At 72.5% G+C, this 53,135-nt stretch carries 58 protein-coding genes; 21 read left to right on the forward strand and 37 right to left on the reverse strand.

Annotated features, from left to right (window positions below; all coding sequences use genetic code 11):
- Positions 1 to 397 (reverse strand): alcohol dehydrogenase catalytic domain-containing protein (locus AB0F81_RS17970; protein ID WP_360198563.1); only part of this gene is annotated, 397 nt, incomplete at its 3' end.
- A gap of 79 nt (positions 398 to 476) precedes the next feature.
- Here AB0F81_RS17970 and AB0F81_RS17975 point away from each other — a divergent pair.
- From AB0F81_RS17975 to AB0F81_RS17985, 3 genes are read left to right on the forward strand one after another with little or no spacing between them, the layout of a single operon-like run.
- Entirely contained in the window at positions 477 to 1,604 is a 1,128-nt protein-coding gene (locus tag AB0F81_RS17975; protein ID WP_360198363.1) for a hypothetical protein, read from the forward strand.
- A gap of 3 nt (positions 1,605 to 1,607) precedes the next feature.
- A complete protein-coding gene (locus AB0F81_RS17980) occupies positions 1,608 to 2,384 on the forward strand; it encodes an SDR family oxidoreductase (protein WP_360198366.1) in 777 nt (258 codons plus the stop codon).
- Entirely contained in the window at positions 2,381 to 3,508 is a 1,128-nt protein-coding gene (locus AB0F81_RS17985) for a sulfotransferase (RefSeq protein ID WP_360198368.1), read from the forward strand. Before AB0F81_RS17980 ends, AB0F81_RS17985 begins: the two co-directional genes overlap by 4 nt.
- Before the next feature lie 257 nt (positions 3,509 to 3,765).
- Here AB0F81_RS17985 and AB0F81_RS17990 read toward each other — a convergent pair whose 3' ends face one another.
- The 4 genes from AB0F81_RS17990 to AB0F81_RS18005 all read right to left on the reverse strand — a co-directional run bounded on the left by AB0F81_RS17990 (position 3,766) and on the right by AB0F81_RS18005 (position 5,646).
- On the reverse strand, positions 3,766 to 4,371 hold the full coding sequence (locus AB0F81_RS17990; RefSeq protein ID WP_360198371.1) for a transposase: 606 nt from the start codon (positions 4,369 to 4,371) through the stop codon (positions 3,766 to 3,768).
- Positions 4,350 to 4,814: a winged helix-turn-helix domain-containing protein gene (locus AB0F81_RS17995; protein ID WP_360198374.1), complete on the reverse strand. Its 465-nt coding sequence runs from the start codon at positions 4,812 to 4,814 to the stop codon at positions 4,350 to 4,352. The genes AB0F81_RS17990 and AB0F81_RS17995 overlap by 22 nt, the downstream gene beginning before the upstream one ends.
- Positions 4,815 to 4,900: 86 nt before the next feature.
- Entirely contained in the window at positions 4,901 to 5,215 is a 315-nt protein-coding gene (locus AB0F81_RS18000) for a transcriptional regulator (protein WP_360198377.1), read from the reverse strand.
- Positions 5,212 to 5,646 (reverse strand): hypothetical protein, encoded by a 435-nt coding sequence (locus AB0F81_RS18005; RefSeq protein ID WP_360198380.1) that lies wholly within the window; start codon positions 5,644 to 5,646, stop codon positions 5,212 to 5,214. The genes AB0F81_RS18000 and AB0F81_RS18005 overlap by 4 nt, the downstream gene beginning before the upstream one ends.
- A 196-nt stretch (positions 5,647 to 5,842) precedes the next feature.
- Here AB0F81_RS18005 and AB0F81_RS18010 point away from each other — a divergent pair, with 196 nt between their 5' ends.
- Positions 5,843 to 6,400 (forward strand): dihydrofolate reductase family protein, encoded by a 558-nt coding sequence (locus tag AB0F81_RS18010; RefSeq protein ID WP_360198383.1) that lies wholly within the window; start codon positions 5,843 to 5,845, stop codon positions 6,398 to 6,400.
- Between the two features lie 63 nt (positions 6,401 to 6,463).
- Complete coding sequence (locus AB0F81_RS18015) at positions 6,464 to 6,988, forward strand: 2'-5' RNA ligase family protein (protein ID WP_360198386.1); 525 nt, start codon at positions 6,464 to 6,466, stop codon at positions 6,986 to 6,988.
- A 10-nt stretch (positions 6,989 to 6,998) separates the two neighbouring features.
- Here AB0F81_RS18015 and AB0F81_RS18020 read toward each other — a convergent pair whose 3' ends face one another.
- Positions 6,999 to 8,051, reverse strand: coding sequence for a WYL domain-containing protein (locus tag AB0F81_RS18020; RefSeq protein WP_360198389.1), 1,053 nt, complete (start codon positions 8,049 to 8,051; stop codon positions 6,999 to 7,001).
- A gap of 63 nt (positions 8,052 to 8,114) precedes the next feature.
- On the opposite strand from AB0F81_RS18020, the gene AB0F81_RS18025 reads away from it, so the two are divergent.
- Positions 8,115 to 9,581, forward strand: a complete 1,467-nt coding sequence (locus AB0F81_RS18025; RefSeq protein ID WP_360198392.1) for an MFS transporter — start codon at positions 8,115 to 8,117, stop codon at positions 9,579 to 9,581.
- 12 nt (positions 9,582 to 9,593) lie between these two features.
- On the opposite strand, the gene AB0F81_RS18030 is transcribed toward AB0F81_RS18025, so the two are convergent.
- From AB0F81_RS18030 to AB0F81_RS18040, 3 genes are read right to left on the reverse strand one after another with little or no spacing between them, the layout of a single operon-like run.
- A complete protein-coding gene (locus tag AB0F81_RS18030; protein ID WP_360198395.1) occupies positions 9,594 to 10,469 on the reverse strand; it encodes a TIGR03619 family F420-dependent LLM class oxidoreductase in 876 nt (291 codons plus the stop codon).
- Positions 10,466 to 11,371, reverse strand: coding sequence for an acyl-CoA dehydrogenase family protein (locus tag AB0F81_RS18035; RefSeq protein ID WP_360198398.1), 906 nt, complete (start codon positions 11,369 to 11,371; stop codon positions 10,466 to 10,468). Before AB0F81_RS18035 ends, AB0F81_RS18030 begins: the two co-directional genes overlap by 4 nt.
- Positions 11,372 to 11,379: 8 nt before the next feature.
- Entirely contained in the window at positions 11,380 to 12,489 is a 1,110-nt protein-coding gene (locus AB0F81_RS18040; protein WP_360198401.1) for an acyl-CoA dehydrogenase family protein, read from the reverse strand.
- Between the two features lie 70 nt (positions 12,490 to 12,559).
- On the opposite strand from AB0F81_RS18040, the gene AB0F81_RS18045 reads away from it, so the two are divergent.
- A complete protein-coding gene (locus AB0F81_RS18045; RefSeq protein WP_360198404.1) occupies positions 12,560 to 13,681 on the forward strand; it encodes an acetyl-CoA C-acetyltransferase in 1,122 nt (373 codons plus the stop codon).
- Here the strand turns inward: AB0F81_RS18045 and AB0F81_RS18050 are convergent.
- The 4 genes from AB0F81_RS18050 to AB0F81_RS18065 are packed head-to-tail and all read right to left on the reverse strand — an operon-like array spanning position 13,665 to position 16,971.
- Entirely contained in the window at positions 13,665 to 14,714 is a 1,050-nt protein-coding gene (locus AB0F81_RS18050; protein WP_360198407.1) for a nitronate monooxygenase, read from the reverse strand. The two genes, AB0F81_RS18045 and AB0F81_RS18050, sit on opposite strands and share 17 nt — an antisense overlap.
- Entirely contained in the window at positions 14,711 to 15,403 is a 693-nt protein-coding gene (locus tag AB0F81_RS18055; RefSeq protein WP_360198410.1) for a CoA-transferase, read from the reverse strand. The genes AB0F81_RS18050 and AB0F81_RS18055 overlap by 4 nt, the downstream gene beginning before the upstream one ends.
- Complete coding sequence (locus AB0F81_RS18060) at positions 15,400 to 16,227, reverse strand: CoA-transferase (protein ID WP_360198413.1); 828 nt, start codon at positions 16,225 to 16,227, stop codon at positions 15,400 to 15,402. Before AB0F81_RS18060 ends, AB0F81_RS18055 begins: the two co-directional genes overlap by 4 nt.
- A 6-nt stretch (positions 16,228 to 16,233) precedes the next feature.
- Complete coding sequence (locus AB0F81_RS18065; RefSeq protein WP_360198416.1) at positions 16,234 to 16,971, reverse strand: enoyl-CoA hydratase family protein; 738 nt, start codon at positions 16,969 to 16,971, stop codon at positions 16,234 to 16,236.
- Between the two features lie 47 nt (positions 16,972 to 17,018).
- Here AB0F81_RS18065 and AB0F81_RS18070 point away from each other — a divergent pair, with 47 nt between their 5' ends.
- The 3 genes from AB0F81_RS18070 (at position 17,019) to AB0F81_RS18080 (ending at position 20,420) form a co-directional block, all read left to right on the forward strand.
- Entirely contained in the window at positions 17,019 to 17,747 is a 729-nt protein-coding gene (locus tag AB0F81_RS18070) for an SDR family oxidoreductase (protein ID WP_360198419.1), read from the forward strand.
- A gap of 84 nt (positions 17,748 to 17,831) precedes the next feature.
- Entirely contained in the window at positions 17,832 to 19,340 is a 1,509-nt protein-coding gene (locus AB0F81_RS18075; RefSeq protein ID WP_360198422.1) for an aldehyde dehydrogenase family protein, read from the forward strand.
- 45 nt (positions 19,341 to 19,385) lie between these two features.
- Positions 19,386 to 20,420, forward strand: coding sequence for an MBL fold metallo-hydrolase (locus AB0F81_RS18080; protein WP_360198425.1), 1,035 nt, complete (start codon positions 19,386 to 19,388; stop codon positions 20,418 to 20,420).
- Here AB0F81_RS18080 and AB0F81_RS18085 read toward each other — a convergent pair.
- The 6 genes from AB0F81_RS18085 to AB0F81_RS18110 all read right to left on the reverse strand — a co-directional run bounded on the left by AB0F81_RS18085 (position 20,400) and on the right by AB0F81_RS18110 (position 24,420).
- Positions 20,400 to 20,999, reverse strand: a complete 600-nt coding sequence (locus AB0F81_RS18085; protein ID WP_360198428.1) for a TetR/AcrR family transcriptional regulator — start codon at positions 20,997 to 20,999, stop codon at positions 20,400 to 20,402. The two genes, AB0F81_RS18080 and AB0F81_RS18085, sit on opposite strands and share 21 nt — an antisense overlap.
- A gap of 10 nt (positions 21,000 to 21,009) precedes the next feature.
- Positions 21,010 to 21,540: a hypothetical protein gene (locus AB0F81_RS18090; protein ID WP_360198431.1), complete on the reverse strand. Its 531-nt coding sequence runs from the start codon at positions 21,538 to 21,540 to the stop codon at positions 21,010 to 21,012.
- Between the two features lie 18 nt (positions 21,541 to 21,558).
- Positions 21,559 to 22,014: a pyridoxamine 5'-phosphate oxidase family protein gene (locus tag AB0F81_RS18095; protein ID WP_360198434.1), complete on the reverse strand. Its 456-nt coding sequence runs from the start codon at positions 22,012 to 22,014 to the stop codon at positions 21,559 to 21,561.
- On the reverse strand, positions 22,007 to 22,930 hold the full coding sequence (locus AB0F81_RS18100; protein ID WP_360198437.1) for an SDR family NAD(P)-dependent oxidoreductase: 924 nt from the start codon (positions 22,928 to 22,930) through the stop codon (positions 22,007 to 22,009). The genes AB0F81_RS18095 and AB0F81_RS18100 overlap by 8 nt, the downstream gene beginning before the upstream one ends.
- Position 22,931: 1 nt before the next feature.
- Positions 22,932 to 23,693: a glucose 1-dehydrogenase gene (locus AB0F81_RS18105; RefSeq protein ID WP_360198440.1), complete on the reverse strand. Its 762-nt coding sequence runs from the start codon at positions 23,691 to 23,693 to the stop codon at positions 22,932 to 22,934.
- Between the two features lie 130 nt (positions 23,694 to 23,823).
- The gene (locus AB0F81_RS18110; RefSeq protein WP_360198566.1) at positions 23,824 to 24,420 is read right to left on the reverse strand and encodes a TetR/AcrR family transcriptional regulator; all 597 of its coding nucleotides are present in this window, start codon (positions 24,418 to 24,420) and stop codon (positions 23,824 to 23,826) included.
- A gap of 88 nt (positions 24,421 to 24,508) precedes the next feature.
- On the opposite strand from AB0F81_RS18110, the gene AB0F81_RS18115 reads away from it, so the two are divergent.
- On the forward strand, positions 24,509 to 25,594 hold the full coding sequence (locus AB0F81_RS18115) for an alcohol dehydrogenase catalytic domain-containing protein (RefSeq protein ID WP_360198443.1): 1,086 nt from the start codon (positions 24,509 to 24,511) through the stop codon (positions 25,592 to 25,594).
- Positions 25,594 to 26,625, forward strand: a complete 1,032-nt coding sequence (locus tag AB0F81_RS18120; RefSeq protein WP_360198446.1) for an LLM class F420-dependent oxidoreductase — start codon at positions 25,594 to 25,596, stop codon at positions 26,623 to 26,625. The genes AB0F81_RS18115 and AB0F81_RS18120 overlap by 1 nt, the downstream gene beginning before the upstream one ends.
- Here the strand turns inward: AB0F81_RS18120 and AB0F81_RS18125 are convergent.
- The 12 genes from AB0F81_RS18125 to AB0F81_RS18180 all read right to left on the reverse strand — a co-directional run bounded on the left by AB0F81_RS18125 (position 26,588) and on the right by AB0F81_RS18180 (position 38,627).
- The gene (locus tag AB0F81_RS18125) at positions 26,588 to 27,304 is read right to left on the reverse strand and encodes a DUF6390 family protein (RefSeq protein WP_360198449.1); all 717 of its coding nucleotides are present in this window, start codon (positions 27,302 to 27,304) and stop codon (positions 26,588 to 26,590) included. The genes AB0F81_RS18120 and AB0F81_RS18125 overlap by 38 nt on opposite strands.
- Before the next feature lies 1 nt (position 27,305).
- Positions 27,306 to 28,361 (reverse strand): hydrogenase expression/formation protein HypE, encoded by a 1,056-nt coding sequence (hypE, locus tag AB0F81_RS18130; RefSeq protein ID WP_360198452.1) that lies wholly within the window; start codon positions 28,359 to 28,361, stop codon positions 27,306 to 27,308.
- Positions 28,358 to 29,452: a hydrogenase formation protein HypD gene (hypD, locus tag AB0F81_RS18135; protein WP_360198455.1), complete on the reverse strand. Its 1,095-nt coding sequence runs from the start codon at positions 29,450 to 29,452 to the stop codon at positions 28,358 to 28,360. The genes hypE and hypD overlap by 4 nt, the downstream gene beginning before the upstream one ends.
- On the reverse strand, positions 29,436 to 29,690 hold the full coding sequence (locus AB0F81_RS18140; protein WP_360198458.1) for a HypC/HybG/HupF family hydrogenase formation chaperone: 255 nt from the start codon (positions 29,688 to 29,690) through the stop codon (positions 29,436 to 29,438). Before AB0F81_RS18140 ends, hypD begins: the two co-directional genes overlap by 17 nt.
- Positions 29,691 to 29,717: 27 nt before the next feature.
- Entirely contained in the window at positions 29,718 to 32,306 is a 2,589-nt protein-coding gene (gene hypF / locus AB0F81_RS18145) for a carbamoyltransferase HypF (protein WP_360198461.1), read from the reverse strand.
- 2 nt (positions 32,307 to 32,308) lie between these two features.
- Positions 32,309 to 32,785 carry a hydrogenase maturation protease gene (locus AB0F81_RS18150; RefSeq protein WP_360198465.1) on the reverse strand — a complete coding sequence of 159 codons (477 nt, stop codon included), beginning with the start codon at positions 32,783 to 32,785 and terminating at the stop codon, positions 32,309 to 32,311.
- Positions 32,786 to 32,876: 91 nt separating this feature from the next.
- Complete coding sequence (locus tag AB0F81_RS18155) at positions 32,877 to 34,160, reverse strand: hypothetical protein (RefSeq protein WP_360198468.1); 1,284 nt, start codon at positions 34,158 to 34,160, stop codon at positions 32,877 to 32,879.
- Positions 34,157 to 34,795: a DUF6084 family protein gene (locus tag AB0F81_RS18160; protein WP_360198471.1), complete on the reverse strand. Its 639-nt coding sequence runs from the start codon at positions 34,793 to 34,795 to the stop codon at positions 34,157 to 34,159. Before AB0F81_RS18160 ends, AB0F81_RS18155 begins: the two co-directional genes overlap by 4 nt.
- Positions 34,792 to 35,397 (reverse strand): DUF5947 family protein, encoded by a 606-nt coding sequence (locus AB0F81_RS18165; protein ID WP_360198474.1) that lies wholly within the window; start codon positions 35,395 to 35,397, stop codon positions 34,792 to 34,794. The genes AB0F81_RS18160 and AB0F81_RS18165 overlap by 4 nt, the downstream gene beginning before the upstream one ends.
- On the reverse strand, positions 35,394 to 35,909 hold the full coding sequence (locus tag AB0F81_RS18170) for a hypothetical protein (RefSeq protein ID WP_360198477.1): 516 nt from the start codon (positions 35,907 to 35,909) through the stop codon (positions 35,394 to 35,396). Before AB0F81_RS18170 ends, AB0F81_RS18165 begins: the two co-directional genes overlap by 4 nt.
- Complete coding sequence (locus AB0F81_RS18175) at positions 35,902 to 37,641, reverse strand: nickel-dependent hydrogenase large subunit (protein ID WP_360198480.1); 1,740 nt, start codon at positions 37,639 to 37,641, stop codon at positions 35,902 to 35,904. Before AB0F81_RS18175 ends, AB0F81_RS18170 begins: the two co-directional genes overlap by 8 nt.
- Positions 37,638 to 38,627: a hydrogenase expression protein HypE gene (locus tag AB0F81_RS18180; RefSeq protein ID WP_360198483.1), complete on the reverse strand. Its 990-nt coding sequence runs from the start codon at positions 38,625 to 38,627 to the stop codon at positions 37,638 to 37,640. Before AB0F81_RS18180 ends, AB0F81_RS18175 begins: the two co-directional genes overlap by 4 nt.
- Before the next feature lie 127 nt (positions 38,628 to 38,754).
- On the opposite strand from AB0F81_RS18180, the gene AB0F81_RS18185 reads away from it, so the two are divergent.
- Entirely contained in the window at positions 38,755 to 39,084 is a 330-nt protein-coding gene (locus AB0F81_RS18185; RefSeq protein WP_360198486.1) for a hydrogenase maturation nickel metallochaperone HypA, read from the forward strand.
- Positions 39,084 to 39,785: a hydrogenase nickel incorporation protein HypB gene (gene hypB, locus AB0F81_RS18190; protein WP_360198489.1), complete on the forward strand. Its 702-nt coding sequence runs from the start codon at positions 39,084 to 39,086 to the stop codon at positions 39,783 to 39,785. The genes AB0F81_RS18185 and hypB overlap by 1 nt, the downstream gene beginning before the upstream one ends.
- On the opposite strand, the gene AB0F81_RS18195 is transcribed toward hypB, so the two are convergent.
- The 3 genes from AB0F81_RS18195 to AB0F81_RS18205 form a co-directional block, all read right to left on the reverse strand.
- Positions 39,743 to 40,327, reverse strand: coding sequence for a hypothetical protein (locus AB0F81_RS18195; RefSeq protein ID WP_360198492.1), 585 nt, complete (start codon positions 40,325 to 40,327; stop codon positions 39,743 to 39,745). The genes hypB and AB0F81_RS18195 overlap by 43 nt on opposite strands.
- A gap of 216 nt (positions 40,328 to 40,543) precedes the next feature.
- Complete coding sequence (locus AB0F81_RS18200; RefSeq protein ID WP_360198498.1) at positions 40,544 to 41,044, reverse strand: hypothetical protein; 501 nt, start codon at positions 41,042 to 41,044, stop codon at positions 40,544 to 40,546.
- Positions 41,041 to 42,039 (reverse strand): hydrogenase expression protein HypE, encoded by a 999-nt coding sequence (locus AB0F81_RS18205; protein WP_360198501.1) that lies wholly within the window; start codon positions 42,037 to 42,039, stop codon positions 41,041 to 41,043. Before AB0F81_RS18205 ends, AB0F81_RS18200 begins: the two co-directional genes overlap by 4 nt.
- A gap of 185 nt (positions 42,040 to 42,224) precedes the next feature.
- Here AB0F81_RS18205 and AB0F81_RS18210 point away from each other — a divergent pair, with 185 nt between their 5' ends.
- From AB0F81_RS18210 to AB0F81_RS18220, 3 genes are all read left to right on the forward strand, one after another.
- A complete protein-coding gene (locus tag AB0F81_RS18210) occupies positions 42,225 to 42,818 on the forward strand; it encodes a helix-turn-helix transcriptional regulator (protein ID WP_360198503.1) in 594 nt (197 codons plus the stop codon).
- 209 nt (positions 42,819 to 43,027) lie between these two features.
- Entirely contained in the window at positions 43,028 to 43,471 is a 444-nt protein-coding gene (locus tag AB0F81_RS18215) for a carbohydrate-binding module family 20 domain-containing protein (RefSeq protein ID WP_360198506.1), read from the forward strand.
- A 315-nt stretch (positions 43,472 to 43,786) separates the two neighbouring features.
- On the forward strand, positions 43,787 to 44,569 hold the full coding sequence (locus AB0F81_RS18220) for a sigma 54 modulation/S30EA ribosomal C-terminal domain-containing protein (RefSeq protein WP_360198509.1): 783 nt from the start codon (positions 43,787 to 43,789) through the stop codon (positions 44,567 to 44,569).
- Positions 44,570 to 44,573: 4 nt separating this feature from the next.
- Here the strand turns inward: AB0F81_RS18220 and AB0F81_RS18225 are convergent, their stop codons facing one another.
- The 3 genes from AB0F81_RS18225 to AB0F81_RS18235 all read right to left on the reverse strand — a co-directional run bounded on the left by AB0F81_RS18225 (position 44,574) and on the right by AB0F81_RS18235 (position 47,332).
- Positions 44,574 to 45,563: an NAD(P)-dependent alcohol dehydrogenase gene (locus AB0F81_RS18225; protein WP_360198512.1), complete on the reverse strand. Its 990-nt coding sequence runs from the start codon at positions 45,561 to 45,563 to the stop codon at positions 44,574 to 44,576.
- 63 nt (positions 45,564 to 45,626) lie between these two features.
- Complete coding sequence (locus AB0F81_RS18230) at positions 45,627 to 46,283, reverse strand: response regulator transcription factor (RefSeq protein ID WP_360198515.1); 657 nt, start codon at positions 46,281 to 46,283, stop codon at positions 45,627 to 45,629.
- Complete coding sequence (locus AB0F81_RS18235) at positions 46,280 to 47,332, reverse strand: histidine kinase (RefSeq protein WP_360198518.1); 1,053 nt, start codon at positions 47,330 to 47,332, stop codon at positions 46,280 to 46,282. Before AB0F81_RS18235 ends, AB0F81_RS18230 begins: the two co-directional genes overlap by 4 nt.
- Positions 47,333 to 47,368: 36 nt before the next feature.
- Here AB0F81_RS18235 and AB0F81_RS18240 point away from each other — a divergent pair, with 36 nt between their 5' ends.
- From AB0F81_RS18240 to AB0F81_RS18255, 4 genes are all read left to right on the forward strand, one after another.
- A complete protein-coding gene (locus tag AB0F81_RS18240) occupies positions 47,369 to 50,467 on the forward strand; it encodes an AAA family ATPase (protein WP_360198521.1) in 3,099 nt (1,032 codons plus the stop codon).
- Between the two features lie 298 nt (positions 50,468 to 50,765).
- On the forward strand, positions 50,766 to 51,113 hold the full coding sequence (locus AB0F81_RS18245) for a YciI family protein (protein ID WP_360198524.1): 348 nt from the start codon (positions 50,766 to 50,768) through the stop codon (positions 51,111 to 51,113).
- On the forward strand, positions 51,110 to 51,424 hold the full coding sequence (locus tag AB0F81_RS18250) for a YciI family protein (protein WP_360198527.1): 315 nt from the start codon (positions 51,110 to 51,112) through the stop codon (positions 51,422 to 51,424). The genes AB0F81_RS18245 and AB0F81_RS18250 overlap by 4 nt, the downstream gene beginning before the upstream one ends.
- Positions 51,425 to 52,729, forward strand: a complete 1,305-nt coding sequence (locus AB0F81_RS18255; RefSeq protein WP_360198530.1) for a sigma-70 family RNA polymerase sigma factor — start codon at positions 51,425 to 51,427, stop codon at positions 52,727 to 52,729. It abuts the gene before it with no gap.
- Positions 52,730 to 53,135 lie beyond the last annotated feature (406 nt).

Below are 53,135 nucleotides of genomic sequence, written 5' to 3' on the forward strand. Positions count from 1 at the left end.
GCGACTCGGCCAGCACGTAGTCGGCCAGGCCGCCGTCGCGCCCGTACCCCCGGCCGGTCTGCCCGCGCGGGCACATGCTGTCCTGGCCGCGCAGGCAGAACCGGCAGGTTCCGCAGGAGGTGGGGGAGACCAGCGCGACGGCCTCGCCCGGGGTGAGTCCCTCGACGCCCGCGCCGACCGCGGCGATCCGCCCGGCGGTCTCGTGACCCAGCGTGAACGGCATCCGCCAGCCCAGCTTGTCGCCGATGACCTGCGGCATGCGCTGCATGGTCAGGTCGGAGCGGCACAGGCCGCAGCCGGCGACCCGGATCAGCACCTCACCGGGGCCGGGTGACGGCACGGGCACGGTGGTTGCTCGCGGCGGCTCGCCCCAGCCGGTCATCCGGTACGCGCGCATCGACTCCACTGGAACACGTTATCGCAAGAATCAGCAGCCGCGTTGACCGAATATTAGAACTGGTTCTACTGTCGTTGGCATGCGTACGCAGCCGTTCGCCGACGCCATCCGGGAAGCCGAGCAGATCATCACGGGCGCGCCGCACGTGGACAGCGAGCAGGACCTCGCCGAGGGCTACGACTACCTGGCCGGCAGCATCCGCGCCTCACTCCAGATGGCCTGGGCCTACGAGCGGGACTTTCCCTACTTCGTCCGCTCCACCGGGCCGTACACGAAGCTGGGGCTGGACAACCCGGACACTCTGTACTTCCACGCGTGGCTGCGCGACGACGCCGAATACGTCGTCACCGGCGTTCGCGGTACCACCGCCGACCTGAGTTTCCAGCTGCTCACCGGTGACTACACGCCGGTCGAGGTGCCGGGCAGCCTCGCGGCGTTCGACGACCGGGAGATCGACATCGCGGTGGACGGGTCGTACACGATCACTATCGGACCCGCGGCCGGCGCCGCCATGCTGGTGGTGCGCGAGGTCTTCCACGACTGGGCCGCGGAGCGGCCCGGCACGCTGCGCATCCATCGCGCCGACCTTGCCGGCGCCGCGCCGCGGCCACTCACCCTCGACCGCACCACCAAACGGTACGGGGTAGCCGGCAAGATCCTGATCAGCAGGTTGCGCACGTTTCTCGCCTTTGCCGAACGGTTCTACCTCGGTCTGCCGGTCAACACGCTCACCCCGCCCCGGCCCACGCCCGGTGGTCTGTCCACCCAGTACTCCTCGGTCGGCCACTACGACCTCGCCGACGACCAGGCCATGATCGTGACGGTGCCCGCCTCCGACGCTCCCTACCAGGGCATTCAGCTGGGCAGCATGTGGTACGTCTCGCTGGACTACATCAACCACCAGACCAGCCTCACCGCGGCCCAGGCGCGGATCGACCCGGACGGCATGATCCGGTACGTCATCAGCGAACGGAACCCGGGCGTCACCAACTGGCTGGAACGCACCGGGCACCGCCGGGGATACGTGCAGCTGCGCTGGCAGCGGCTGTCCCGGCCGCTCACCGCCGCGGACGGGCCCACCGTCGACCTCGTCGCCGTCGATGACCTGCCGAAACAGCTGCCGTATCACGAGACGATCAGCGCGGCGGCGTACCGGGAACGCATCGCCGCCCGGCAGGCCGCCACCGCCACCCGGATGCTGGGGTGAACCGTGCTGCTCGCCGAGAAAGTGCTGCTGGTGGCCGGCGTCGGACCCGGCCTCGGCCAGGCGATCGCGGTCCGCGCCGCACAGCACGGCGCCGACCTGGTCCTCGCCGCCCGCACCGGATCGCTGCTCACCGAGGTGGCCGGCAAGGTGCAGGCGGCCGGGCGGCGCGCCCTGGCCGTGCCGACCGACCTGACCGACGACGCGGCCGTGCAGCGGCTGGTGGACGCCGCGCTCGGCGAATACGGCCGGGTCGACGCGCTCGTGCAGAACGCGTTCGCGATGCCGCCGATGCGCAGCCTCGGCAAGGTCGACCTGGACGAGCTGCGCAGCGGTTTCGACGCCAACGTGCTCGCCGCGCTGAACACGATCCGGCTGTGCACTCCGGCCCTGATCGCATCGGGCGGGGCGGTGGTCGTGGTCAACTCGGCGGTGCTGCGGCACTCGCGGCGGCCGTTCGGGCCGTACAAGGTGGTCAAGGCCGGGCTGCTCGCGGTCGCCCAGAACCTGGCGAGTGAGCTCGGGCCGAAAGGGGTCCGGGTCAACTCGGTGGCGCCCGGCTGGATCTGGGCCGACACGCTGCGCGCCTGGTTCGCATATCAGGCCGCGCAGCGCGGTGTGCCGGCCCGGCAGATCTACGACGAGATCGCGGCCGCCACCGACCTGCGGCGGCTGCCGGAACCGGAGGAGGTCGCCGACGCGATCCTCTTCCTCGCGTCGGACCTGGCCCGGGGCATCACCGGGGCCTGCCTCGACGTCAACTGCGGGGAGTTCCACCATTGACCACCAGCGAACGCACCGACGTCGGCACGGTCGAGGACCTGCACGCCTCGGCGACGCGGCTCACCGGGCTCGACGACTTCGGGGGAGGCGACGGCTACCTCGACGGGATGCGGGTGCTGCTGTCGTCGTACGGTCACGAGGCGAGCCTGACCCCCGCCGGCAGCAAGCAGACCCGCGGCCTGTTGCGCTCCGCGCTGGTTTCCCGCCTGCTGGCGGAGGCCGCCTGGCGGCAATATCCGCAGCATGCGCAGGTCGCGCTGGAGCGGCCGGTGTTCGTGACCGGGCTGCCGCGGACCGGGACCACCGCGCTGCACCGATTGCTCACCGCCGACCCGGCGCATCAGGGGCCGGAATTGTGGCTCACCGAGGTGCCGCAGCCTCGCCCGCCCCGCGCAACCTGGGACGAGCATCCGGTTTACGTCGCGTTGCGGGAGGCCTATGCGCGCCATCCGGAATTGACCGGTGTGCATTACATGGGCCCGGAGCAGGTGGAGGAGTGCTGGCGGCTCTTCTGCCAGTCGATGTGTTCGGTGTCGTTCGAATGCACCGCCTATGTCCCGTCCTACTCGGCGTGGCTGGCGGGCCATGACTGGACGGCCGCCTATCGGCGGCACCGCCGCAATCTGCAGCTCATCGGGTTGCACGATCAGGGCCGGCGGTGGGTGTTGAAGAATCCCAGCCATCTGTTCGCTCTGGACGCGCTGCTCGCCGTCTATCCGGACGCCGTGGTCATTCAGACGCACCGGGATCCGCGCACGGCGATCGCGTCGGTGTGCAGCCTCAACGCCCGGGCGGCGGCGGGCTGGTCGACGGTTTTCCGTGGTCCGGTGGTGGGGCGAGCGCAATTGGAGCTGTGGTCGCGGGGATTGCGGCGTTTCCGGCGGGATCGGGCACGGCATGATCCGGGACGATTCATCGACGTTCGCTACCCGGACTTCGTCCGTGATCCGCTCGGCACGGTGGCGGCGATCTACGATCGCCTGGGCAGTTCACTGACCGCCCCGGCGCGGGCGGCCATGCAACAAACCCTGCGTGGTACGGGTAGAGCAGCGCACCGTTACGACCTGGCAGAGTTCGGCCTCACCCCGGGCGAGGTCGATGCGGCCTTCACCGCGGACGGATAGGCGATTTTCGGCGGCCGTGTGATCGAGGAAAAGACTGGCGGCGTGCAGCGTCTCGACGGTGGAGCGTCGGCCCTGGTGATCGGTGAAACCGTAAGAGTGCGGAGAACTTCGCTTCGAAAACGGCAAACCCTGTCCAACTGCGGTCATCCGCTGGATCTACCTGGCGAGTCGCGGTTCGGCGAAGCTCGGTGGCCCCGAACAAGCCGATCGCGGCAGTTGAATGAGCTACAGAGGTTGAAAGGCTGAGGTTCGCGTCGTCACGGTCGTTCTGGGTCAAGGGTCATACCGGTGTTGGCGAAGAAGCCGGCAAGGAGATCGGTCTGTCGCTGACAAGCCCGTAGGCGGTGTCTGACCAGGTCAGCGAGGTGGTCGACGCCATGTGCGGCGATGTTGGTCAGGCCGCGTTTCATCCATCGCCAGACGCCTTCGGTCGGGTTGAGATCGGGTGCGTACGACGGCAGCCGGATCACGGTCAGCCATGGCCGGGCCGCGATCAGAGCATGCATCCGGTGGCTGACGTGGGTGTTCAGGTTGTCCCAGATCAGCACTATCGGTGCCTGCAACCGCTGGTGGGCCTGGTCGAGGAACGCGATGTAGTCGTCCTCGCTGAAGCTGCCGCGTTCGCCTTTACGGCCGCGGTGCAGCCGGGTGCGCCACATCAGGCGGCCGCGTTGTCCGGGCTTGAGGCAGACCAGACCCGTTATCGACACCCGGCCGGAGCCCTTGCCGGAGATCTCCACGACCGGTGTGCGGCCGCGGCGGGCCCAGGTCTTGGCCACCGGCGGACGCAGCACCTGGCCGGCCTCGTCCTGGAAGCAGATCCAGGCGCCACGGGCGGCGGCTAACCTCTTACCGACGGCCACCGCCTGCGGTGCCAGGTCGTGATCGCCGCCGGGTCACGTTCGATCGCCCGCCGGGTCGGGACCTGCCGGCTGTAGCCGATGCGATGCAGCAGGTAGGACACCCCGCGCAGCGTGTAGCAGACGCCGAAGCGGCGTTCGATTACTTCGGCGACCCGCGTCAGAGTCCAGCGGGCGTCGGTCCAGCCCTGCCCGGCTGGTCCTCGGTCGAGCAGGTCGGCAAGCTCGCCGAGCTGCTCTTCAGTCAGCTTGCAGTCCGAGCCACCCGGCCCCGACGAGGCCAGGGCTTCGGTCCCGCCTGCGATCCAGCGACGTCGCCATTCGCGGACCGATTTCGGGGAAACCCGCAGCTCGACAGCGATCTGCGGGGACGGTTTGGACTCCTCGAACATGGCCGCGGCCTGCATCCGGACCTTCTCACGCCGGACCCGGGCTGCCGCGTTCATGCCACCACCAGCCGGATACCTCATATCTCCGGCCTACCGAAAGCATCAACCCGGGTCATGTTGCCACGCCGGCGACCGTCAGCCTTTCAACCTCTGTAGTTGTCCGGCGAGGGAACTGTCGTCGCGTTGACGATCTCGCGGAGGGCGGCGATATGCCCCTGGTATGCCTTACGTCCCTGGCGGGTCATCGACAGCCACACTCGTCGGGTGTCCGAGCCGAGACGTTCCTGTTTCACGTATCCCGCATCGACGAGGGCGGCGACCTGTTTACTCAGGGCCGACGGGCTCAGGTCCAAATGTTTCTTGATGACCGACAGTTCCAGGGTGCTGCCGGCGACGAGCATCGCGCAGATCCGCAGCCGGTGCGTCGGATGGATGATCGGGTCGAGCTCCGCGGTCACCGGGGCGTCCCTGTCGAGCGCCGGTGCGCCACGCCGCCTGCCAGGTAGAAGGCGGCCGCCGCGACGGCGAGGACGACGATCGGCCATGCCTGCGCGGTGAGTTCGGAGACGACGAACGCGGCGAACAGGCATGCCGTCGAGGCACCGACGAGGGCGAGGAAAACGCGGCTGGTGGGCAGAGTGTAGGGCGTACCCATCCGGTAGCCGGCGAGCACGTTCACCGCCATGAGCACAGCGCCGGCGGCGAGGAGGAAGGGGAAGCCGTCGTCGCCGAGTGCGAAGGTCAGGGTCATGGCGCCGAGCAGGAAGGCGTTGGCGGGGTAGATCCAGGTGGGCCACGGTGTATCCCGCACAGCGCGCTGGGCTGTGTCGATGCTCGCCAGCGCCTCGCGGGCCTCGGCGGGGTCCGGGACGTGCGTGTTGTTTTCCATAACGGAAACTATCTCAGATGTTTTCCGCCATGGCAACTATCAACCATCCGGAAACCATCTGGCGCGCCGGCGGTGGGGCCGACGCCGAGGTCCCAGCCCAGGTCATAGGCGTCGGCCCTGGGAACGTTCCATGGGGAACGACAAGCTGAGCGGCCGTCAAGACAGCGTGTGGCGCCGCAGCCCCTATCCTCGATCAATGAGCCGTGTCATCTACTCGGTCGCGTCGTCTCTGGACGGCTTTCACACCGACGCCGAGGGCGATTTCTCGTGGGCGGTGCCCGACGAGGAGGTCATCGCGGCGCTCAATGCCGATGCGGCCGGCGTGAGCACCTACCTCTACGGCCGGCGCATGTACGAAGCCATGGCCGTGTGGGAGACCGATCCCGAGGTCGCCGCGCAGTCGCCGGAGTCCGCGGCTTACGCCGGGACGTGGCAGGCCGCGCAGAAAGTGGTGTTCTCGGCGACCCTGCCGGAGGTGTGGACACAGCGCACGCGGCTGGAGCGCAAGCTGACGGCCGAGGCGATCAAGTCGGCCCGCGCCGAGGCCGCGGGCGATCTGACGGTCGAGGGGCCGACGCTCGCGCACAGCGCTCTGCACCTCGGGCTCGTCGATGTGGTCGAGCTGTTGATCTGCCCGATTCTCGTCGGCGGGGGGACCAGAGTGCTGCCCGAGAAGCTGCGAACCTCTCTGTCGCTCAAGCGGGAGCGCCGTTTCGGTAACGGCATGGTTCAGCTCACCTATGACATCCGGTAACTCCCGCTGATGCGACGACGGGTGGGCTGGAGTGGATCCCGCTTCGCCGGGTAACTGCGGGTCGTGCACACGATCGAGCTGCTCCTCGACGCTCGTCTCGACGCCGGCGTCCGCGATGTCTGGCGCCGGCTGCACGCGGCCGGGCTGCGCAGCCTCGCCACGCACACGCACCCGTCGAATCGCCCGCACGTGACCCTGGTGAGCGCCGCCCGGCTCGACAGCGCGCCGCCCGCGCTCGCGCTGCCGGTCGACGTGGAGGTGGGCGAGGTCACCTTCCTGGGCAGGGCGCTGGTGCGCGCGGTGACCGGACCGGGCCTGCGTGAACTCCAGGCCGGTGTCTGGAACGCCGTCGAACCGGTGAACCCCCTGCACGCGCCGGACCGCTGGATTCCGCACGTCAGCCTGGCGCTGAACGTGCCCACCGCGGAACACGACGCGGCCCTGGATCTGCTGCGCGACCTGAAGCCCGCGTACGGGCAACTGACCGCAGCCCGCAGCTACGACACCGGCTCCCGCACCGTGACGGCGTACCCGTCCCGCAACGCCCTCGAACCGGATGACAGGCGCCCGGCGACTCCTACCGCGTGATGCCAACGGGTCAGAGCGATGCAGCACCTGGGCCGGCGCCGGCCGGCGCCGCGGGGACGGGCCGCGCCGGTGTCGTCGCGGCTCTGAGCCGCTGACTGACCCGGTCCATCGCGGCCCGCAGCTCCGGTGGCTCGACGTCGCTCAGGTCGGCATCGAAGGTGATGAACAGGCCTGCGATCCCGGCCCAGGACCAGCCGCCGATGGTGAGCCGGCAGCGGTGGGCGTCGACGGGCTCGACGACGGAGCCGCCCGGAGCCCAGCGGGCGGTGACAGCGGCGGGTAGATCGAGGACGGCCGAGCCGACACACTGCCACTGCCCGGGGGTGTCACCGCGGTGCGGGTTCTGCACGACCAGGCGGGTCAGGTCGTCGCGGCTGAGTGGCTGGGGCCGGAACACCGCGCCGCCGCCGGGGGTGTGGGGACGGATCCGGTCGACGCGGTAGGTGTGCCAGGTCCGGTCGCGGTGGTCGCGGGCGATCAGATACCAGCGCCCGGCCCAGACGACCAGGTGATGCGGCTCCACCTCCCGGGGCGGGCAGAAACCGGGCCGGCCGGGGTCGGCAACGGCGCCGTCGCGGCCGCGGTAGTCGAAACGCAACACCCGGGCGGTACGGATCGCCGCTCCCACCGTCCGCAGCGTGTCCACGTCGACCGGCGCGGCCGAGAACTCCCAGTAGTTGCGCAGCGAGGTGACCTCGAACGCCTCACTGGCCGCGCGCAGCCGGGCCGGCATGACCTGGCGCAGGGTGGTGAGCGCCCGGGCGACGGCGTCGTCGATCCCGCTCACCGTCGCCGGCGCGGTCTGCAGGGCCAGTGCGATCGCGATCGCCTGGTCGTCGTCGAGCACCAGCGCGGGCAGCCGGCCTCCCGCGCCGAGCCGGTAGCCGCCGCCGGCCCCCATCACGGCGTTGACCGGATAGCCCAGCTCGCGCAGGGTGTCGACGTCACGCCGCAGGGTCCGGGCCGACACGCCCAGCCGGCCGGCGAGTTCGGCTCCGCGCCACTCGACGCGCGCCTCGAGCAGGGACAGCAGGCGCAGGGTCCGCGCGGAGGTATCGGCCACGGAATCCACGATTCCAACCATGGCGGTCAGCCGGTGACCGCCATGGTTGCCACTCTGCCCGTCATGAGCATCGACCTTCCCCCTGCCGGGGCGTCCGTGTCCCGTCCGTCGTCCGTCGCAGGCAGGCGGGCATCAGCCGCCCTGCTGGTCGTCCTGTTCGCCTCGTTCATGGACCTGCTCGACGTCACCATCGTCACGGTCGCCGCCCCCGACATCGCCGCCGACCTGAACGCCGGCGAGGCGCAGCTCCAGTGGACGGTGGCCGCGTACACCCTGGCCCTCGGATCCGGCCTGATCACCGGCGGGCGCGTCGGCGACGCGTACGGCCGCCGTCGGGTCTTCCTCGTCTCGCTGTCCTGCTTCGCCGTCGCTTCCGCGGCCTGCGCGCTGGCCCCGACCGCGGAGGCGCTGATCGCCCTGCGAGCCGTGCAGGGCCTGGCCGGCGGATTCCTGGTTCCGCAGGTCTTCGGGATCATCCGGTCCTCGTTCGCGCCGTCCGCGATGGCCAAGGCGTTCGGGGCCTACGGCGCGGCGCAGGGCCTCGCCGCGGTCGCCGGCCCGCTGCTCGGGGGCGCGCTGGTCGACGCGGACCTGTGGGGTCTGGGCTGGCGCACGATCTTCTGGGTCAACATCCCGGTCGCCCTCGCCGCTCTGGTTCTGGGGATTCGGGTGCTGCCCGAGTCGACCTCGTCCACGCGAGCCCGTATGGACATCGCCGGCGCGATGCTGTCCGCGATCGCGGTTGTGCTGATCCTGCTGCCGCTGGTGCAGGGACGGGACTGGGGCTGGCCCTGGTGGGGGTGGATCCTGCTGCTGTCCGGCCTGGGCCTGCTCGCCGGGTTCGTCGCCTACGAGCGGGGCGTCGCGGGCCGGGGCGGACAGCCGATCCTGGATCCGGCGCTGCTGACCGTACGCCCGTTCACCGCCGGGCTGGCGGCGTCGGTGCTCTTCTTCGGCGCGCTGGCGTCGTTCTTCCTCGTCCTGTCGATCTACCTGCAGTCGGGGACGGGCCGCTCGGCATGGGAGACCGGCCTGGTGATCCTGCCGTACGCGATCGGTTCGATGCTCACCTCCGGCGCCGGGGTGGCCCTCGCGGCCAAGGCGGGCCGGGTGCTGCTGGTCACCGGATCCCTGACGCTCGCCGCGTCCCAGGGCCTGCTGTGGCTGCTGGTCCGCGGCGGCGACACGCCCGGCTACTGGCCGATGGCCGGTGCGCTGTTCCTCGGCGGGCTCGGGCTCGGGCTCGCCGCCCCGATCCTGGTCAACGTCGTGCTGGCCGGCGTGCCCGGTCACCGGGCCGGCGCCGCCGGCGGGGTGCTGTCCACCGCCACCCAGATCGGTGGCGCAGCCGGGATCGCCGTGCTGGGCACCGTCTTCTTCAACGGCCTCGGTACCCCGGCCGCCGGCGGAGGCGCCCCGGCGCTGTTCGGGCACGCTCTCGCCCAGGTCATGCCATGGCAGGTGGCCGCCTACCTGCTGGCCGCGCTCGCGATGCTGGCTCTGCCCCGCACCGCCGCCGTCCCCCACTGACATCCCGTCGGATCAATCGGCAAGGGGCGCGATGATCTCCTCGGCGAAGCGATGCAGAGCCGCCCGCTTGGTCTCCAGATCCGCGTCGAAGCCCGCCCCGTGAGCCAGCCACGGCACCACGATCGCGTCGGTGACCCCGATCGACGCCTGCTCCCGATACCCCTGGAGCCCGAACCGGTCGATGCACACGGCCTGCACCTCGAACGGCACCTCCGCCCGGCCGTACGACTCCCGCAAGGCACGGAGCTTTTCGATCGTCGTACGCAGGTCGTTGAATTTCATCATTGCTGAGGACCAGCCGTCGCCGGTGCGCGCGGCGCGCCGGAGTGCGGGTTCGGTGTGGCCGCCCACGTAGATCGGGACCGGCGCGCTCGGCGCCGGGCTCATCTGCAGTTTCTCGAACGCGAAATGCTTGCCGTGATAGGAGACCATGCCGCCGCCCAGGATGAGCCGCAGCACCTCGATCGCCTCGTCCGCGCGGGCCCCGCGGTCGCGGAACGGCGTCCCGCACCAGTGCGACTCCTCCGGCGACCAGCCCAGTCCCACCCCCAGGCCGAAACGGTTGCCGGTCAGGTTGGCGACCGACCCGACCTGCCGGGCCAGCAGCACCGGGTTGCGCGGGTCGAGTTTGAGCACCTGGGTGTAGAACCTGATCCGGCTGGTCACCGCACCCATCGCGGCCGCGGCGACCATCGGGTCGGCCCACGGGGTGTCGGCGTTCCAGAAGCGGCGGCCGTCCGGCGTGTACGGATAGGACGCCGACACGTGCTCCGAGTAGAACAGCGAGTCCGGCAGGGCGATCGACGCGAAGCCGCACTCCTCGGCGACGCGGGCGAGTTCGGTCAGCTGGTCGAGCGGGCTCAGGGCGACGCCCAGGGTGAACTTCATGCGAGCACCTCGGATAGGTCGAGCAGTTGGCCGGTCGCGCCGCCGAGCAGGAATTCGTGGTACTCGGCGGCGAGGAAGTAGCGGTGCAGCGGATATTCCAGGTCGATGCCGACGCCGCCGTGGACGTGCACGGCGGTGTGCAGCACGCGGTGCCCGGCTTCGGCGGCCCAGAACCCGGCCGTCGCCACCTCGGCGGCGGCCGGCCGGTCCTCGTGCAGCAGCCAGACCGCCTGCCAGAGGGCGACCCGCAGCGCCTCGACGTCGATGTAGGCGTCGGCGAGCCGCTGCGTCACCGCCTGGAACGAGCCGATCGGCTTGCCGAACTGGATCCGGTTCCGGGCGTATTCGGCGGTCATCTCCACCGCGCGTTCGACCACGCCGAGCTGGTAGGCGGCCGCGCCGACGGTCACCCGGGCGCGGATCCAGCGCGCGGCGGCCGGGTCGGTGATGCGGGGCCGGTCCGGCAGCGGGGTGCGCAGCAGGCCGGTGCCCGGCCCGCCTTCGACCCGCTGCGGCTCGATCTCGGCGGGCGAGATCAGGTGGATTCCGGCTTCCACGGGTACGAGAACCGCCTCCGGTTCCGGCTCCACGCCGTGCACCTGACCGTGGTGGGCCACCGCCAGCACCGCGTCGCCGCGGAACGGCACGTCGTAGCGGGCAAGCGTGGAGGCGCCGGCCGTGATCGACGTCAGGTAGGGCACGGTCGCGGCGTGCCGGCCCAGTTCGACAAGGATCGCCGCCTGCTCGGGCAGCCCGTACCCCTCGCCTCCGGCCTGCTTGGGCAGTGCGGCGCTGAGCACCCCCGCCTCGGCCAGGGCCGGCCAGAGCGAGCGGCCGGAGGCCGCGAGTTCGCGGGTGAGGGTGACCAGGTCGCGGGCCTCGTCGCCCAGGTCGAAATCCATGGCGGCTCCTATCGCTGGATCGGCAGGCCGAGCGCGCCGGCCGCGATGATGTCGCGCTGCACCTCGTTGGTGCCGCCGCCGAAGGTGAGGATCAGGCAGGCGCGGTACATGCGCTCGATCCGCCCGGCCAGCAGCGCCCCGGGTGAGCCGTCGCGGACCGTCGCCGCCGGGCCGAGGATCTCCATGAGCAGCCGGTAAGCCTCGACGGCCAGTTCGGTGCCGTAGACCTTGCCGGCCGACGCCCGGGTCGGTGCCGGCGTGTCGTCGGCGGCGACTCGCCAGTTGAACAGCTTCAGCGCTTCGACCCGGGCGTGCACCCGGGCCAGGTGCAGCCGCACCCATTCCCGTTCGATCGCGCCGGTGGTGACCGCCCAGTCGCGGACCTCGCGCACGGAGCGCTGCAGCGGCGCGGCCGGGGTGAGCGCGACCCGTTCGTGGTTGAGCTGGTTGGTGATCAGCCGCCAGCCCTGGTTCTCCTCGCCGACCAGCGCGGAGACCGGCACCCGCACGTCGGAGTAGTAGGTGGCGCTGGTGGACGGCCCGGCCACGGTGCGCACCGGCGTCCAGGAGAAGCCGGGGGAGTCGGTCGGCACGATCAGGATCGACAGGCCGCGGTGCCGTTCCGCGCCCAGGTCGGTGCGGCAGGCCAGCCACACGTAGTCGGCGTAGCGGATCAGGCTGGTCCACATCTTCTGGCCGTTGATCACGTAGTGGTCGCCGTCGCGGACCGCCCGGGTGCGCAGCGCCGCCAGGTCGGTGCCGGCGTCCGGTTCCGAGTAGCCGATGGAGAAGTGCACCTCGCCGGCCTCGATGCGGGGCAGCAGCTCGGCACGCTGCTGTGCGGTGCCGTGCCGGCGGATCGTCGGCGCGACCGTGTAGAGGGTCAGGAACGGCACCTGCACCCCGGCCAGGGCCGCCTCCTCCGCGAAGATCAGCTGATCCATCCGGGTGCGGCCCTCGGTGCGCAGCCAGCCGTCGCGGCCGAGCTGCCGGACGATCTCCCGGTAGTTCTCGCTCGCGTCCTCGTCCTCGCCCGGCGGGGCCTGGGGGAGACCGGCGAAGTAGGCCCGCAACTCCTGGCGCAGCTTCTCTTCCGACGGCGTGTATCCCACGTGCATGAGTCGCCCCGCTCGCGATAGATTAGAACACGTTCTACTAGTAGACCGAGGTTGCGAGGAGGCGTCAACAGTGGACGCTTATCTGGTCGGCGCGGTCCGTACCCCGGTCGGCCGGCGCGGTGGGCTGCTCTCCGCGGTGCACCCCGCCGACCTGGCCGGGCAGGTCATCGCCGAGGTCGTGCAGCGGGCCGGCGCCGACCCCGCGGCGGTCGACGACGTGATCCTCGGCTGCGTCGACACCCTCGGCCCGCAGTCCGGCGACATCGCCCGCACGGCCTGGCTCGCCGCCGGGCTACCGGAACACGTTCCCGGTGTCACCGTCGACCGGCAGTGCGGCTCCGGGCAGCAGGCCGTGCACTTCGCCGCGCAGGCCGTCGCCAGCGGCACCGCCGACCTGATCGTCGCCGGCGGGGTGCAGAGCATGAGCCAGGTGCCGATCGGCAGCGCGATGGCCCCGGCCGGCCCCTATGCGAACTCCGCCGGCTGGGCCGCCCGCTACGGGGAGCAGGAGGTCAACCAGTTCCGCAGCGCCGACGAGATCGCCGCCAAATGGGCGCTCACCCGCGCCGAGCTCGACGAATACGCCCTGGTCAGCCACCTGCGGGCGATCGAGGCGATCGATCAGGGCCGGTTCCGGGAGGAGATCGCCGGAGACGACTCGGACGAGTGCCCGCGCCGGGACACCTCCCTCGACCGGATGGCCGCCCTGAAACCGCTGCGTGACGGCGGCACCACCACGGCCGCCACCTCGAGCCAGATCGCCGACGGGGCCGCGGCCCTGCTCGTGGCGTCGAGCCGGGCGGTCAAGAACTACGGCCTGCCGGTGAGAGCCCGGATCCACCACATCTCGGCGCGCGGCGACGACCCGGTGCTGATGCTGACCGCGCCGATCGCCGCCACCGCACACGCCCTGCGGCGCACCGGGCTCGGCATCGGCGACATCGACCGCGTCGAGATCAACGAGGCGTTCGCCAGCGTGGTGCTGGCCTGGCTGCGCGAGACCGGCGCCGACCCGGCACGCGTCAACGTCAACGGCGGCGCGATCGCGCTCGGCCACCCGCTCGGCGCGACCGGCGCCCGGCTGCTCACCGGCCTGCTGCACGAGCTGGAGCGCAGCGGCGGCCGCTACGGTCTGCTGACCATGTGCGAGGGCGGCGGCCAGGCCAACGTGACCGTCATCGAACGCTGCTGAGCCGGTCCAGGCTCGACTGCGCCTCCTTCATGATCCGGTCGATCAGGGTGGCGCAGGACGGCAGGTCGTCGATCACCCCGGCGACCTGGCCGGCGGACATCACCCCGTACTCCGGCCGTCCCTCGACCATCGCCGTGCGCAACAGGACCGGCGTGCCGGCCGCCATCAGCGTCTGCGCCCAGCTCAGCTCGCGCCCGTGCCGGGCCGCGCACCCGGCGCGCAGCAGCTGCGGCCAGGACAGCCCGGCGAGACGCCGGAACGCGACCGCGTGCCGGGCCGAGCGCACCAGCGCGCTCACCCTCCCCGATTTCTCCAACCCCTCGATGTACGGGGTGAGCAGCACCCGGTGCGGCACCCCGTCCACCCGGGTCGTCACCACGGTCCCGGTCACCGGGGCGTCGAGGTAGAGCTGCTTGACGCGGACGCCGACCGGGCTGTCCGAGGTGAGCAGGAACCGGGTGCCCATCGCGATCCCGGCCGCCCCGTAGGCGAGCGCCGCCACCAGCCCGCGCCCGTCGAAGAAACCCCCGGCCGCCACCACCGGGATGTCGACCGCGTCCACCACCTGCGGCAGCAGCAGCGTCGTCGGCACCGGCCCGGTGTGCCCGCCGCCCTCGCCGCCCTGCACCAGCACCGCGTCCACGCCCCAGCCGGCCACCTTCTCGGCGTGCCGGCGGGCGCCGACCGACGGCATGGTGAGCACCCCGCCGTCGGCGCACCGCCGGATCAGGTCCCGGTCCGGGGCCAGGGCGAAGGAGGCGAGGGTGATCCGTTCGCGGATCAGCAGGTCGATGCGCTCGGCGGCGTCGGGGGCGTCGGCGCGGATGTTGACACCGAACGGCGCGTCGGTGTTCTCCCGGACGCGGTGGATGGTCTCGCGCAGCTGCTCGATGCTCATCGTGGCCGAGGCGACGATGCCGAAGCCGCCGGCCCGGCCGACCGCCGAGACGAGGCGGGCGCCGGCCACGTACCCCATCCCGGTCTGCACGATCGGATGCCGGCAGCCGAGCAGGTCGGTGAGCGCGGTCCTCACCGGACTTCCTTCTCGCGCAGGCCGTCCGGATCGAGGTGTTCGCGCAGCAGCGACCGCTCCTCGGGGGTGGCCTCGCGGGTGTGCGGCACCTCGTCCGGGACGGTCAGCGAAAAGCCCGTCGCGGCGAGGACCTCGTCGACCGTCACGCCGGGATGGGTCGAACGCAGCCGCATCGACCGGTCCGGGGTGGCGAAGTCCAGCACGGCGAGGTTGGTGACCACGACGCGGATCTCGTGGGCGCCCCGGTCGTGGCCGACGCCGGAGACCATGTCGACGTGCTCGACGAAGACCCGGGGCGAGTGGCGCGGGACCCAGTAACTGGTCGTGTGGTTGACCGTGTTGCCCGGTGCGCCCCGCACGCCGAGCAGCTGCGACTTCGGGCGCGACCAGTCGCCGACGCAGGAGATGTTCTGGTTGCCGAAACGGTCGAGCTGGCCGGCGCCCATCATGACGTGCCGGGTGCCGGCCGCGACCATCGTGAACACCGCCCGGTAGGGCAGCCACCCCTCCACCTGGTCGTCCCGCAGCAGCGTGGCCTCGCCGTCGGTGACCAGCAGCTCGGGGGAGAACGTGCGCTGGGCCAGCCGGGCGCCCAGGTGCGGGATCAGGCCGGCGAAGCTCGCCAGGATCGCCCCGTCCCCGCGCCACGCCTCGGCGCACGCCACCACGCACACGTCGGCCCTGGTCATCGGCGGATCGCCGCCTGGTAGTGGGCCTCGTCGCCGTCGAGGTAGCGGGAGCGGAAATCGGCCCAGTCGGCGGTCGCGTACTCCTGCTGGAACGCCTCGTCGCGGTGGTAGTCGGGGACGCAGCTGGTGAAGTGGGCGCCGTTCGGGGTGGCGAGCACGCCGTCGACCATCGAGCGGTTGACCAGCAGGGTCTGTGGCGGGCCGGCCGCCATGAGGTCCGCTGTGCTGAGGATCTGTTCGCAGGTGACGAAGCGACGCTTGGCGGCCAGGCAGAACAGGTCGTCGAAGTAGGGGTCCGGTCCCAGGTAACGGCCGTTGCCGTAGGCATCCGCCCGATTCAGATGAATGATTCCGATATCCAGTGGTACGGCCGGCATGGCAACCAGCTCGGTGCCGTCCGCATAGGGGGAGCGGATGGTCCGGAGGCCGGGATTGACGCGCATCACGTCGGAGCCGAGACCGGCCCGGATCGGCAGGAAGGGCAGGCGGTTCGCGGCAGCCAGGAGGCCCCAGTAGAGCATGCCCTCGTCGTACTCGGTCAGCTCGATCGTGCCGGCGCTGCGGGCCTGCCGGAAGTGCGGTTCCAGCGGGATGCTGTCCAGTGAGACGAAGCCGGTGACGACCCGTTTCACGCAGCCGGCGGCGACCAGGAGGCCGACGTCCGGGCCGCCGTAGGTGACCAGCGTGAGACCGGTCAGGCCGGAGCGGGCGATGGCGCGGACCAGGGCCATCGGTTTGCGCCGCGAGCCCCAGCCGCCGATCCCGACCGTCATCCCGTCCCGGATCTCACCGACCACCTCGTCGATCGTCACCACCCGGTTCATCGCCGCTCACCGGCCTTCCACGAAGCGTTGCCGGGCCCGGTCGCCGGCGCCGTCGAGGTTCAGTTCGAAGGTGAAGCCCTGCTCGAACCGGTAGGACCGCTTCACGTCCACCGGGTCGATCCCGTTCAGCGACTCCTTGGCCCGGCGCACGATCAGCGGATCCTTCGCCGCGATCTCGGCCGCCACCCGCCTCGCCGCGGCGCGCAGGCCGATCCGGGGCACGACTTCGAGCACGGTCCCGAACCGGTGCAGCTGCCACGCGGTCACCGGCCGGCAGGTGTAGACCATCGTGCGCATCAGCTGGTGCGGCACCAGCCGGGACAGGTGGGTGGCCGCGCCGAGCGCACCCCGGTCCACCTCGGGCAGCCCGAACGTGGCGTCGTCGGCGGCCACCACCAGATCCGCGTTGCCGGCCAGGCCCACCCCGCCGCCCAGGCAGAACCCGTGCACCGCCGCGATCACCGGCACCGGACAGTCGTAGACCGCCGCGAACGCCCGCGCACAGCCCCGGTTGGCGGCCAGCAGGGCGTCGTGTCCCTCGGTGCGCTGCATCTCCTTGATGTCCACGCCCGCGCAGAACCCGCGCCCCTCGGCGGCGAGCACCACGACCCGGGTCTGCGGATCGTCGCCGGCCGTGGTCAGGGCGTCGGCGAGGGCGTGCCAGCCCACCGCCGGGACCGCGTTGACCGGCGGAAAGTCCAGAACCACCTCGGCGACGGCGCCGCGGTGCAGCTGCACGCCCATGGCCGGCAGCCTAACCTAGCGCTTGCTCGGGTAGCTAGCATCGCCTCATGCATCCCCTCGACTTCACCGGCAAGGCCGTGGTCGTCACCGGCGGCACCCGGGGGATCGGCGCGGCCATCGCCGAGGCCTTTCGTGCGGCCGGCGCGCAGGTTCTGGTCTGCGGCCGCACCCCGCCCCGCACCGAGCCCACCGATGACTTCTTCCGCGCCGACGTCCGCGATCCCGAGCAGGCGGCCGCGCTGGTCGCCGAGGCCGTCGCCCGGTTCGGGCGCCTCGACGTGGTGGTCAACAACGCCGGCGGCAGCCCACAGGTGCCGGCGGCCAGCGCCACGCCGCGGCTGCACGCCAAGGTGATCGAGCTGAACCTGATCGCGCCGCTGCACGTCTCCCAGGCGGCGAACGAGATCATGCGGTCCCAGCCCACCGGCGGCGTGATCCTCATGATCGGCAGCGTCAGCGGGACCCGGCCGTCGCCCGGCACCGCCGCGTACGGTGCCGCCAAGGCCGGCCTGATCCATCTGGCCACGAGCCTCGCCGCGGAGTGGGGTCCCGCCGTCCGGGTGAACAGCCTGGTGGTCGGCCCGGTCGGGGAGGGCCTGGACCCGGCCGTGGTGGCCCGTACCGTGCCGGCCGGCCGGACGGCTTCCCCCGACGACGTGGCCGGTGCCTGCCTGTTGCTCGCCTCGCCGCTGGCGGGTTACGTGAGCGGCGCCGCCCTCGCCGTGCACGGCGGCGGCGAATGGCCGGCCTACCTGGCCGAGTTCCGTCCCCGCTGAGCGTGGCTGTAGCGCCGGGGACGGGCGCGGCGTAGTCTCCGCTCAGGTAGAACAGGTTTCAATTCTGGCGGCCGGAGGTGCGGGATGGTGCTCTCGATCAAGGCGAAACGCGACGAACTCGGCCTGGCCACCGGCGAGCTTCTCGTCGACGGCGCCTGGCGCCCGGCCACCGACGGCCGCACCTGGACGCACCCGCACCCGGCCACCGCGGAGGAGGTCGGCTCGTTCGCCGTCGCCGCCCCGGCCGATGTGGACGCCGCCGTGCAGAGCGCGCGCCGGGCGTTCGACGAGGGGCCGTGGCCGCGTACCCGGGCCAAGGAGCGCATCCGCGTGCTGCGCCGCATCGCCGATGAGATCCGCGCCCACGCCGCCGAGCTGCAAGCTCTGGTCGCCCTCGACAACGGGGTGCCGGTGACGTTCGGCGAGACCTATGCGATGTCCGTCGAGTGTGTGGCCGACGTCTTCGACCACCACGCCGGCTGGGTGGACAAGCTCGGCGGCGAGACCCTGCCCGGATACCAGGGCGGCGAGCACCTGGTCCTCACCCTGCGCGAGCCGGTCGGTGTGGTCGCCGCGATCATCCCGTGGAACGGCCCGCTGCTGCTCGCCGCGCAGAAACTCGCCCCGGCGCTGGCCGCCGGCTGCACCGTGGTGCTCAAGCCGAGCGAGTTCGCCACCTTCTCCGCCCTGCGCCTGTGCCGCATCGTCGAGGAGGCCGGGCTTCCGCCGGGCGTGCTCAACGTGGTCACCGGTCCCGGCGAACCGACCGGCGACGCCCTCATCAACCACCCCATGATCGACAAGATCACCTTCACCGGCAGCCGTACGGTCGGCCGCAAGGTCCTCGCCGCCGCGGCCAACGGCATGAAACGCACCAGCCTGGAGCTCGGCGGCAAGAGCCCGTCGCTGGTCTTCGCCGACGCCGACGTCTACGCGGCCGCCACCACCACGATGGGCACCGTCACCATGGGCCTGTCCGGCCAGGCCTGCGTCGCGCACACCCGGGCGCTGGTGCAGCGCGAGGTCTACGACGAGTTCCTGGCGATCGTCGAGGCGATGGCCGCGCTGGTCAACTACGGCGACCCGTTCCACCCGGAGACCACCGCCTCGCCGCTGATCAACGAGCGGCAGATGAACCGGGTCCTCGGCTACATCGAGCGTGGCCGGGCCGGGGGCGCCCGGCTGGTCACCGGTGGCGGCCGCGCCGACGGCGACCTGGCGGCCGGCAACTTCGTGCTGCCCACGGTCTTCGCCGACGTGAGCAACGACGCCACCATCGCCCGCGAGGAGATCTTCGGGCCGGTGCTCGCCGTGGTCCCGTTCACCGACGAGGAGGAGGCGGTGCGGCTGGCCAACGACACCTCGTACGGCCTGGCCGCCACGGTCTGGACCAGGGACGTGAAGCGGGCGATGCGGCTGACCCGGGCGGTGCGGGCGGGCACCGTCGGCGTCAACGGCTACCAGCTGGAGCCGCACGTGGAGTTCGGCGGGTTCGGTCAGTCCGGGTTGGGCCGGGAGGGCGGCCGTACCTCGATCGAGGCGTACACCGAGGTCAAGACGGTGCTGATCCCCACCACCGAGGAGATGATGTAGGGTCCATTTCCTAGACGGCACCCGTCTAGGAAAGAGGGCTCGGGGATGAACGTGCAACAGGCCGCCTGGCGGGCGCGCACCCTGCCGCCGGTGGAGAAACTGCCCAGCGGCCTGATCTCGGTCCCCGTGCCGATCCCCGACAACCCGCTGCGCTACACGCTCACCTACCTGGTCCCCGGCGACGACGGCCTGCTCGTGGTCGACCCCGGCTGGAACAGCGACCTCGGCTGGACCGCCCTGCAGGCCGGGCTCGCCACCGCCGGGGCCACCACCGCGGACGTGACCGGCATCGTCGTCACCCACGTGCACCCGGACCACCACGGGCTGACCGGCCGGCTGCGCGACGCCTCCGGCGCCTGGGTCGCCATGCACCCGGCCGAGCGGGCCACCCTGGTCCGCGACCGGGACGCCGACCCGAGCCGCGCCCTCGGCAACTGGCTGCGCGCCCTGCACGTGCCGGAGGAGGAGGTCGCCGGCCTGCTCGGCACGTTCGGCGCCGACGTCGACCGGCACTTCGCCCCGCTCGCCGACGCCGACGTGCTGCTGGAGGACGACGACCTCGTCCCGTTCCACGGCCGGCGGCTGCGGGTGGTCTGGACGCCCGGCCACACCCCGGGCCACATCTGCCTGCTCGACACCGACGCGCGGGTGCTGCTCACCGGCGACCACCTGCTGCCCCGGATCAGCCCCAACATCGGCCTGCAGCTCTCCGGCGACGACCCGCTCGGCCGCTACCTCGACTCGCTCGGCAAGGTGGCCGCGCACGACGGCTGCGAGGCGCTGCCCGCCCACGAGTACCGCTTCGACGGCATCGCCGCCCGCGCCGCCGAGCTCACCGGCCACCACCGGCAGCGCTGCGCCGAGATCGCGGCCTGCGTCGAACGGCTCGGCAGCCCCACGATCTGGGAGCTGACCGCGGCCCTGACCTGGTCACGGCCGTGGGAGCAGATCGGGCCGATGCGGGTGGCCGCGGTCGCCGAGACCGCCGCGCACGTCGAGCTGCTGATCCGCTCCGGCGAGCTGGCCCGGGACGAGAGCGCCCGCCTGGTCTCGGGTGCGCTATGCGGCCCGGGTCACTGACGCCAGCACGAAATCGACCAGGTCCGCGGCGTACTGATCGGCGCCCGCCGCGACCTTGGCCCGCAGCCGCGCCGGGGTGACCAGGGCGTGGTTGAGCGCGCCCCCGCTGATGCTGTCCAGCAGCAGCGTCACGCTGGTCTCCCGGCCGAGCTGGCCGCGGTCGATGCCGCGGTGCACGATCGCCCGGGCCGCCGACGTCTGCGACTGCCGGAACCGGTCCAGGTGCTCCTGACCGGCCGGGATGCGCTCGGCCTCGAGCATCAGCCGCAGCACCGCGCCGCCCGCCTCGCCGAGGAAGGTGTGCAGGACCTGGCGGGCCAGCGCGACCAGGTCGTCGCGCACCGACCCGGTGTCGATGTCGCGCACCCCCGCCAGTCGGGTGGCCAGGGCGGCGGCCAGCAGCGCCTCCTTGTTGGGCCAGCGCAGGTAGATCGACGCCTTGCCGACGCCGGCCCGGCGGGCGACGGCGTCCACCGAGAACCGGGCCCAGCCCTCGGCGCCGTAGACCTCGGCGGCCGCCCGGGTGATCCGCTCGTCGACCTCGGGGTCGCGGGGGCGGCCCGCGGGGGTTGCAACCACGGCGATCAGTCTAGGTGCGGACCCGCGCGAGCCGCTGCAGCCGGAACCGCACCGCACGCTGCAGCAGCACCGGGTAGCAGTGCAGGACGACGTTGAGGACGGCCAGCCAGCCGGCCGCGCCCCAGGACCGGAAGGCCACCGCGACGACGACCAGGACCGTCCCGATCGCGGCGAGCACCAGGTGCGCCAGCTCGGACCGGCGGGTGGCCAGGTCGAAGGCGGGCAACGACTCCCGGGTGCCGTCGAACCGGCGCCCGGCGCGGTTGAGCCGTTCCCAGCCGACCGCGCGCAGCAACCGCATGTACCACCACACGCCGGCCCGGCGGTAGACGCCCGGCTCCCAGGCGCGGACCCGGAACCAGTCACCTCGCAGCCCCGGCCGGGCCGCGTCGAGCAGGCCGGACATCCAGGCCATCATGGCGAAGTGCACGGTCCAGGCGGTGGCGAAGCTGCCGAACCCGGTGACCGCGCCGACCGCCCACGTCACGGCCACCACCGCGGCCGCGCCGCCGACTCCGATGATCATCGCCCGCCCGTGCATCCGGGTCAGACTACGGCGTCAGCTCACCAGCTTGCGATGGTCCCAGCTCGCCGTCCGGACCGGCTTCACCAGGTAGGCGGCCCGTTTGCGGGCGGCCTGCGCGACGTACGCGTCGAGCGCGTCACGCGGCACGTCGGGCATGCGCGCGGCGATCAGCCGGCCCACCTCGGTGACTCCGGCCAGGTCGTCGATGCGTTCCACCACACCGGACACCTGCGCGCCGCGCAGCTCGAAATAGTCCTCGCCGTCCTCGACCAGGCAGGTGACCCGCGGATCGCGGGCCAGGTTGTGCGCCTTGCGCGAGGCCCGATAGGTCCAGAACGCGATCCGGCCCTCGGCCAGGCCGAAGAACATGGCCACCAGGTGCGGCGTTCCGTCCGGGTTGATGGTGGCGAGCTGCAGCTTCCTCGCGTACGACAGGAGCGCCGTGATCTCCTCCCCGGTCATCGTCACGTCCGCACGCCGGCTAGGCATCGCGCCGCTCCTCGCCGAACGTGGACGCGGCCAGCGGCAGGGTGTCCTCGCAGACGAAGCCGGGCCGGGGCGGGTCCTCGGTGAAGACCGTGCTCAGCGCGGCGTCGAGCTCCGGCACCGTCCACCGGCCGGCGGCGGCGTGGAAGGTGGCGCGCACCGTCGGCGGGCCGAGCACCGCCACCACGTCGCCGTGCACGACAAACACCTCGCCGGTGACCCGCTCGGCGGCCGGCCCGGCCAGATAGGTGACCAGCGGCGCGACGAGCTCCGGAGCCATCGGGTCGGGGCCGTCCGGGGCGGGGCCCATCAGCTCGCCGGTCATCGCGGTGCGGGCGCGCGGGCAGAGGGCGTTCGCCCGTACCCCATAGGTCGCGCAACCCCGTGCCGTCGCGAGAGTCAGGGCGACGATGCCGCCTTTGGCGGCGGCGTAGTTGGCCTGCCCGGCCGAGCCGAGCAGGAAGGCCTCGGAGGCGGTGTTGATGATCCGCGCGTGCACCGGGCCGCCGGCGGCCTTGCTGCGCTCGCGCCAGTAGGCGGTCGCGAAGCGGGTGGTGACGAAGTGGCCGCGCAGGTGCACCCGCACGACGGTGTCCCACTCCTGCTCGGACATCGAGAAGATCATCCGGTCGCGGAGCACGCCGGCGTTGTTGACCAGGACGTCCAGTCCGCCGAAGGCCGCCGTGGCCGTCTGCAGCAGCGCCTGGCCGGTGGACCACTCGGCGACGTCGCCGGGGCAGACGACCGCCTCCCCGCCGGCTGTCTTGATCCGGTCGGCGACCCGGTCGAGGGCCGGCCCGGGCAGGTCGTTGAGCACCACCCGGGCGCCGTCGGCGGCGAGCGCGACCGCCTCGGCCGCCCCGAGCCCCTGCCCGGCGCCGGTCACGATCGCGACGCGCCCGTCCAGCGTGCCGGCCATGTCAGTAACCCGGGCCGCTGAGCAGGCCGCCGTCGGCGAGGAACTCGGCGCCGGTGGTGTAGGACGACTCGTCCGACGCCAGGAACGCGACCAGGCGGGAGATCTCCACCGGCTCGGCGAACCGGGCGATCGGCAGCGCCTTGAGGAAGCCGGTCGGGTCGACCCCGGTCATGGTCTGCGCCGCGGAGAGCGCCATCGACGTCATCACCCCGCCGGGGTGCACCGAGTTGACCCGGATGCCGAGCGGGCCCAGCTCCTGCGCCGCCGACCGGGTCAGGCCGCGGACGCCGAACTTGCTGGCGCTGTACGCCGACAGCCCGGCCGCCCCGGCGAAGCCCTCGATCGACGAGATGTTCACGATGGACCCGCCCCCGGCCGTGGTCATCGCGGGCGCCACCTGCCGGATCCCCAGCCAGGTGCCGATCAGGTTGACCTCGATGACCTGCCGGAACTCGGCCGGCTCCATCTCGGCGACCGGCGCGTGCCGCAGGATGCCCGCGTTGTTGACCAGCACGTCGACGCGCCCGAACGCGGACAGCGTCGCCGCGACCGCGGCCGCCCACTCGGCCTCGCTGGTCACGTCGTGGTGCACGAACCGGCACCGGTCCGCGCCGAGCCCGTCGGCGACCGCCTGCCCCCTGTCGTCGAGCACGTCGCCGACGACCACCCGGGCCCCCTCGGCGACGAAGTGCCGGGCATGCGCCTTGCCCATGCCCCGGGCCCCACCGGTGATCAGTGCCACCTTGCCGTCCAGCCGCCCCATCGCGCCTCCCGGTGCAGACCCCGGCTGACCGCGAGTGCTGTGTCAGGCGCGCTGACACGGCACTGGGGGTCAGCCGGGGATTGACCTAACGCTTGCTTGGTTCGCAGCGTAGACCGCGGCGGCGGGATTGTCAGGCGTTGATGCCGTCGAAGAGCAGCCGCAGCAGGCCGTCGACGATCTCGTCGGTGCTCCAGCCCGCCCCCTTGCTCGGCCGCCACGACGTCGGCATCCACAGCACGTCGCGCAGCAGCCGGTAGATCAGCCGGGCGTCCAGGTCGGCGCGGAACAGGCCCTGCTCCTTGCCGCGTTCCAGCTGCTCGATCCAGGTCTGCTCGATCTCCTTCATCGCGGTGCGCAGGTAGGCGAACCGCGGCTGCGCGCTGAAGTAGGTCCAGTCGTTCTGCAGCATGGTCAGCGCGGCCCGGTGCCGGCTCAGCGTGGCGGTGCTGGACCGGACGATCTCCTCGATCGCCTTGCGCGGATCGTCGGTGGAGCCGGCCGCCGCCCGGTATCCGGTGAGCACGTCGTCGAGGAAGGCGCTGAGCAGCTCGTCGCCGATCGACTCCTTCGAGTCGAAGTGGTGGTAGAGGCTGCCGGACTGGATGCCGGCCGCGTCGGCGATCTCGCGCACCGTGGTGGCCCGGAAGCCCTTCTCGGCGAAAAGGTCGCCGGCGAGCTGCACCAGGGCGGCGCGGCGCTCCGAGCTGTTCTTAGGGGTCGTCACCAGGTCATTATGCGACCCTGCCGAACGCTTGCTTGGTGCACCCCGCCCCGATAGCGTAGAACGCGTTCTAATTTTGGAGAGGGGTGGCGGGATGCGCGCGGCGGTTCTCCACACGATCGGCGAAGAGAAACTCGACCTGCGTGACGACGTGACCGTCCTCGGCCCCGGGCCGGGCGAGGTGCACCTGCGGGTGCGGGCCTCCGGCGTCTGCCACTCCGACCTGTCCGCGCTCAGCGGCGGCCTGCCCCAGCCGGTGCCGGCGGTCCTCGGCCACGAGGCGGCCGGCGACGTGCTCGCCGTCGGCGACGGCGTCGACGACCTCGAACCCGGCGACCGGATCGCGGTCAACTGGCTGCCCTCCTGCGGCACCTGCACCCACTGCCGGCGCAACGAGCCCTACCTGTGCATGACGCACGTGATGGCCGGCTACGTCATGCCCCGCTTCATGGCCGGTGAGCTGCCCGTCTTCGGCATGGCCGGGTGCGGCGCGTTCGCCGAGGAGATGGTCGTGCCCCGGGCCGGCGCCGTGAAGATCGACCCCGACGTGCCGTACGAGGTGGCCGCCCTGGTCGGCTGCGGCGTCACGACCGGCGTCGGCGCGGTGATCAACACCGCGGCGGTGCGGCCCGGCGACACGGTCGTGGTGATCGGCTGCGGCGGCGTGGGGATCGCCGCGGTCCAGGGCGCCCGGCTCGCCGGCGCTGCCGTGATCGTCGCCGTCGACACGGTGCCCGCCCGGCACGAGACCGCCCGCCGCTTCGGCGCCACCCACACCGCCACCCCCGACGAGCTCAGCGACCTGCAGACCGCGGTGGTCCCAGAGGGCTTCGACTACGCCTTCGACGTGGTCGCCGTGCCGCAGACGCTGCGTACCGCCTGGACCGCCACCCGCCGGGGCGGCGCCGTGGTGGTGGTCGGCGCCGGCCGCGCCGAGGACAGGGTGGAGTTCAGCCCGTTCGAGCTGCTCTTCGAGGGCAAGACGATCATCCCGTCGCTGTACGGTTCGGCCGACCCGCCCCGCGACTTCGTCCGTCTGCTCAACCTGTGGCGGGCCGGCCGCCTCGACATCGAGGGCATGATCAGCCGGCGGCTGCGCCTGGACCAGGTGGGCGACGCCCTGGCCGCCCTCGGCAGCGGCGACGTGATCCGCCAGGTGATCATCCACGGGGACGCCTGATGCGCCTCGGCATCCAGCTCGGCTACAGCGGGCAGGGCTTCGCCGAGTCGGTCGACGAGGTGGTCGAGTTCGAGCAGGCCGGCGCCGAGCTGGTGGTGGTGCCGGAGGCGTACAGCTTCGACGCGGTCAGCCAGCTCGGCTATCTGGCGGCCCGGACCCGCACCATGGGGCTGGCCTCCGGGGTGATGCAGACCTACACCCGCACCCCGACGCTGACCGCGATGACCGCGGCCGGGCTGGACTACGTCTCCGGCGGCCGGTTCTCGCTCGGGCTCGGCGCCTCCGGCCCACAGGTCGTCGAGGGTTTCCACGGCGTGCGCTACGACGCACCGGTCGGCCGGACCCGGGAGATCGTGGAGATCTGCCGGCGGGTCTGGCGGCGCGAGGCGCTGGTCTTCGAGGGCGAGCACTACCGGATCCCGCTGCCCGGCGACTACGGCAAGCCGCTCAAGCTGATCAACCGGCCGGTCCGGGAGCGGATCCCGGTGCTGCTCGCCGCGATGGGCCCGCGCAACGTGGCGCTGGCCGCCGAGATCGCCGACGGCTGGCAGGCACTCTTCCTCGATCCGCGCGCGGCCGACCGGGTCTTCGGTGCGGCACTGTCCGACGGCCGGTCCCGCCGGGACCCCGCCCTCGGGCCCCTGGACGTGTCGGTGCCCGTACCGTTTGCCGTGACTGAGCCGTCACCGGCCCTGCTCGGCGCGCACCGTGCGCAGCTCGCCCTCTATCTGGGCGGCATGGGCGCGCGCAAGCGCAACTTCTCCAACGACCTGATCCGCCGCTACGGCTATCCGCGCGAGGCCGAGCTGATCCAGGAGCTCTACCTGAGCGGCCGCAAGGCCGAGGCCGCGGCCGCGGTGCCGGACGACCTGGTCGCCGCGACCTGCCTGGTCGGCGTCCCGGACGAGATCAGAAGAAGGCTGGACGCGCTGGCCGAGGCCGGCGTGACCACGATCCTGGTGTCCCCGCTGGCCACGACCCGGGCCGAGCGGGTCAAGGACGTCGCGGCCCTGCGCCAGATCCTCGGGTGACAGCGGCGATCCGGTGCTGCTCGTGGCGTTCCAGGGCGCTCTGCTGAGACTCGGTGAGGATGTCGCAGATCCAGTCCCAGTGCAGGGCCACCCGGTCGCCCGGCTCGACCTCACGGGGCAGCGACCGGGCCACCTCCTCGGACGGCGGGCCGTGGTCCAGCGCCCCGCCCGCCCAGATCAGCGGCCGGGAGACCACGGTGGCGGTGGGGCCGTGCACCGCGGTGACCACGCCGGTGCGGATGCGGCAGCGGTCCAGCACCGACACCGCGGCCGGGCTGCCGGTGCGCTGCAGCAGCTCCAGCCAGGGATACACCTCGAACACGTGGAAACTGTGGTGGGCCATCGCCCGTTCCTGCGCCGACGACCAGGTGCCGCCGGCCTGACCGGCGAAGCGGTGCCGCAGGAACGCGGTCAGCTCGGCCGGCCGCACCCGGTCCAGCAGGTCGTTGCCGATCCAGTACGCCTCGACCACCCGGCTGTCCAGCGGGTCGGCGATGCCCGCCGCCCCGGCGATGAACTCCAGGTAGGCCCAGGCGCCGTCGAACGCGCGGGCCCGCGCGGCGATCTCCGCGGTCGCGTCGGCGCGCAGCAGCACCGAGGCGCCCTCCGGCCCGCAGTAGCCGAGGGCGTTCGGCGGATAGGCGTAGCGGGCGAACAGCCGCGTACCGGATTCGCTCATGTCAGCAGATCCGCGGCAGCTGTTCACCGATCGGCATGCTGATCACCCGGGTGCCACCCAGCGCGGTGCGCGCCACGACCATGCCCGGATGCTCCGGCACGCAGGTGCCGATCTTTCTTGCGCCCGCACCGTACGGATGCGCCCGCATCGCCTCCAGCACCCGATCGGCCTGCGCCTCCGGCACGAACGCGACCAGTTTGCCCTCGTTGGCGACCTGCAACGGGTCGAGGCCGAGCAGACTGCAGGCGTCCGCGACCGCACCCGGCACCGGCAGGTCCCGTTCGGTCAGCTCCACGCCCACCCCGGCCGCCTTGGCGATCTCGTTGAGGGCGGACGCCACCCCGCCCCGCGTCGGGTCGCGCAGCACGTGCAGATCGGCGCCGGTGGCGAGCATCGCCGCGACCAGACCGTGCAGCGGCGCGGTGTCGCTGCGCACCTCGGTGCCGAACGTCAGGCCCTCCCGGCAGCTCAGCACGGCCACCCCGTGCAGGCCCAGATCGCCGCTGACCAGGATCGCGTCGCCCGGGGCGGCCCGGCCGGGACGGATGTCCACGCCGTCGGGGACCACCCCGATCCCGGCCGTGGTGACGTAGACGCCGTCGCCGCTGCCGTTGTCCACCACCTTCGTGTCGCCGGTGACCAGGCGGACCCCGGCGGCGCGGGCGGCGGCGCCCATCGCCCCGGCGATCCGGCCGATCTCGGCGAGCGCGGTGCCCTCCTGCAGGATGAACGCGGCCGACAGGTGCAGCGGGGTGGCGCCGGCCATCGCCAGATCGTTGACGGTGCCGTTGACCGCGAGGTCGCCGATCGAGCCGCCGGGGAAGAACATCGGCTTGACCACGAACCCGTCGGTGGAGAACGCCAGCCGGGTGTCGCCGACGTCGAGGACCGCGCAGTCGCCCAGTTCACCGGGGGCGCCGGCCGGCCCGTACCCGGGCAGGAAGAGATGGTGCACCAGCTCGGCCGACATCGCGCCGCCGCCGCCGTGCCCCAGCACGATCGTGGGGGTGTCGCGCAGCGGCACCGGGCACGTCCAGCTCTCGAAGTCCAGCGTCATGAGTGGCTCACCAGCCGGTACGCGTAGTACGCCGCGCAGGCTCCCTCCGACGACACCATGGTCGCGCCGAGCGGGGTCCGCGGCGTGCACTGCTTGCCGAACGCCGCGCACTCGTGCGGTTTGAGCAGCCCCTGCAACACCTCGCCGGAGCGGCACAGCGGCGACTCCGCGGTCCGCAGCCCACCGACGTCGAACCGCAGCTCCGCGTCGAACTCCCGGTACCGCTCGGAGAGCCGCCAGCCGCTGCCCGGGATCTCGCCGATGCCGCGCCACGTCCGGTCGGTCACCTCGAACACGTCCCGCAGCATCGCCATCGCCGCCGGGTTGCCCTCGTCCCGCACCGCCCGCGGATAGGCGTTGCGCACCTCGGCCCGGCCGGCCTCCAGCAGGGTGACGGTCTGCCGGATGCCCTCCAGGATGTCCAGCGGCTCGAAACCGGTGACCACGATCGGCACGCCGTACTTGTGGGCCAGCGGGGGGTACTCCCGGGTGCCCATCACGCTGCACACGTGCCCGGCGGCCAGGAACGCCTGCACCCGGCAGCGCGGCGACTCCATGATGGCCGCGATCGCCGGTGGCACCAGCACGTGCGACACCAGCAGCGAGAAGTTGCTCAGGCCGAGCCGTTTCGCCTGGTGGACGGTCATCGCGTTGGCCGGGGCGGTGGTCTCGAACCCGATGCCGAAGAAGACCACCTGGCGGTCCGGGTTCTCCCGGGCCAGCTTCAGCGCGTCCATCGGCGAGTAGACCACCCGGACGTCGCCGCCGGCGCTCTTCACCCCGAACAGGTCCCGGCCGCTGCCGGGCACCCGCAGCATGTCCCCGAACGAGCAGAAGATCACCCCGGGCCGGGACGCGATCGCCAGCGCCTTGTCGATCACTTCGAGGGGGGTGACGCAGACCGGGCAGCCCGGCCCGTGGATCATCTCGACCCCCTCGGGCAGCAGCTGGTCGATGCCGTGCCGGATGATCGAGTGGGTCTGCCCGCCGCAGACCTCCATCATCGCCCAGGGCCGGGTGGTGGCCGCGTGGATCTGCTCGACCAGCCGGGCGGCCAGGGCGGGATCGCTGAACTCATCGAGGTATTTCACGGAACTCCTCCTCAAGGATGCCCAGCCGTTCGAAGTTGGCGAGGGTCTGGCGGGCCGACTCCTCGTCGAGTTGCTGGATCGCGAAGCCGACGTGGACGATCACGTACTCGCCGACCTGGACGTGCGGCACGTACTGCAGGCACACCTCCTTGCGGATCCCGCCGAAGTCGACCTGCGCCATCGGCACGCCGTCGGTCTCGGCGATGCTCAGCACGCGGCCGGGAACAGCGAGGCACATGACGTCTCCCTCCTCGATGAGGCCGACCTATGTCGCGCCGGCGGCCAGCTGGCCGAGCGCGATGCCGCCGTCGCTGGGCGGCAGCAGCCGGGGCCGCAGCACCCGGAAGCCGCGCTCGGCCAGGTCCTGTTCGGCGGCCGCGAGCAGCAGCGCGTTCTGGAACACGCCGCCGCCGAGCGCCACCACACCCAGCCCGGTCTGTTCCCGGCACCGCTCGGCCAGCCGGACGATCAGGCCGGCGACCGCCGCGTGGAAGCGGGCCGCGACCGTCACCGGGGACACGCCCCCGCGCACGTCCGCGGCCACCGCCCGGATCACCGGACCCGGGTCGGCGACGTCCCCGCGCAGCTCGAACACGTAGGCCGGATGCGGCTCCAGCCCGTGCCGGGCGGCCAGGCCCTCCAGGATCATCGCGGCCTCCGCCTCGTACTCGACGGTCTGCCGCACCCCGGCGAGCGCGGCCACCGCGTCGAACAGCCGGCCCATGCTGGAGGTCGGCACACACCCGAAACCGCTGCCGAACTGCCGGTCCAGCACATGCCGCTCGGCCGGCGGGCAGGCCGCCACCGGCGGCAGCGCCGGCCACCACGGCACGCCTGCGGCGCGCAGATGAGACAGCGCCATCCGGTACGGCCGCCGCACGCTCGCATCCCCGCCGGCCAGGGGCACATAGCCGAGGTACGCGACCCGGCGGAACGCCTTGTACCCGGCGATCAGCACCTCGCCGCCCCACACCGCGCCGTCGGTCCCGTAGCCGGTGCCGTCGAACGCGAACCCGATCACCTGCTCGTCCGCGGCCACCCCGTGCTCGGCCAGCACCGCGGCGATGTGCGCGTGGTGGTGCTGGACCAGGCGTAGCGGGCGGCCGGCGGCGTGCGCGCGGGCCCAGCCGGTGGAGTGATATCCCGGATGCAGGTCGGCGATCAGCAGCTCCGGGCGGATTCCGGTGAGCCGTTCCAGGTGCCGCTCGCTCGCGGTCAGCGCGTCGATGCCGGCCAGGTCGTCCAGGTCGCCGATGTGCTGGCTGGCCCAGGCGTAACGCCCGGCGGCGATCGCGCAGGTGTTCTTCAGGTCGGCGCCGACGGCCAGCGCCGGCGGAAGCTCGAACGGCAGGCTGACCGGCAGCGGCGCGTACCCGCGGGACCGGCGCACCGGCAGCTCCGCGCCGCCGGCGTGCCGGGTGACCGAGTCGTCGCAGGGCACCCGGATGGCCCGGTCGTGCCGCAGCCAGGCGTCAGCGAGCGGCGCGAGCCGCACCAGGGCGTCCCGGTCGTCGGCGGCGATCGGCTCACCGGCCAGGTTGCCCGAGGTCATCACCAGCGCGTCCGGGCCGGGCGGGTCGCCGGGCAGGCCGAACAGCAGCTCGTGCACCGGCGTGTAGGGCAACATCACGCCCAGGTCCGTGTGGTCCGGCGCGACCGCGTCAGCGATGGCGTGTTGATTTCGGCCCCGATGCGCACCCGAGATCAACACGCCGGTTTCGGGTCGGTCCCGGCCTCGGTCTCGGCGGGGTAGCAGCACGATCGGCCGGCGCACGCCGGTGAGCAGGGCCTCCTCGGCGTCGGTGAGTGTCACCAGCTCGCGGGCGGTCGCCAGGTCGGCGACCATCACCGCGAACGGCTTGCCGCCGCGTCGCTTGCGGTCGCGCAGCGTGGTCACCGCGGACTCGTTGCGGGCGTCGCAGGCCAGGTGGTAGCCGCCGAGGCCCTTCACCGCGACGATCGCCCCGGCCGCGAGCATCCGCCGCGCCTCCCGCAGCGCGTCCTCACCGTGCCGGGCTTCTTCGCCGGGGCGAGCCGGCGGGCCGGCAGTGACCAGTTCGAGGCGGGGGCCGCAGTCGGGGCAGGCGATCGGCTGGGCGTGGAAGCGGCGGTCGGCCGGGTCGTCGTACTCGGCGCGGCAGGCCTCGCACATCGGGAAGCCGGCCATCGTGGTGGCCGCCCGGTCGTAGGGCAGGGTGTCGATGATGGTGAACCGCGGCCCGCAGTTGGTGCAGGTGATGAACGGGTGCCGGAACCGCCGGCCGGCCGGGTCGCGCAGCTCCCGCCGGCAGTCCGCGCAGGTCGCGACGTCGGGCGAGGCCAGGGTGCGCGCGGTTCCGCTGCCGTCCGAGGTGGCGATGGTGAAGCCGGTGCCGCCGGCCGGCGGGAGGTCCGCCTCGTCCACGGCGGTCACCATCGCCAGCGGGGGTGCGCTGGTGCGCAGCCGGCGGCCGTACTCGGTGACCGCCTCCGCTTCACCCTCCACCTCGACGATCACGCCGTCCGCGGTGTTGGCGACCTCGCCGCTGAGCGCCAGTTCCGCCGCCGTCACGTAGGCGAACGGCCGGAAGCCCACCCCCTGCACCAGCCCGCGCACGGTGAACCGGCGCCGGATCCGTGCCGGCGGGCCGCTGCCCATCAGCTGCAGCCCGGTCATCGCCCGGGACGCCTGCGCCTCGTCGATGATCTCCATCGCGAAGCCGAGGTGGATCAGCACCCAGTCGCCTGGCTGCGGCGGCGAGTCCAGCATGCCGACGTTCACCCGCCGGCCGGCGCCCGCGACGTCGACCAGCGCGAGCTGACCCTCGTTGCCGGGCAGGATCTCCCGCACCCGCCCCGGAATGCCCAGGCACACGGCTATCGCCCCCCAACGGTGCACTCGGCGGCGAGAAGCGTGCGCACGGCGGTGACCGCGTGCGGCACAGCGGCGGCGACCGAGGGGCTGAGACCGATGCGTTCGCCGACGTCAGCAACCCGGCAGCCGACGACATAGGCCGGTGGGACCGTGCCGCCGAGGCGCTCCACAGCGTCCAGCACAGCCAGCGGGTCCATCCCGTGCGCATCGAGAGGGCGCTGCGCGCCCGGAACTCGCACGGACAGGGTCAGGACTGTGCCGGGAGGATCGGGGCCGGGCGGCAGGGCGTCGACCAGGACCAGGGCCCGGAAACCGGCCAGCAGGTCGTGGGCCAGGTGCAGGCCGCGGATGCCGTAGTCGACGACCCGTACGTCAGCGGGCAGGCCGGGCTCGGCGGCGAGCCGCCGGGCGACCGCCGGGCCGAAGCCGTCGTCGCCCAGGAAGAGGTTGCCGATGCCGGCCACCAGCACGCCGTTCACATCGAGCGCATCCTCAGGTAGCGGCGGATGTCCGGCCAGGAGCGGGCGACGACCACGGCGGCCAGCGCGACCACCGCGACCCCGAGAACCTTCATGACGGGTGCTCCCTTCCCGGCTGATGGCGGTCCTCAGTCCGGTTCTGAGTGGTGGGTGGGGCGGGTGGATGGGGCACCAGCTCGTCGGGTGCGAAGTAGAGGTAGCGGCCGTACCAGTCGTGCAGCTCGGCGGCCGGGTCGTCGAGCAGCACCACCGCGACGTGGGTGGCGCCGTCCAGGTCCTCCTCGACCGCGGTGACCCGGGCGACGCGGCCGGCGAAGAACAGGTCCTGAGCGTCGGCGCGCCGGTTCGGGCGGATCCGGACCAGGCTGTCCTTGCCGACCCGGACCCCGGCGATGAGCACCGACGACGAGTCCGGATCGCGGCGGGTGCCGTGCAGCCGGTCCAGGTCGGCGGCGGTGGCGGCGTCGCAGCGGTCGATGATGGCGGCCGCCCGCGGGTCGGTGGCCCGGGCCTCCGCCTTCTCCGCGTCGGTCAGCGTCATCACCCGCAGCGTGAGCAGCTCGTCGATCTCGGTCGAGTCGAAGAGGTGGCCGTTGCTCTGCTCGGCGATCCGCGGATGGTCGTAGAGGATGATCGGCGAGCCGAGCAGCAGCCGGTCCGAGCCGGCCAGCACCGGCCAGCAGCGTTGCTGCCGGCAGCGGGCGGCGGCCGCCGCCGCCTCCGGCGGCGGTTCGATCACCGAGACGAACGCGGCATCGCCGGCTTCGAGCAGCAGGTGCGCGCCGAGCAGCGAGTGGCGTACGGCCTCGGCACGGCCCACCGGACCGGGGTGGGTGTTGGCCACCGCCACGGTCAGCCGGTGCAGGTCGCCGTCCGGGACCGCGGTGAGGCTCACCCGCGCGGTGATCGGCCAGCGGCGCCGCACGATGCGCCCCACGATCGTGCCGTCCGCCTCGGTCAGTGACTCGGTGTCGTGGCCGCCGGGCACGGCCACCTCGGTGGTGACGTCGTCGCCGACCGGCAGCTCCGGCAGCTCGATCTCGCGTTCCACCGCCTCGTCCCAGCTCAGCACGGAGGTCCCGGCGACGGTCAGCTCGGCCACCGGTTCCTCGGTGCCGTCCGGGTGCTTCGCCCGTACCTCGCGGGTCTGCAGTTGCAGGAAGCGCAACCGGATGCTGACCGTGCCGGCGCCGTGCTGCCGGACCAGGCACTGCATCGCCATGTCCGGCGGCTCGCCGCCCGCCGCAGCCGGCGGTCCGAGCACGCCGAACTGCCAGCGGGTGCGGTTCTTGGCCGCGCTCGCCCGGTACGGGTACAGCAGGTACCCCTCGTAGAGGACGGCGTCGGCGACCGCCCGGGCCGCGTCCAGGCTCACGACCGTGGCCCGTCGGCGGCGAGCAGTCTCTGGAAGGTCTCGTCCCAGCCGGTGAGGCCGTGCCGGTCCCGGTACGCGGCGAGCCGGGTCAGTGTCTCCGAGCCGGCCCGCAGCCAGCCGCTGTTCGGGTAGTAGGACTCGATCATCTGCCGCCACACGGTGACCGGCATCCGGTGGCGGGCCTCGCAGCTCCACGGGATCTGCTCGACCGCGAAGCCGGTGGTGCCGCGGGTGAAGACCGTGCCGGAGAAGAGGAAGCTGAGCGGCACGCTGCCCGCGCCGAGGGCGTGCAGATATCGGGAGCCGACGACGTCGAGGTCGTAGGTGCACGGCATCGGCAGGTCCAGATCGGTACGGCCGGTGAAGCCGGGCACCGTGACGCTGCACTGCATCCACTGGAACGGCCGGACGGTGTCGGCCCAGCGTTCCGGCTCGCCGAACAGGCCGCGCAGACCCTCCTGCTCGGCCGGCTCGTAGCGGCGCAGCTGCGGTTCGACGCGGACCTGGCAGCGCAGCACGACCGCGTGGATCCGGCTCCCCTCGCCGGCGTCGATGCGCAGCCGGGCGGTCAGCTGCGGGGCGATCGCGTAGGGCTCGGCGACCACGTCGAGCACGGTGAACCGGTAGTCGTTCACGTGCGCTCCCTCAGCCGGGTGAAGAAGGCGTCGATGGCCCGGTGCGCCTCGGTGCCGCCGTCGAAGCCGTGCCAGCGGGTGCGCAGCGCGCCGGCCAGCTCGTAGCAGACGTCGATCGGCACCAGATAGCAGCCGTTCGCGCCGGATCTGTCGCGGCGGACCAGCAGCGCCTCCACGTCCGGGCGCATGGTGCGCAGCGCCGGGTGCCGGGCCACCAGCGCGTCCCACGCGTTCAGCGGCAGCTCCGACTCGGTGGCGCCGGCCGGCCCCGGATAGCAGGCCACCATCCGGTCCTGGACCGAGTTGCGGAACAGGAACGCCAGCCCGACCGGGATCTGCAGCTCGTCCCAGGCCCGCTCGTCCAGCCCCGGCCCGGGCAGCGCCAGATACCGGTCCGGTACGGCGCGGTACCGCAGCTGCGCGTGCTCGTCCGCGAAGAGCAGATGGCAGGCGACGCAGCTGCACATCAGCGACCGCTGCTCCAGGTCCACGACGTGCCGGTGCTCGTCCGGGATCGGCACGGCGCACATGTCGCAGCGCGGCCCGGTGGGTTTCGGCCGGGCCCGCGCGGCCCGGCGCAGCGCGGCCAGCGGTTCGGTCACGGCACGCCTCCCGCTCCGGCCGGCCGCTCGAACAGCGCCGAGACCGGGATCAGCGGCGCCGCCGGCTCGTAGGCGATCGCGGTGACCTCCGGGGCGGCCGCCTCGACCGCGGCCCGGATCCGCTCGTCGCGGCCGGCCGTCGTGCACCCGCACCCACCGGCCGGCGCCCGCAGCAGGGCGGTGCCGTCCGCGGTCACCTCGAGCAGTGCCACGTCGTCGCCGGTCTGCGCGAGGGCCCGCTCCACGCGGGTCGGCACGTCGTCCGGGTGCAGCCCGTGCACCAGCAGCAGGCTCGCCACCAGGTCGTCGCGGGCCATCGCGGTCAGCACCGGGTCGGTCAGCGCGCCGTGGGCGTGCAGCAGCTCCAGCAGCCGGTGCAGGCCGGCGCCGTACAGGCCGGTCAGCAGGCGGGCCAGCTCCTCGGCGCGGTCCCGGCCGGGGCCGCCCGACGTCAGCAGCGCGTCGATGCGTTCCCCGGCCGCCCGCCAGTCCTCGCCCGGCACGTCACCCACCGGTGGGGGAGTGGACGAGCTCCAGCTTCTTGCCGCCGCCCAGGTACATGTGCACCCCGCAGGGCAGGCACGGGTCGAAGCTGCGCACCGTACGCATGATGTCGATGCCCTTGAAGTTGTCCCGGTCGTTCTCCTCGAAGATCGGCTGGCCGGTGACGGCGTCCTCGTACGGTCCCGCCGTGCCGAACCCGTCGCGCGGACTGGCGTTCCACGGCGTCGGCGGGTACGGGTGATAGTTGGCGATCTTCCCGTCCCGGATCACCATGTGGTGTGACAGAACGCCCCGCACCGCCTCGGTGAACCCGCACCCGATCCCCTCGTCGGGCACCTCGAACGGCTCCCACGTGCGGGTGCGCCCGGCCCGGATCTCGGCGAGCGCCTTCTCCGCGAAGTGCAGCGCGCACGCGGCGGCGTACGCCTGGAAGTAGGTCCGGGCCCGGTTGCGCTCGATGGTGTTGCTCCAGCGCGGGATGGTCCACTCCAGTTCGACCGGGCCCTTGAGCGCGGTCTTCGGCAGGGTGATCCGCACGCTGGAGCCGGTGGCCTTGACGTATCCGACGTCGACCAGCCCGGCGAGCGCGGTCACCCAGAGCCGGGCGAGCGGGCCGCCACCGGTGTCCAGCGCGAGGTGTTCGGTGCCGTCGTACCAGCGCGGCGACATCACCCAGCTGTACCTGCCGCCCAGGTCGCGTTTCTGCGGGCGCGGGTTGGTGTGCTGGTTCCACGGGTGCCGCCGGTCCACCCGGTTGCCGAGCGGATCGTGCGTCACGAACATCTCCTGGTCCTCCCAGTCGTCGTAGTACGACGAGCCGAGCAGGATCCGGATCCCCAGGTTGATCTCGACCAGGTCGGTGGTGACCAGCCGGTTGTCGACCACGATGCCCGGGGTGACGAACATCTTGCGGCCCCAGCCGGTCATGTCGGCGTACCGGAAGTTGCACTGCTCCGGGTCCTGGAAGGACCCCCAGCAGCCGAGCATCACCCGCCGGTTGCCGACCTGCTCGTAACCGGGCAGCGCCTGGTAGAAGAAGTCGAACAGGTCGTCGTGCATCGGCACGACCTTCTTCATGAACTCGACGTAGCGCATCAGCCGGCTCAGGTAGTCGGTCATCAGCTGGATCGTGGCGACCGTGCCGACCCCGCCCGGATAGAGCGTGGAGGGGTGCACGTGGCGGCCCTCCATCAGGCAGAACATCTCCCGCGTCATCCGGCTGACCTGCAGCGCCTCGCGGTAGAACTCGCCGGTGAACGGGTTCAGCGAGCGCATGATGTCGCCGATGGTGCGGTAGCCGTGCTCGCCGGCGTGCGGGGCCTCGGTGCGGTTGGCCTGCTCCAGCACGCCCGGGTTGGTCTCGGCGACCATCTTCTCGCAGTAGTCCACCCCGACCAGGTTCTCCTGGAAGATGTTGTGGTCGAACATGTACTCGGCGGCCTCACCGAGGTTCACGATCCACTCGGCGAGGTGCGGCGGCTTCACCCCGTAGGCCATGTTCTGCGCGTAACAGGAGCAGGTGGCGTGGTTGTCCCCGCAGATGCCGCAGATCCGGCTGGTGATGAAGTGCGCGTCGCGCGGGTCCTTGCCCTTCATGAAGATCGAATAGCCGCGGAAGATCGAGCTGGTGCTCTTGCACTCGGCGACGACCCGGTTCGCGAAGTCGATCTTCGTATAGATGCCGAGGCTGCCGACGATCCGGGTGATCGGGTCCCAGGCCATCTCCACCAGTTCGGTCATCGGGTCCCCACTCTCGGCCGGCGCCACTTGGGCTCACGATCCAGGGTGTGCGCGGTGATGGCGCGCAGGCGTTTGACCGCCTTGCCGTACGGGCCGATCACCCGGGTGGACAGGTGCCCGCCCGGCGGCGAGTCCATGAACGGCTGGAACTTGTCCGGGAAGCCGGGCATCGTGCAGCCGATGCAGATGCCGCCCACGTTGGGGCAGCCACCCACCCCGTTGATCCAGCCCCGTTTCGGCACGTTGCACTTGACCACCGGCCCCCAGCAGCCGAGTTTCACGATGCACTTCGGCGAGCCGTACCCGTCGGCGAAGTCGGCCTGCTCGTAGTAGCCGGCCCGGTCGCAGCCCTCGTGCACGGTCTGCGCGAACAGCCAAGTCGGCCGCAGCGCCTCGTCGAGGGGGATCATCGGCGCCTGACCGGTGACCTGGTAGAGCAGGTAGGTCAGGGTCTCCGCCAGGTTGTCCGGCTGGATCGGGCAGCCCGGCACGCAGACGATCGGGATGTCCGCCTTGGACCGCCACTCCCAGCCCAGGTAGTCGGGCACGCCCATCGCCCCGGTCGGGTTGCCGGCCATCGCGTGGATCCCGCCGTAGGTGGCGCAGGTGCCGACCGCCACCACCGCGGTCGCCTTCGGGGCCAGCCGGTCCAGCCAGTCGCTGGTGGTCCGCGGCTGCCCGGTGTCCGGGTCGTTGCCGAACCCGGACCAGTAGCCCTCGGCGTGCAACCGCTCGTCCGGGATGGACCCCTCGACGACCAGCACGAACGGCTCCAGCTCACCGGCGTCGGCGCGCAGGAACCAGGAGAGGAAGTCGTCCGCCCCGCCGCGTGGCCCGCACTCGAAGTCGATCAGCGGCCAGTGCACGGCGATCCGGGGCAGGCCGGGCAGGGCGCCCAGGGCTATCTCCTCGATGCTGGGCTGGGTGGCCGCGGTGAGCGCCACCGAGTCCCCGTCGCAGCTGAGTCCCGCATTGATCCACAGCACGTGGATGAGGGGATCTTCCGGTTCCTGTGACGTCATGATGACCTGACCCGGGTGTGTGACGTATCTGACTAGCTAGTCCCGCGTCGTGAGACGATGTCAATCCCCTGCCCGGCTAGCGAGCGAGGCCATGCACGAACTCGCCATCGCCACAAACGTCGCCGACGCGGTCTGTGAACGGGCCGCCGGCCGGCGGGTGCGCCGCGTCACCGTCCGGATCGGAGCGCTGACCGCGGTGGTGCCGGAGGCCATGCGCTGGTGTTTCCGCCTGGCCGCCGAGGGGACCGTCGCCGACGGCGCGGACCTGGAGATCGAGCACCAGCCCGGCGCCGGGCACTGCCGGTCCTGCGGCGCCGACTTCGGCCTGCCCGACCTGGTCCTGCTCTGTCCCTGCGGCAGCGCCGATGTGGAGGTCACCGCCGGGCGGGACCTGCGGATCATCTCGATGGAGGTGGGCTGATGTGCGGCACCTGCGGCTGTGACGAGCAGGTCGAGGTGATCACGCTCGAGCAGAAGGTCCTGGCCCGCAACGACGAGATCGCCGCGGCCAACCGGGACCGGCTCGCCGCCGGCGGTGTGCTCGCGGTCAACCTGATGAGCTCGCCCGGCTCGGGCAAGACCACGCTGCTCGAACGCACGATCCGCGATCTGGGGCCGCGGCGGCTGGCGGTGGTCGAGGGTGACCAGCAGACACCGCTGGACGCGGAGCGGATCCGGCGTACCGGGTGCCCGGTCGTACAGATCAACACCGGGGCGGGCTGTCACCTGGACGCCGCGATGCTCGGGTCCGCCCTGGACCGGCTGGCGCCGCCCCGCGGTGGCGTGCTCTTCGTGGAGAACGTCGGCAACCTGATCTGCCCGTCCCTGTTCGACCTCGGCGAACGCGACCGCGTGGTGATCCTCTCGGTGACCGAGGGCGCCGACAAGCCGCTGAAGTACCCGCACGTCTTCGCCGTGGCCGGGCTCGTTCTGATCAACAAGGTGGACCTGCTGCCGTACGTCGACTTCGACGTGGCGCACTGCCGCCGGCACGTGGCGGCGGTCAACCCGGGGGCGCAGGTCGTGGAGGTGTCCGCGACCCGCGGCGACAATCTGGACGCGTGGTATGCCTGGCTCGATCAGTTGAGGGCCGCCTCCGGCCGCCGCGACCACACCTCGTAGAGCTCGGCGCCCGAAGCCGTGCGCAGCACCCGCAGCACCCGGTCGGCGCGCAGATAGCTGGAGATCTGCGCCGAGATGGTGTGCAGCAGCGTTCCCGGCGTGACCACCACGGGCAGCGCGCGGTCGGCGAGCAGCCGTTCGGCCACGGCGGCGCCGCTGCGGAACCCGTCCTCGCCGTGCCACACCGGCACCTCGACCACCCGGTGCCCGGGCAACCGGTCACGCAGACCGGTGATCACCGAGCGGTGGTCGGCGCGCATCGCGGACGCGCCCACCACCACGAGCAGCTCGTCCTCGTCGTCCTCGGCCAGGACGGCCAGCCGGGCCACCGCGGAGCCGCTGTCGTCGCGGATCTCGTGGGCGCGGATCACCGCGACGGTGACCGAGTCGTGCCACCAGCCGGCCTCCGGTTCCCGGATCATCGGCGCCGCCAGCCCGGTGGCCGTGCGTGTGTTGCGCGCCGCCGGAACCCGCCAGCTCGCCCACCGGCCCCCGTTGGCCGCCACGAGCTTGCGATGTGCCGAGAATCGTTGCCAGATCACGTCGTCACTCCCTGGTCGCGTCACCGTGCCGGGATGACCGGCACGGAAACCAACGTGCAACAGGTCGGCGGGAGCCACCAGACCCAACCTTGTCCACCCAGCAATGGCCCCCTGTATGTCCATATCTGCTGTGCTTTGACCAGGGCATCGGACACTTGTGTCCGGTAGCCGGAGATCCGCGACGGTTCCCGCGGGGGACGGTCAGGCGACCAGGGGTCAGGCCAGGCCGGGGCGCATCGAGATCCGCAACAGCGGCGGCGCGGCCGACACCCGTACCCGCAGCCCGGTCAGCTCCGGCGCGGCGGCCCGGACCGCCTCCGCGACCTCGGTCTTCAGCGCGTCCCGCGAACTGCCGCAAGCCGGTCCGGCGGTCAGGCTCAGATGCGCGACACCGGCCGCGTCCACCTCGGCGGTGAACCCCTCGACGTACGCGGGGAAGCGTTCGACCGCGCGCCGCACCCGGGTCCCGGTGTCCTGCGGATGCAGATCGTGCACCAGCAGCAGGCTCTCCACCAGCGGATCGGCGCAGAGGCCGGCCGTCCGCTCCGGCCCGAGCCGCTCGACGATCCGGGCCAGCCCCTCGCCGTAGAGCTGGACCAGGCACCCGGTCAGCTCCTCGGCGGCCGTCGCGGCCCGCGGGTCGGGGCTGGCCCGCAACCCGGCCAGCAGCTCCTCGACGCGGGCGGCCGCGACCTGCGCCGGGTCGGGCGCGCTCATGACGCCGGGACCCGGCCGGCCACGCGCAGGGTGAAGCCGCGCAGCGTCCGCACCACCGGGGCGTAGTCGGCGGCGGAGGCCGGCGCCACGCCCGCCACCGGATCCTCCATGAACGGCATGAACTTGTCGGGGAAGCCGGGCATGGTGCAGCCGATGCAGATGCCGCCCACGTTGGGGCAGCCGCCGACCCCGTTGACCCAGCCCCGCTTGGCCACGTTGCAACGCACCACCTGGCCCCAGCAGCCCATCTTGACCAGGCACGACGAGGAGCCGTGGCCGAGCGCGAACTCGCTCTGGTCGTAATAGGACGCCCGGTCGCAGCCGGAGTGCACGGTCGCCTCGAAGAGCCAGCGCGGGCGCAGCGACTCGTCCAGCGGGATCATCGGCGCCTGGCCGGAGATCTGGTGCAGCAGGTAGAGGATCGTCTCGGCCAGGTTGTCCGGATGGGTCGGGCAGCCCGGCACGCAGACGATCGGCAGCCCGTCACGGGAGCGCCAGTCCCAGCCCAGGTGGTCCGGCACGCCGGTCGCGCCGGTCGGGTTGCCGGCCATGGCGTGCACCCCGCCGTACGCCGCGCACGTGCCCACCGCCACCACCCCGGTGGCCCGCGGCGCCAGCCGGTCCAGCCACGCGGTGGCCGTGATCGGCTGCCCGGTCCGCGGATCGTTGCCGAACCCGCTCCAGTAGCCCTCGGCCTTGTTCGACTCGTCCGGCACCGAGCCCTCGACGATCAGCAGGAACGGGTCCAGCTCGCCGCGGGCGGCCCGGTGGAACCACTCGATGAAACTGTCCGGGCTGCCGTCCGGTCCGCTCTCGAACCCGAGGTACGGCCAGTGCAGCGCGATCGGCGGGAGGCCGGGCAGGGCGCCGAGCACCAGCTCCTCGATGCTCGGCTGGGTGGCCGCGGTCAGGGCCACCGATTCGCCGTCGCAGCTGAGGCCGCCGTTCATCCAGAGGATGTGCAGCACCTGCTCGCCGGCGTCCGGGTTGTTCACCACCGTCTCCAGCCTTCTCGGGCTCCCCGCGGCGCTTCCCGCTTCTCGGGCTCGGCCACGGGCGGCTTCCCGGCGAGCGTAGGCTCCCGTGCCGGGCCCGGCCAAGGCCCGATTCACCCGATCGGTGGTGTCGCGGCCGCCGTGGTTCGGCGAAACTCCCCGTATCGGGCAGGGAGGGGTGTCCCATGTCGGCAGCCGCCGGCTCGGATCTGGGCGACATCGAGATTCTGCCGCTCGTCGTGGTCGCGCAGACGTTCCCGGCGCGCCCGTCGTCGCTGCCGGAGGTGCGGGTCTTCCTGCGCCGGCACCTGACCGGCACGCCGATCTCCGAGGACGACATCCGGGCGCTCTGCGACCGGGTCGCCGAGGTGCTGCTGGACACCGCCGGTGACAGCGCCTCGCTGCAGGTGTCGCTGCGCATCTTCCCGGACGGGGCCGAGGTGGACGTGCTGGGCTCGGCCGACACCCGGCCGGCCGGCGGCGCCGAGGTGGCCGGCCGGGGCGGCCGGATCGCCGCCACCGTCATCCCCGCCGCCGCCCCCGCCACTCCGCCGGCGCCACCGTCCGCTCCGCTGGTTGCCGCCGAGCCGGCGTTGACGTTCGCTGCCTGGCTGGCGGCGGGGCTGCGCCGGGAGGGGCTGACCATGGAGGCGGCGGCCCGGCAGCTGAACGTGTCGACCAAGACGATCGGCCGCTGGGTGTCCGGGGCGACCGAGCCCCGGCTCCGCGACCTGTACCGGATCCGGGAGATCTTCGGCGAGCCGCCGTTCACACGATGAAAGACTTTGCGCCGCGTTCATAGCACCGGATTGTGGCGTAGTGGTGACATGTTGATGCAGCTCACGAATTTGTTGCCATCTACAACGAACAATTCCTGACGTGCAAAACGCGGCATTTCTCCCTTGAGTTCCGACTGTCCTCCGACCACAGTGGAGCCGACCGCTGCTGTATTACGGCAGAAACTGAAAGAGATTGCAGGAGGAAAGAAATGCGCAGCACCCACCGCGCCGCTGTCCTCGCCGCCGGGCTGATCGCCGGCATCCTCGGGGTCACCGGCCCCGCCACGGCGGCGCCGTCCGCCGAGGCTCCCGCCGTCTCGGCGAGCGCCGCCGAGGTCGCGCCGATCGCCGCGTCCTTCAACGTGGTCGCCGACTTCACCGTCTGGGGGCAGAACGTCTACGTCGTCGGCAGCATCCCGGAGCTCGGCTCCTGGAACCCGCCCGCGGCCGTGCCCCTGACCACCAGCGGCCGGGCCTGGCCGAACTGGTACGGCAACGTCGCCCTCCCGCCGAACACCTACATCGAGTTCCAGTACATCGTGAAGAACCCGGACGGCAGCATCCGCTGGGAGAAGGGCTACCAGCAGAACCGCACCACGATCACCCCGCCGACCGGCACCTACATCACGCACGACACGTTCGGCGGCTACTGAGCAAGCCGGCTGCTGAGCAAGCCGGGCACTGACTGACGGGTCACGCCGAGGGGCATGAGCGAGATGCCCCTCGGCGTGACGGCCGAATTTATCGCACGGGACTGGAAATTCGGGCGTGGGAGCGTGAGCCCTGCCCGTACGGATTGCGCACGGTAGCGTTCTGGTGACAGAGTCGTTGGGCCCGCGTCGCGACGCCCTTCGAGATCACCTCTGACACCAGGGTCGAACGGCCCTGTTCCGGCCTGGCGGGCAGCCGGTCTGCTGTTTGAGGCGCCACCACGGCGGTGGCGTACCCCGCCCGACAAGGAACGCCGAATGTCGAATCGCAGCAGCGCCGCGGTCGCGGTCCGCGGCGCCGTCACCCCGGACGAGGCGGAGCACGTGCGGGACGCGGTCGGTCCCGAGATCTCCGCGATCGGCCACCCAGTCGAGCAGGCCCGGGTGCGGCTGACCCGATACGCCGGGCGTGACCTGCCGATGCTGGTGGTGGCCCAGGTCAACGTCGTGGTCGCGGACCGGATGGTCCGGGCCCAGCTGGGCGCGCCGAGCGCGGCCGAGGCGATCGACGGCGCCGCCGCGGGCCTGCGCTGGCGGCTGAACCGGCTGGGCCGCCGCCTCGCCGCCGAACGCTCCGGGGACGTCGGGCTCGGCCACGGCGGCTGGCGCCCGGTCTACCTGCCCACCCCGGCCGGCCTGCTGATCACCCGCAACCGGCCCCGCAAACTCGTCCGCTCCAAGTCGTGCCGGCTCGCCGTGCAGGACCCGGACGCCGCCGCCTTCACCATGGAGCTGCGCGACTACCCGTTCCACCTGTTCGCCGACGACACCACCGGCGCGGAGAGCCTGCTCTACCGGGGCGGGCCGACCGGGTACCGGCTGTTGCGCACGGTCGTCGGCCCGGAACCGGCCGGCAGCACCGTCCCGCTGAGTGTGCGGGCCTGGCCGGCGCCGGTGCTGCGAGTGGCCAAGGCGGTCGAGACCCTCAACTCCGCCCCGGCCCGCTCGTTCGTCTTCTTCACCGACCCGAGCACCGGCCGCGGCCGGGTCCTCTACCGCCGTTACGACGGGGACTTCGCGCTGCTCTCGCCGGCCTGGTGAGAGGTCAGACGGTCACCACGACCTTGGCCCGGGCGTGCTCGACGACCAGGTAACGCATCGCCTCGGCGGTCTCGGCGAACGGGAAGGCCCGGTCGATGACCGGCACGAACATCTTCTCCTCGGCCAGTTCCCGCAGCGCCGCCAGCATCGCCGGGTCCAGGGCGGTCTCCAGCACCTCCACCCGCTGCCGGCCCAGCCGGCCCACCGTGCGGCCGGCGATGATCAGCCCCATCGGGCCGGCCAGGTACGGCCGCCCGGCCCGCGCCGTCCCGCCGCCGGAGAGCAGCAGCAGCCCGTCCTTCGCCAGCACCCGCCGGTAGGCCCGCAACGGCCGGTTGCCGACCAGATCGAAGATCACGTCGTACGCGCCGGGCTCGCGGCTGAAGTCCGACCGGGTGTAGTCGACCACGTGATCCGCGCCGAGCGAGCGGACCAGGTCGGCGTTGCGGCCGCTGCACACCCCGGTCACCTCCGCGCCGTACGCCTTGGCGAGCTGCACCGCGAACGTGCCCACCCCGCCCGACGCCCCGTTGATCAGCACCCGCTGGCCGGCCCGCACCCGCGCCACGTCCCGCAGCCCGCGCACCGCGGTGCCGCCGGCCATCGGCAGCGTGGCCGCCTGCTCCAGCGTGAGGTTCGCCGGTTTCGGCTGCACCGCGTTCTGCGGCACGCACACGAACTCGGCGAACGCGCCGTCGCTGTCGCGCGCGTCGGCGAAGACCTCGTCGCCCGGCACGAACCGGGTGACCGCCCGGCCCACCGCCTCCACCTGCCCGGCGACGTCGCTGCCCCGGATCTGCTGCCGGGGCCGCCGCCAGCCGAACATCGCGCGGGCCAGCAGCGGGTCACCCCGCATCGCGTGCCAGTCGCGGGCGTTCAGGGAGGCGGCACGCACCCGTACCAGAATCTCGTCGTCGGCCGGCGCCGGCGTGGCCACCTCGCGCAGCCGTAGCGTCTCCACCGATCCGTACCTGTCCTGCACGAACGCTCTCATACCTCGATGGTGGCGGTGCGGGCGTCCACTGTCATCGGACCGCGGTACGGCCCGGCGACCCTACTAAAGTCCGGTGCGTTTTGTCTCGTACGCCCAGATCGCCACCTCTACCCGGTTTCGCGCGCCGAGCTTGCCCATCAGGCTGGTGATATGGGTCTTGACCGTGCTGAGCGTGATGAACAGCTCGGCGGCGATCTCGCTGTTCGTGCGCCCCCGCGCGACCAGCGCGAGAACCTCCTCCTCGCGCTCGGTCAGCGGATCGATCGGCTGCGGCGGCGAAGCGGCCGGCGCCGTCCCGGCGAACGCCTTCAACAGCCGGGTCGTGATGCTCGGCGCGATCAGCGCCTCCCCGTTCGCGGCGGCCCGCACCGCCTGCGCCAGCAGCTCCGTCCCGGCGTCCTTCAGCAGGAAACCGCGGGCGCCCGCGCGCAGCGCCGCGTACACGTACTCGTCGAGGTCGAACGTCGTGATCACCACGACCGCGAGGGGGTCGGCGACGGCCGGCCCGGCCAGCAACCGGGTCGCCTCGATGCCGTCCACCCCGGGCATCCGCACGTCGAACAGGCACACGTCCGGCCGCAGCCGCCGGGCCAGCTCCACCGCCTGCCGGCCGTCGGACGCCTCACCGGTCACCTCGATGTCCGGCTGGGTGTTGAGCATGATGGACAAACCGGTCCGCACGATCTCCTGGTCGTCGGCGACCAGCACCCGGATGCTCAACCGGCGACCCTCGGCAGCACGGCGTCCACGGTCCAGCCCCGCTCCGGGCCGGGCCCGGCCGAACACGTGCCGCCCAGCAGCCCGGCACGCTCGATCATGCCGGTCAGCCCGTACCCGCTCGCCGGCGTGCCCGGCGCGCCGTCGTCGCTGACCCGCAGCCGCACCGCGGTCTCGTCCGCCGCCACCCGCACCGTGATCCGGGTCGCGTCGCGGGCGTGCCGCCGCGCGTTGGTCACCGCCTCCTGGGTGAGCCGGTAGAGCGTGGCCGCCACCCGCGGCGGCAGGTCGTCGAGGTCGCCGTCGACCTGCACGTCCACCGGCGGACCGGTCTGCTCGCGCATCTCGGGCAGGCCGACCGGCTCGTCACGCAGCATCCGCACCATCGCCCGCATCTCGGTGAGCGCGCGCGACGCCTCGCTCTCGATCAGGCGCAGCGCCTGCACCGCCGACTCCGGGTCGCCGGCCGCCGTGGCCTGCCCTGCCTGGGCCCGGATCGCGATCGCCGACACGTGGTGGGCCACCGTGTCGTGCAGGTCGCGGGCCAGCCGCTCGCGCTCCAGGAGCCGCAACTGCTCCCGCTCGCGCAGCCGGGCCCGGGCCCGGTAACGCAGCGCCAGGCCGAGCGCGCCGGATCCGAACAGGATGATCAACCCGGCGATCAGCTCCGCCACCGTGATCTCCCCGACGACCAGGCCGATCCCCAGCCGCCCGGCCAGGATCGCCGAGCCGGCGAGGACCTCGCGCCCCGATCCCCAGCGGAACAGCGCGTAGGGCAGCAGGGTCAGGAAGAGCTCGGCGCTCATCTCCGCGTACGGCACCAGGGCGCACAGACCGAAAGCGATCGCCACCATCAGCAGCGGGCGGGTGCGGCGCCAGAGCAGCGTCGCGACGAGCGCGAGGACCAGCAGCGGGTTGACGCGGGTCACCACCGCCTCGATCAGCACGGCGGCCGCGACGGCCGCGACCAGCAGCCAGTCCCGCCAGACCCGGGCGGGTGGCGGGGGAGTGGGACGTGGCTCGTCCCAGACGGACCGCAGCAGCTCGCGCATGCCCTGATCGTAGGCGCAGGTTCCTATAGTGTGCTGGTGCCGCAGGGACTGACGTACCACGATGCCGTCAAACTGCTCGGTGGCTCCGGCCCCCTGGTGAGGATCGCCGACAACCTGCTGGGCGGCGCGCTCAGCCTGGCGACCGCCGGCGGCAGCGACGCCGCCCTCAGCCTCTTCGACGCCAAGGCCGAGGCGATCCGGCTCGGCCACCAGGTGTCCAGCAGGATCACCGAGATCGTACGGGGCCAGGGGCGCTACCACCGCAGCGAGCGCCTGCTCGCGGCGCACGGCGTCCTCGTGGTCACCGCCTTCTTCGAAGCCCTCGACACCCGCCTCGGCGCGGCCGGCCTGGAGTCCGCCGGTTTCGACCGCGACGAGCAGTCCCGGCTGCTCGTCGCCGGCGCGACGGCGAGCGACTGGACCTCCCGGCTGCTGCTCGCGGCGCTGCCGTCCCCGGCGCCCGACCTGTCCTACGACGCGCTGCTGCGCGAACTCGGCCAGTGGTGGCGCGCCGCCGCCCACCGCGTCGCCGACCACCTGGGCCACCTCGCCGCCTGGGAGAACACCGTCCGGCTCGGGGAGGCACTCGCGGCCGACGTGCCCGGGCTCGCCGCTGCCCGCTACGAGGAGAACCTGCGCCGCCTCGCCGAGGAGGTGCCCGAGTTCGCGATCTGGCTGCGCCAGCTGGACTCCCGCGCCGCCACCCGCGGCCTGGAGGCCCTGGAGCAGACCCTGCTGCGGGTCACCTCGCACCGCGACCCGGCCCGCCACCGGGCCGCCCTGGCCCGCACCTACCGTGCCGCGCTCGGCCAGCCGATCCTCGGCGGCGACGCCGGCGACCTCGTGATGCCCGCGCTCGGCACCGCCTACCTCGATCCGCGCTACCGGGTGAAACCGGCCGAGCCCGGCGCGCGGCCCGCCGACGAGAGCTGGTGGGACACCGCACCGCGCACCGACCTGGCCGCGTTCCTCGCCATGTACCTGACCACCCCGCAGGCCAGCGAGGTTCCGCTGCTGCTGCTCGGCCAGCCCGGCGCCGGCAAGTCCTCGCTCACCCGGGTCCTCGCCGCCCGCCTGCCCGCCGCCGACTTCCTCGTCGTGCGGGTCGCACTGCGCGAGGTGCGCGCCGAGGCGGAGATCCAGGACCAGATCGAGCAGGCGCTGCGGGCCACCATCGGCGAGACCGTGGCCTGGCCCGACCTGGCCCGCGACGCCGACGCCGCGATGCCGGTCGTCCTGCTCGACGGCTTCGACGAGTTGCTCCAGGCCACCGGCATCCACCAGTCCGACTACCTGCAGCGGGTGGCCGCCTTCCAGCAGCGCGAAGCCCTGCTGGGCCGGCCGGTCGCGGTGATGGTGACCAGCCGGATCGCGGTCGCCGACCGGGCGCGGGTGCCGGCCGGCAGCCTGGTCGTCCGGCTGGAGCCGTTCGACGCGGCGCAGCAGGAGCAGTGGCTGGCGATCTGGGCCGGCGCCAACGCCGCCCACTGGGCCGGCGCCGGGCGCCGCCCGCTCGGCCCCGGCGTGCTGCGGCGCTTCCGTGACCTGGCCGAACAGCCGCTGCTGCTGCTCATGCTCGCCCTCTACGACGCCACCGGCAACGCGCTGCAGGAGGCCGGCGAGACGTTCGGCAGCGCCCAGCTCTACGAACGGCTGCTGCGCGAGTTCGCCGCGCGGGAGGTGCACCGGGTGCACGGCGAACAGCCCGACAGCGCGGTGCCCGCGCTGGTCGAGCACGAGCTGCTGCGGCTGTCGGTGGTGGCGTTCGCGATGTTCCACCGCGGCCGGCTCTGGGTCACCACCGGCGAGCTCGACACCGACCTGGCCGGTCTCGGCCTGCGGCCGACCCGGCCGCAGCCGACCCAGGCCTTCCGCACGCCGATCAGCGCCGGCCAGGAGATGGTCGGGCGGTTCTTCTTCATCCAGCGCGCGCAGGCGCTCCAGGACGATCAAACCCTGCAGACGTACGAGTTCCTGCACGCGACCTTCGGCGAATATCTGGTGGCCCGTCTCGTGGTGCAGGCCGTGACCGACGCGGCCGCCCGGGCTCGTGCCCGCACCCTGCACCTCGGGCCGGCCGAGGACGACGACCTGCTGCAGTCGCTGTTGGGGTACACGCCGCTGTCCGCCCGCACCACCGTGATCCCGTTCATCGCCGAACTGCTGCCGGGAGCCGACCGGTCCGGGGCCCGCGAGTGGATCGTCGAACGGCTGCGGGTGGCGGTGACACGGCCCAGCTACACGCCCCGCGCCTATCAGCCGGTCGACAAACGCGTCGATCACTGGATGGCCACGTACTCGTTCAACCTGACCATGCTCGCGCTGGCCTGCGGCCCGCCGCTGCACGCCTCCGAGCTCTACCTGTACGCCAAGGACCCGGCCGGCTGGCTGCGGGACATGGCGCTGCAGTGGCGGGCCGCGGTCCCGGGCGGCATGTTCCTGGACGCCCTGGAACACGTGGAGGTCACCCGGTGCTGGGCCGGCGACGGCCGCCGGGACATGCGGCTCGAGCACTCGGACGCGATGGTCAGCAGCACGGTCGATCCGCTCTGGTCGCACAGCTTCGGGCCGAGCTGGAGATACGGGGAGACCGCGACCATCGGCGGGGTCAGCCGGTACTTCCCGATCTACACCGCGCTGCAGTCGATGCACCTGAGCGGCGCCTTCTCCGACGACGCCCTGCGGCACGCGCTCGACCCGCTGCTCAGCTGGGCGCCCGAGCTGATGATCAACTTCGTCGGGCACGGGCCGCGGGAGTACGAGTCGGTCGCGCACAGCCTGATCTCGCTGTGGCTGGCGTCCGCCCAGCGTGCCGAGCCTTCGGCGCTCTACCACGCCTACGAGCGGGCGCTCAGCAGCGCTGTCGCCACGGGCTCCGCCGACGTGATCAGGCTGGTCCTGCACTCGCTGGTGCACGACGTGCCCCGGCTCGACGGCCCCACGACGCTCAACCTGCTCAGCATGGTGTCCGCGCCGGCGGTCCCGCTCGTGGAGTGCCTGCTCGCGGTGGCGCCCGACGGTCTCTCCGCCCAGGACGCCCAGTTCCGTCGCACGAGGCTGCAGACTATGGTCAACTCCCTGCGGGACCGCCCGGATCTCATCGAGCGGCTGAGAGCCGAACTCGCGGCTGCTTGACGCGTACCCCTGGGGTCGTCATCGCCGGCGGCGTGCCCGGCGGATCGCGCGGCTCACAGCCGCGGCGAAGCGACCCATCGCGTTCTCCATGTCCCGCACCGCCTCCGCCTGGACCTCGGCGATCTGCCAGATCATGTTCGGCATCATTTCGGTTTCCCTCCGTGGTGTTGTCGTCCTTCACCGGCACGACGCGGCCGGCCGGCGAAATCGACAGCCGCGGGGTTGTCGATTTGCGGGTGGGTGCCGCGTCGTGGGGATGAGAGGCTCGATCACCGGGCCGCTTGGAGAGGGAGAGAACGTGCGTTACATGCTCTGGATGCTCGACGACGGCACGAACGAGCCGTCGCCGTCCGAGATCCGCGCCCTGCCCGGCTTCCAGGCCTGGGAACGCGACCTGGCGTCGCGCGGCATCGACCACCAGGGCGTGCGGCTGCGCCCGCCCGCCGACGCGGTGACCGTCCGGGTCCGCGGCGGCGAGGTGCTGGTGACCGACGGTCCGTTCGCCGAGACGAAGGAACACATCGGCGGCTTCGAGATCGTCGACGCCGCCGACCTGGACCAGGCGATCGAGGTCGCCTCCACCCACCCGGCCTGCCGCGTCGGCGTGGAGATCCGCCCGTTCCACGCGAAGGAGCACGGCCGATGAGATTCCTGATGCTGGTCTGCGTCGACGAGACCCTGGCCATGACCGAGGCCGACGACACGGTCGAACAGTGGCTCGCCGAGACGGGCGGCCGCCGCCTCGACGGCCACCAGCTGCGCGGCATCGAGGACGCCACCACCGTCCGCGACCACGGCGCGCTGATCACCGACGGCCCGTTCGCGGACACCAAGGAGTGGATCGCCGGCTACGACGTGCTCGACTGCGCCTCCCTCGAGGAAGCCGTGACGATCGCGGCGAAGCACCCTCTCGCCCGGTTCGGCGCGGTCGAGCTGCGCCCGTTCTGGGAGGAGTAGATGTCACCCGGCGTACAGGCGGCCGTCGACGCGGCCTTCCGCGCCGAGTGGGGCAAGATCGTGGCCACGCTGATCCGGGTGACCGGCGACTGGGACCTGGCCGAGGAGAGCGCCCAGGACGCCTTCACCCAGGCCCTGGCGAAGTGGCCGGCCGACGGCGTGCCGCGCAACCCCGGCGCCTGGCTGACCACGACCGCCCGCAACCGTGCCGTCGACCGCCTGCGCCGGGCCACCGCCGAGGAGGCCCGGCTCCGGGCCGCCGCCGTGCTCGCGGTCCCGTCGCCGCCACCGTCTTCATCCTCGCCGTCATCGTCTTCGTCGTCGGACTCCGAGGAGGACAGCGTGCCCGACGACCGCCTGCAGCTGATCTTCACCTGCTGCCACCCGGCGCTGCCCCTCGACGCCCGGGTGGCGCTCACCCTGCGTACCCTCGCCGGCCTCTCCACCCCGGAGATCGCCCGAGCCTTCCTGGTAGCCGAATCCACCATGGCCCAGCGGCTCGTCCGAGCCAAACGAAAGATCCGCAACGCCGGCATCCCCTACCGCGTGCCGGCCGCCCACCTGCTGCCGGAACGCCTGGCCGGCGTCCTGGCCGTGCTCTATCTGACCTTCAACGAGAGCTATTCGGCTCGCGTTCTGACAACTCCCTCAGCCGCCCGCGCTCCCTCAGCCGCCCGCGCTTCCCTGGCCGATCGCGCTTCCTTGGCCGACGAGGCTATCCGCCTGACCCGCGTTCTGGCCGCGCTGATGCCCGACGAGCCTGAGGTCCGCGGCCTGCTCGCCCTGATGCTGCTGCACCACGCCCGCCGCGCCACCCGCACCGACGCCTCCGGCAACCTGATCCTTCTGAGCGACCAGGACCGCTCCCGCTGGGACCAGGACCTGATCGCCGAAGGCGTAGGCCTCCTGTCCCGATCCCCAGGCCGCGGCCCCTACCGCATCCAGGCCGCGATAGCCGCCTGCCACGCCACCGCACCCCGCGCCCAGGACACCGACTGGCCACAGATAGCCGCCCTGTACACCGAGCTGGCCCGCCTGACTCCGTCCCCCGTCATCGAACTGAACCGCGCCGTAGCCATCGCCGAAGCCGACGGTCCCGCTGCCGGCCTGGCCCTGCTGGACCGCCTGTCCACCGCCCCCGAACTGGCCGGCTACCACCTGCTCCCCGCCGCCCGAGCCGACCTGCTGCGCCGTCTCGGCCGCACCGCCGAAGCCGCCGCCGCCTACCGCACCGCCCTGGCCCACGCACCCACGCCGGCCGAGCGCCGCTTCCTCTCCACCCGCCTGTCCACCCTCACCCCATAGCCGCCCCCCACCCGTCCCACACCCGCCGCCCGGCGACCCGGCCGCCCCGCCACTCGGCCACCCCGCCACCCTGTTCCGGCCGGCTGTCCCGTCGGGCAGCCAGCCGGATGGGCCACTACGTTGCCGGACCCGCCAGGCCGCCGGGAGTGGCCGCTTGTGAGCGCACGCCCATTCCCGCCGGCCTTGGTCAGCTGGCTCTCAGCGCTGTGTGGGAGCACATGCACAGCCCTGACGGTCAGCCGGTTCGTCCAGCTGTGCGTGGGAGTTGCTTCGGCCGGCGGGGGACGACGCTGACGGTCAGCGGGTTCGTTCAGCTGTGCGTGGGAGTTGCTTCGGCCGGCGGGGGACGACACTGACGGTCAGCGGGTTCGTTCAGCTGTGCGTGGGAGTTGCTTCGGCCGGCGGG

The sequence above is a fragment of the Actinoplanes sp. NPDC024001 genome (assembly GCF_040638955.1).
In the GTDB taxonomy this organism is placed as follows: Bacteria; Actinomycetota; Actinomycetes; order Mycobacteriales; family Micromonosporaceae; genus Actinoplanes.

Excerpts from the sequence above, each read along its gene's own strand:
- AB0F81_RS17975 (WP_360198363.1), top strand. The coding sequence starts at position 477 with ATGCGTACGCAGCCGTTCGCCGACGCCATCCGGGAAGCCGAGCAGATC.
- AB0F81_RS17995 (WP_360198374.1), bottom strand. The coding sequence starts at position 4,814 with ATGAACGCGGCAGCCCGGGTCCGGCGTGAGAAGGTCCGGATGCAGGCC.
- AB0F81_RS18005 (WP_360198380.1), bottom strand. The coding sequence starts at position 5,646 with ATGGAAAACAACACGCACGTCCCGGACCCCGCCGAGGCCCGCGAGGCG.
- AB0F81_RS18010 (WP_360198383.1), top strand. The coding sequence starts at position 5,843 with ATGAGCCGTGTCATCTACTCGGTCGCGTCGTCTCTGGACGGCTTTCAC.
- AB0F81_RS18025 (WP_360198392.1), top strand. The coding sequence starts at position 8,115 with ATGAGCATCGACCTTCCCCCTGCCGGGGCGTCCGTGTCCCGTCCGTCG.
- AB0F81_RS18030 (WP_360198395.1), bottom strand. The coding sequence starts at position 10,469 with ATGAAGTTCACCCTGGGCGTCGCCCTGAGCCCGCTCGACCAGCTGACC.
- AB0F81_RS18035 (WP_360198398.1), bottom strand. The coding sequence starts at position 11,371 with ATGGATTTCGACCTGGGCGACGAGGCCCGCGACCTGGTCACCCTCACC.
- AB0F81_RS18040 (WP_360198401.1), bottom strand. The coding sequence starts at position 12,489 with ATGCACGTGGGATACACGCCGTCGGAAGAGAAGCTGCGCCAGGAGTTG.
- AB0F81_RS18055 (WP_360198410.1), bottom strand. The coding sequence starts at position 15,403 with ATGACCAGGGCCGACGTGTGCGTGGTGGCGTGCGCCGAGGCGTGGCGC.
- AB0F81_RS18060 (WP_360198413.1), bottom strand. The coding sequence starts at position 16,227 with ATGAACCGGGTGGTGACGATCGACGAGGTGGTCGGTGAGATCCGGGAC.
- AB0F81_RS18065 (WP_360198416.1), bottom strand. The coding sequence starts at position 16,971 with ATGGGCGTGCAGCTGCACCGCGGCGCCGTCGCCGAGGTGGTTCTGGAC.
- AB0F81_RS18070 (WP_360198419.1), top strand. The coding sequence starts at position 17,019 with ATGCATCCCCTCGACTTCACCGGCAAGGCCGTGGTCGTCACCGGCGGC.
- AB0F81_RS18075 (WP_360198422.1), top strand. The coding sequence starts at position 17,832 with ATGGTGCTCTCGATCAAGGCGAAACGCGACGAACTCGGCCTGGCCACC.
- AB0F81_RS18080 (WP_360198425.1), top strand. The coding sequence starts at position 19,386 with ATGAACGTGCAACAGGCCGCCTGGCGGGCGCGCACCCTGCCGCCGGTG.
- AB0F81_RS18090 (WP_360198431.1), bottom strand. The coding sequence starts at position 21,540 with ATGCACGGGCGGGCGATGATCATCGGAGTCGGCGGCGCGGCCGCGGTG.
- AB0F81_RS18095 (WP_360198434.1), bottom strand. The coding sequence starts at position 22,014 with ATGCCTAGCCGGCGTGCGGACGTGACGATGACCGGGGAGGAGATCACG.
- AB0F81_RS18100 (WP_360198437.1), bottom strand. The coding sequence starts at position 22,930 with ATGGCCGGCACGCTGGACGGGCGCGTCGCGATCGTGACCGGCGCCGGG.
- AB0F81_RS18105 (WP_360198440.1), bottom strand. The coding sequence starts at position 23,693 with ATGGGGCGGCTGGACGGCAAGGTGGCACTGATCACCGGTGGGGCCCGG.
- AB0F81_RS18115 (WP_360198443.1), top strand. The coding sequence starts at position 24,509 with ATGCGCGCGGCGGTTCTCCACACGATCGGCGAAGAGAAACTCGACCTG.
- AB0F81_RS18120 (WP_360198446.1), top strand. The coding sequence starts at position 25,594 with ATGCGCCTCGGCATCCAGCTCGGCTACAGCGGGCAGGGCTTCGCCGAG.
- AB0F81_RS18125 (WP_360198449.1), bottom strand. The coding sequence starts at position 27,304 with ATGAGCGAATCCGGTACGCGGCTGTTCGCCCGCTACGCCTATCCGCCG.
- hypE (WP_360198452.1), bottom strand. The coding sequence starts at position 28,361 with ATGACGCTGGACTTCGAGAGCTGGACGTGCCCGGTGCCGCTGCGCGAC.
- AB0F81_RS18140 (WP_360198458.1), bottom strand. The coding sequence starts at position 29,690 with ATGTGCCTCGCTGTTCCCGGCCGCGTGCTGAGCATCGCCGAGACCGAC.
- AB0F81_RS18175 (WP_360198480.1), bottom strand. The coding sequence starts at position 37,641 with ATGACCGAACTGGTGGAGATGGCCTGGGACCCGATCACCCGGATCGTC.
- AB0F81_RS18185 (WP_360198486.1), top strand. The coding sequence starts at position 38,755 with ATGCACGAACTCGCCATCGCCACAAACGTCGCCGACGCGGTCTGTGAA.
- hypB (WP_360198489.1), top strand. The coding sequence starts at position 39,084 with ATGTGCGGCACCTGCGGCTGTGACGAGCAGGTCGAGGTGATCACGCTC.
- AB0F81_RS18200 (WP_360198498.1), bottom strand. The coding sequence starts at position 41,044 with ATGAGCGCGCCCGACCCGGCGCAGGTCGCGGCCGCCCGCGTCGAGGAG.
- AB0F81_RS18210 (WP_360198503.1), top strand. The coding sequence starts at position 42,225 with ATGTCGGCAGCCGCCGGCTCGGATCTGGGCGACATCGAGATTCTGCCG.
- AB0F81_RS18215 (WP_360198506.1), top strand. The coding sequence starts at position 43,028 with ATGCGCAGCACCCACCGCGCCGCTGTCCTCGCCGCCGGGCTGATCGCC.
- AB0F81_RS18220 (WP_360198509.1), top strand. The coding sequence starts at position 43,787 with ATGTCGAATCGCAGCAGCGCCGCGGTCGCGGTCCGCGGCGCCGTCACC.
- AB0F81_RS18225 (WP_360198512.1), bottom strand. The coding sequence starts at position 45,563 with ATGAGAGCGTTCGTGCAGGACAGGTACGGATCGGTGGAGACGCTACGG.
- AB0F81_RS18235 (WP_360198518.1), bottom strand. The coding sequence starts at position 47,332 with ATGCGCGAGCTGCTGCGGTCCGTCTGGGACGAGCCACGTCCCACTCCC.
- AB0F81_RS18250 (WP_360198527.1), top strand. The coding sequence starts at position 51,110 with ATGAGATTCCTGATGCTGGTCTGCGTCGACGAGACCCTGGCCATGACC.
- AB0F81_RS18255 (WP_360198530.1), top strand. The coding sequence starts at position 51,425 with ATGTCACCCGGCGTACAGGCGGCCGTCGACGCGGCCTTCCGCGCCGAG.